Origin of the sequence: Geopseudomonas aromaticivorans (assembly GCF_019097855.1) — a bacterium.
In the GTDB taxonomy this organism is placed as follows: domain Bacteria; phylum Pseudomonadota; class Gammaproteobacteria; order Pseudomonadales; family Pseudomonadaceae; genus Geopseudomonas; species Geopseudomonas aromaticivorans.
Genome location: NZ_JAHRGL010000062.1, coordinates 166490 through 222624, shown reverse-complemented (window position 1 = coordinate 222624; position 56135 = coordinate 166490). Strand labels below are relative to the sequence as shown.

The window sequence follows — 56135 nt, the reverse complement described above, 5'->3', positions numbered from 1 at the left end:
GGCCTGAACCTGCGCGACAAGATTCGCCTCGGTGCCAGCGGCAAGATCGTCAGCGCCTTCGACATCGCCAGCGTACTGGCCATCGGCGCCGACTGGGCCAACTCGGCGCGCGGCTTCATGTTCGCCATCGGCTGCATCCAGTCGCAGAGCTGCCATACCAACAAGTGCCCGACGGGCGTGGCGACCCAGGACCCGCTGCGCCAGCGCGCGCTGGTGGTGCCGGACAAGGCCGAGCGGGTGCACAACTTCCACCGCAGCACGCTCAAGGCGCTGGCCGAAATGCTCGCCGCCGCCGGCCTCGAACATCCGGCCCAGCTGGAGCCCAGGCATCTGGTGCGGCGGATCTCCACCACGGAAATCAAGCTGTTTTCCCAGCTGCACGTGTTCCTCGAGCCGGGCGCGCTGCTCCGCGCGCCGATCGAGAGCGAGTTCTATGCGCGCATGTGGCAGATGGCGCAGGCCGACAGTTTCGCGCCCGCGGCGATGGTCGCCGAAGTCTAGGGGCGCCACGGACGAGCCCGCACCGGGCGGGCTCTTGGGCCCGCCCAGCGTGGCCGAGGCCTACGAGCTGCGCTGAAAATGGCTCTGCGTCTCGCCGGTCGGCAGCGAGGGGCCGGGGATGGATCTGTCAGCCGCAGGTTCAGGGCCCGGCGCGGTCAGGCATCCCGGTTGGGGTCATGGGCGCTCAGCGGCCCGCCGACGGCCACCTTGAGTTTGGCGCGGATGTCCTCGAACACCGCGTCGTAATCCTTGTGGTTGCGCATGACCGGGCTGTTGTTGGGCGGCATCCCATGCTTGACCGCGAGCTTGCCCATCACACTGGCGAAGTTGAACACGGTGTCGTGGGACATATCGAACTCTTCCTCGAAAGGCTTGCCGTCGATCTGGCCAACCATCCGGAAGTGCACGAACGGCCCGTCCTTGCCGCCAGTGCGCACTTCGTAATAGCCATCGATGTTGTAGGGCGGCAGGCCGAAGCTGCCCACCGGATTGGTCATGTGCACGTGGCCGGGCTCGAACATTACTACACTCCCAATAGGTGAAATTGCAGACAGTCTGAGTGTAGCTGGCGTGTTCATGAATCGATGGAGGTTGGCGCATGGCCAAGCAGAAGAAGAAACAGGCGGCTGAGCTTTCGGCCGAGAAGGAACGGCTGGGTCGCAAGGACTACGAACAGGCGCTGAAGCAGCTGCACGTCGAGCTGGTCAAGCTGCAGGAGTGGGTGGTGGCCAAGGGCCTGAAGGTGTGCGTGGTCTTCGAGGGCCGCGATGGCGCGGGCAAGGGCGGCACGATCAAGGCGATCACCGAGCGGGTCAGCCCGCGGGTGTTCCGCGTGGTGGCGCTGCCGGCGCCCAGTGACCGGGAAAAGACCCAGATGTATGGGCAGCGCTACCTCGCCCACATGCCGGCGGCCGGCGAAGTGGTGATCTTCGACCGCAGCTGGTACAACCGCGCCGGTGTCGAGCGGGTGATGGGTTTCTGCACCGAGGAGCAGACCAAGCGCTTCCTCAACGTAGTGCCGCTGTTCGAGAAGATGATGGTCGAGTCCGGGATCATCCTGATCAAGTACTGGCTCGAGGTGAGTGCCGAGGAGCAGCAGCGGCGCCTGGAGGACCGCATCGACGATGGCCGCAAGATCTGGAAGCTGTCGCCCATGGACCTGAAATCCTTCACCCGCTGGGACGAGTACACCCGTGCCCGCGACGAAATGTTCGCGGCCAGCGACACCCCCTGGGCTCCCTGGTACGTGGCGAACTCCGAGGAAAAGCGGCGGGTGCGCCTGAATATCATCAGCCACCTGCTGCAGCACATACCCTACGAGGACATCACCAAGCAGGAGAAGGTCAAGCTGCCCAAACGCGCCAAGATTGGCAGCTACAAGGCCGCGCCGTATCCGTTCAGGATGGTCGAGGAGCGCTTTTGATGCTCCGCTGCCATCACGGCACAGGCGTTGGCCGGCAGATCAGGCCAAGGGAAACGCTGAAGTAATCGTCATTCCCGCGTAAGCGGGACAGCGGCTTCATCGCTGAACAGCGCTTGCGCTGGCCCGAAGGGGAATCATCCAGAAGGCCCGTAGCACCTGGACTCCCGCCTTCGCGGGAGCGACGGGAAGTGGCTTTCAGCGTTTCCAAAGGCCGCGGCCATGCCGACGGGCCTTGGCGGTCAAGCGTGATGTTCAGCGGAGAGTCAGGCCTGCTCGCTCCGTGCTGACGCGGGTACCGGCGCTGCCCTGGACGATCGCCTCGATATCCCGCAGCGAGCCGATCACCGCCACCTTGCCGGTGTGGCGGGCGAACTCGCAGGCGGCCTGCACCTTCGGGCCCATGGAGCCGGCGGCGAAGCCCAAGCGCTCCAGCTCGTCCGGGTGCGCTTGGGCGATGGCTCGCTGCGTCGGCTTGCCCCAGTCGAGGTAGGCTGCGTCGACGTCGGTGGCGATCACCAGCAGGTCGCTTGCCAGCTGTTCGGCCAGCAGGGCCGAGCAGAGGTCCTTGTCGATCACCGCTTCCACACCGAGCAGCTTGCCGTCCCGGTACAGGGTCGGGATGCCGCCGCCGCCGGCGCAGATCACCACCGCGCCCTTTTCCAGTAGCCACTGGATCGGGCGGATCTCGATGATGCGCTGCGGTCGCGGGCTGGGCACCACGCGGCGGAACTGGTTGCCATCCGGGGCGATGCTCCAGCCTTTGTCCCGGGCCAGGCGCTCGGCTTCTTCCTTCGGGTAGACCGGGCCGATCGGCTTGGTCGGCTTGTGGAAGGCCGGATCGGCGCCATCCACCTCGACCTGGGTGAGGATGGTGGCGAAGGGCAGCTCGACCGGCAGCAGGTTGCCCAGCTCCTGTTCGATCATGTAGCCGATCATGCCTTCGGTTTCGGCGCCGAGCACGTCCAGCGGGTAGGGGTTGGCGGCATCGTAGGCCGCGCCCTGCAGCGCCAGCAGGCCGACCTGCGGGCCGTTGCCGTGGGCGATCACCAGCTGGTTGCCGGCGGCCACCTTGGCGATCTGCTGGCAGGCGATGCGCACGTTGTCGCGCTGGTTCTCCGCGGTCATGGCTTCGCCACGGCGCAGCAGGGCGTTGCCGCCCAAGGCGATGACTAGTCGCATGCGGGTTCTCCTTTCACACGTCCGCCAGGGTTGCGACCAGGATCGCCTTGATGGTGTGCATACGGTTTTCCGCCTGGTCGAAGGCGATGCACCAGGGTGACTCGAAGACGTCCTCGGTCACCTCGATGCCGTTGGCCAGGTGCGGATATTGCGCGGCGATCTGCTGGCCGACCTTGGTCTCGCTGTTGTGGAAGGCCGGCAGACAGTGCATGAACTTGACCCGCGGATTGCCGGTGGCCTTCATCAGTTCCGTGTTGACCTGGTAGGGCAGCAGCTGCTGGATGCGCTCGCCCCAGGCTTCCACCGGCTCGCCCATCGACACCCAGACGTCGGTGTGGACGAAGTCCACGCCCTTGACCGCGGCCTGGGCGTCCTCGGTGAGCAGCAGGCGGGCGCCGCTCTCCTCGGCGAACTTCCGGCAGGCGGCGACGTGCTCGTCGCTCGGCCACAGCGCCTTGGGCGCGGCGATGCGCACGTCCATGCCGAGCTTGGCGCCGATCAGCAGCAGCGAGTTGCCCATGTTGTTGCGCGCGTCGCCCAGGTAGGCGTAGCTGATCTCGTGCAGCGGCTTGTCGCTGTGCTCGCGCATGGTCAGCACGTCGGCGAGCATCTGGGTCGGGTGATATTCGTCGGTCAGGCCGTTGAACACCGGCACGCCGGCGTACTTGGCCAGATCCTCGACGATCTCCTGACTGAAGCCGCGATACTCGATGGCGTCGTACATGCGCCCGAGCACCCGGGCGGTGTCCTTCATGCTTTCCTTGTGGCCGATCTGCGAGGAGCCCGGATCGATGTAGGTGACGCTGGCGCCCTGGTCGTAGGCGGCCACCTCGAAGGCGCAGCGGGTGCGGGTGGAGGTCTTCTCGAAGATCAGCGCGATGTTCTTGCGGCCGAGGTGCTGCTGTTCGGTGCCGGTGTACTTGGCGCGCTTGAGGTCGCGCGACAGGTCGAGGAGGTAACGCAGTTCGCGGGTGCTGTGGTGCATCAGGCTGAGCAGGTTGCGGTTGTGCATGTTGAACGCCATGACGGACTACCTCTCGGGGAATCGGGGCTGCCTGGGCTGTGGCCAGCGCGGCGGCCGGGCGGGGCCGCCGCGCTGGCGAATCAGTAGTCGAGCGGGTCGCGGATGATCGGGCAGGTCATGCAGTGGCCGCCGCCGCGGCCGCGGCCCAATTCGCTGGCGCTGATGGTGACCACCTCCACACCGGCCTTGCGCAGCAGGGTGTTGGTATAGGTGTTGCGGTCGTAACCGACCACCACTCCGGGGGACAGGCAGACCACGTTGTTGCCGTCGTCCCACTGCTCGCGCTCGACCTCGTAGGCGTCGCCACCGGTCTCGACCACACGCAGCTGCTTCAGGTTGAGCGCCTCGGCCACCACCTGGATGAAGTGCTGGTCCTCGCGACGGATGTCCAGACCGCCCGGCTTGCTGTCGTCGGGGCGGAGGCTGAACGGCACGATCTGGTTGACCACTTCCGGAAAGACGGTGACCAGGTCGCGGTCGCAGAAGGTGAACACGGTGTCCAGGTGCATGGCGGCACGCGACCTGGGCATGCCGGCGACCACCACGCGCTGGGCGGCGCCCTTGGCGAACAGGGCCTTGGCTACCTGGCCGATGGCCTGGCGCGAGGTACGCTCGCCCATGCCGATCAGCACCACGCCGTTGCCCACCGGCATCACGTCGCCGCCTTCCAGCGTGGCGGCGCCGTGGTCCTCGTCCGGATTGCCCCACCAGATGTCGAACTCGGCGTTGGCGAAGTCCGGGTGGAATTTGTAGATCGCCGTGGTCAGCAGGGTTTCCTGGCGGCGTGCGGGCCAGTACATCGGATTGAGGGTCACCCCGCCGTAGATCCAGCAGGTGGTATCGCGAGTGAACTGGGTGTTCGGCAGCGGCGGCAGGATGAAGCTGGTGTGGCCGAGGAAGTCGACCAGCATCTTCAGCTCGCGGCTATCGCCGAGGCCCTTGAGCAGGTCGGCAGCCGCTACGCCGCCGATCAGGAAGTCGGCCAGCTGACGGGCTTCTAGCCCTTCCAGCCAGCTGCGCATTTCCTCGCCGTAGCCGACGCCGACCTGGTTGGCCGACAGCTTGCGGTCGAGGATCCACTGCAGCGCTGCCGGGTTCTGCACGGTTTCGGCCAGCAGGTTGTGCATCTCCACCACTTCGACGCCACGGTCCTGCATCTTGGTGGCGAAGTCGAAGTGGTCGCGCTTGGCCTGGGACACCCAGAGTACGTCGTCGAACAGCAGTTCGTCGCAGTTGTTCGGGGTCAGGCGCAGGTGCGCGAGGCCCGGCGAGCAGACCATCACCTTGTGCAGCTTGCCGGCTTCGGAATGGACGCCGAGTTTGATCTTGGCCATCGGGAACTCCTTGCGTGGATGCTGTTGATTCAGTGTAGAAAGCTCAGGCGGCGACCTTGGTGCCGGTGACAAACCGTTTTTTCCAGCTGAGCGCAGGCGAATGTCGGGCTCAGGGCGTCCAGTCCACCCCGTGATCGGCAAGGTAGTCGTCCACCGCGGCGCCCACGGTGGGCTGGAAGATGTTGGCGCCGAACACTTCCAGCAGTCCGAAGCGCTTGAACTTGTCCTTGACCGGGTCCTTCATCTCCGCGAAATGCAGCTCGATGCCGCGCTCGCGCAGCGTCTGACACAGCTCGGCGAGCATGTCGGCGGAGGTGACGTCGATGCTGGTGACCGGCTCGGCGGTCACCACCACCCGCCTTACCGTCGTGGGTGACTCCTCGATGGCCTCCATCAGGCACTCGCGGAACAGCTCGGCATTGGCGAAGAACAGCGGCGCATCCCAGCGGAACAGCACCAGACCGGGCACGCGGCGGGCGTCCGGATAGCGCTTGACGTCGTGATAGCCGCGGATGCCGTTGACCCGGCCGAGAATGGCGAAGTGTGGGCGCCAGCCGTCCCACAGGTACTCGAGCACGGCGATCCCCACGGCCAGGCAGATGCCGGGGATGGCGCCGAACACGGCGACGCCAGCGAAGCAGGCCATCGACAGCCAGAACTCCCAGCGCTGGATGCGGAAGATGCGCTTGAGGTCGGCGAACTCGAACAGGCCGAGCACTGCGGCGATCACCACCGCGGCCAGCGCGCTGTTGGGCAGGTAGCGCATCAGTTGCGGGGCGACCAGCAGCAGCGCCGCCACCGCGAGGGCGCCGACCACCCCGGTCAGCTGGGTCTGCGAGCCGGCCGCCTCGGCCACCGGGGTGCGCGAGGAGCTGCTACTGATCGGGAAGCCCTGGAACAGCCCGGCGGCGAGGTTGGCGGCGCCCAAGCCGACCATTTCCTGGTTGGGGTCGACCTGGGTCTGCGTACGCGCGGCGTAGGTGCGCGACAGCACGCTGGTGTCGGCGAAGGAGACGATGGCCACCGCGCAGCCGCCGAGCACCACGGTGGCGATGTCCACGCCGCTGAGCCAGGGCAGGACGAAGCTGGGCAGCCCCTGGGGCAGGTCGCCCAGCACCTTGACGCCGTAACCGTCGAGGTCGAGGAGGCCGACCGCGACGGTGGCGAGGATCACCACGATGAGGATGCCGGGCAGCTGCTTGAACGGCTTGAGCAGCAGGATCAGCGCCAGGCTGCCGCCGCCGACGGCAAAGCTGTACCAGTTGGCCTGGCCGGCGGCGATGGCCTCGGCCAGGTGCCAGAGGTCGAGCAGGGGGCCTTCGCTGTCGATGGAGATGCCGAACAGCTTGGGAGCCTGGGCGATCAGCACGACCAGGGCGATGCCGTTCATGTAGCCGTAGCGGATCGGCTTGGACAGCAGTTCGGTGATGAAGCCCAGGCGCAGCAGGCCGATGACGATGCACACCACGCCGGAGACCACCGCCATCATGCTGGCCAGGGTGATGGCGCGCATCGGGTCGCCGCCGGACAGCGGCAGCACCACGGCGAGGATCGGCGCGGCCAGCGACGAGTCGGGGCCGAGCACCAGGATGCGGCTGGGGCCGAACAGCGCGTAGGCCAGCAGCGGAATGATGGTGGCATACAGGCCATAGATGCCTGGCACCCCGGACGCCTCGGCGTAGGCGATGCCGACCGGCACCAGCATGGAGGTCAGCACCAGCCCGGCGGCCAGGTCCTTGGGCAACCACTCGGAGCGATATTGTCTGAGCATCAGCAGGCCCGGCAGCCAGCGCAGCCAGGCGGAGGTGGCGCGCGAGCTGGGCGCGCTGTCGGGCGTTGGTGGCTCGGGCTGCATGGCAGAGCGTCCTCGTCGAGGGCAGGGGCTGGCTCAGAAAGCCGGGTTACTGGGAGTCAAGAACAAGGCTAGGCCAAGAATCGGCTACCTGTCTTGCGCGGGGTGGCCAGGCGCTGCTGGCCGTCCACGGCATGAGCAGGGAGTGGCGGGACCGCTTGAAGCGGCTCAGCCTTGCCGGGAGGGGGTAGCTAGGCAGCGGATATACGGGGGCAGGAGGGAACGTGCGGACACAAAAAAACCGGCTGCAGGGGCCGGTTTCTCTGGGTTTCCGCTACATGCCTGAGCATGTGGGATGGTGACTGGAGCGGGCGATGGGAATCGAACCCACGGCTCTAGCTTGGGAAGCTAGGGTATTACCATTATACGACGCCCGCTTGGCAGGCCGTCTTTTTACCAGAAGATGCGTCTGGGGTGAAGCCCGTTTTATGCCGAAGGGGCATTAAGGGGCATTAATCAGCGGATGGGCTCAGCAACAGGCGATTTCTTCGGCGGTCAGCGGACGATACTGCCCCGGTTGCAGGGCCTGGTCGAGGCGGATCGGGCCGATGCTTTCGCGATGCAGGCGAGTGACCCGGTTACGGAAGTGGCCGAACATGCGCTTGACCTGATGGTAGCGACCCTCGACCAAGGTGAGGCGGGCGCTATGGCTGCCGAGAATCTCCAGCCGGGCGGGCAGGGTGGTGAGGTCCTCGAAGGCGAAGTAGATGCCGCGGGCGAAGGTCTCGACGTATTCGGGCCCGATCGGCTCCGCGGTTTCCACCTGGTAGATCTTGGGCAGTTTGCTGCCCGGCAGGGTAAGACGCCGCGACCACTGGCCGTCGTTGGTCAGCAGGAGCAGGCCGGTGGTGTTGCCGTCGAGGCGGCCGGCGATGTGCAGGCCCTCGCGCTCGGCGGCCGGCAGCAGGTCGAGCACCGTGTCGTGCTGTGGATCGTGGGTGGCGCTGACGCAGCCAGTCGGCTTGTGCACCATCAAGTAGCGTGCCGGGTAGCCCTGCTGCAGCACCTGCCCGTCCAGTTCGATTCGGCTGAATGCGCTGACTTCGCAGAGGCCATCGCTGACGGCCTGGCCGTCGACCCGCACACGCCCCTCCAGCAGCAGGAGGCGGACATCCTGGCGGCTGAATTCGGGACGTTTGCTGAGGAAGCGGTCCAGGCGCATGAGGGGAGCTCGTGTGCAGAAGCGGAAAGTGGGGGGCAAGCCTCTCGGTTTGGCGATCCGTTCGGCAAAGTGGCTCTGTCGTCACACCACAGCCCGATGAACCTATTGCCGATAATAACGGTCTTATTGTTTGACCAACCACTGAATTTGCAGGTGCTTATATGCGCGCATTCTCCGTGTTGATGTTGGGTCTGGTGTTCGTGCTGGCCGGTTGCAGCGTGCGTGTGCCCGGGGTGAGTGCCGATGTGGGTGACGACGTGCATGTCGATATCGGTGGCGACGGTGGTGGTCATGGAGGTGGTCACTTCTGCCCGCCGGGCCAGGCCAAGAAAGGCAACTGCTGAGCAAGCAACGGGGCGCATGGCGCCCCGTTCGTTTTTCCATGACCACGCATTTATAGCGTCCATGTTGCTCGGCCGCTGAACTTCCAGGTGCCTTCGCGAATCTCACTAAGCAGGTGAATGAGGGTCGAGGAGCCGATCATGCGTGGTCTTGCCGTATTGCTGTTGGGAGTGGTGCTCGGGCTGTCGGGATGTGTGGTCTACGACGATGACTATGACTCCGCGTACCGGAGTGGTCGTGGTCATTGGGATGACGGCGAGCGCCACCACCGGCATTGGGAGGGGCGCGACCATCGCGACCATCGCAGTGATCGGTGGGAGGGCCGGCGCGGCGATGACTGGGATGGCCGCCGCGATGGCCGTCGCCATCATGACGACGATGATGACTGATCGCGATTGTGCCGGGGCCGCAGGGCCTCAGGCTTTCGACCACGGGGCGCTATGGCGCCCCGTGGTGCTTTTCGGCGTCGGGGATGCTCAACGGTCGCTGAGATCCGCCAGCGGATGCTCCCCTTCCCAGGTCGGGCTGAAGTGGGCCGCGATCGCCGCGGCGGGAATGCGGGTCACCTCCGGCCAGTGCCAGCGCGGCTGATTGTCCTTGTCGATCAGGCGGGCGCGCACGCCTTCGGCGAACTCGGGGTGGCGGCAGCAGTTCAGGCTCATCGTGTACTCCATGCGGAATACGTCGGCCAGCGCGAGGTAGGGCGCCCGGCGCAACTGCTCCCAGATCAGGTGGGCGGTCAGCGGGCAGGCGGTATCGAGGGTGGCGGCGGCGCGGGCCAGCAGGGGATCGCTGTCGTCCTTGAGCGTACTGAGCGCCTGCCAGGCTGCCGGCAGGTCGGCCACGTCCAGCAGGCGGTCGATCCGTTCGCGCCGGGGCAGCAGCTGGGCGCTGGGGCGCTGGGGCAGGGCTTCGTCCTCCAGCGCCTGCAGCAGACTGTGCAGCTGGCTATCGGCCTGTTCCGTCCAGTTGATCTGCACCAGGCCGTGCAGCAGGGCGTCCTGCTGGCTGTCGAGCAGGAAGCGGTCGGCCAGGTCGAGGTCGAGGGCATCGCGGGCATTGAGCTGGCAGGCGCTGAGGCCGACGAACAGGCCGAGCTTGCCGGGCAGGCGGTTGAGAAACCAGCTGGCGCCGACGTCGGGGTACAGGCCGATGCCGATCTCCGGCATGGCCAGCCGGCTCGAGGGCGTGACGATGCGCAGGCTGGCGCTCTGCATCAGGCCCAGGCCGCCGCCCATGACGTAGCCATGGGCCCAGCACAGCAGCGGTTTGCGGTAGTGGTGCAGGCGCTGGTACAGGCGGTATTCGTCGGCGAAGAAGCGCCGGGCCAGCGGCGGCACTTCGCCGGGATGGGCGCGGCACGCCTCGGCCAGTTGGCGCACGTCGCCGCCGGCACTGAAGGCCTTGCTGCCGCTGGCGCGCAGCACCACGCAGGCGATCTCGGGATCGTCCTGCCAGGCATGCAGGCGGTGGTCCAGCGCCTCGATCATCGGCAGGGACACCGCATTGAGGCTCTGTTCCGCATCGAGGGTCGCGATGCCGATGCGGTAGCCGTGGCGGCTCGGGCGTTCTTCGAACAGCACATTCATCGCGTCTTCTCCTGCGCCTTCGCGTGGGTCAGCGGTTGCGCCAGTGCGGGTCGCGCTTTTCCAGAAAGGCGCTGACGCCTTCGCGGGTGTCGTCGGCGTCGAACAGGTCGACGAAGCGCTCGCGCTCCTCGGCCAGCCAGCTGCTCGGGCCGCGCTGGCGCGCGCCCTGGATCAGCGGCTTGATCGCGCGCACCGCCACCGGACTCTGCCGGCCGACCCGGGCGGCCAGCAGCAGGGCATGGCCGCGCGCCTCGCCGCTGTCCACTACCTGCTCGACCAGGCCGATGCGCAGTGCGGTTTCCGCGTCGACCCGTTCGCCGCAGAGGATCATGCGCTTGGCCCAGCCTTCGCCGATCAACCAGGGCAGGTGCTGGGTGCCGCCAGCGCAGGGCAGCAGGCCGACGCCGGCTTCCGGCAGGGCCAGTTGCGCCTCGCGTTCGGCGATGCGGATATCGCAGGCCAGGGCGCACTCGAGGCCACCGCCCATGGCGTAGCCGTTGATCGCGGCGATGCTCACGCCACGGAAGTCGCGCAGTGCCTCGAAGGCTTCGCCGAACAGGCGTGCCATGCTGCGGGCGCGGGCCTTGTCGCCGTCGGCGAACAGCTTGAGGTCGGCACCGGCGCTGAAGAACTTGCTGCCCTGGCCGCTGATCACCAGGGCGTAGATGTCATCGTCGCGGTTGAGATGCTCGATGAGCTGGCGCAGGCCGATCAGCGAGTCGCGGTCCCAGGTGTTGGCGGGCGGGTTGTTGATGGTGACCAGCGCGGTATGGCCGTGTTTTTCCACGGTCAGCTTGTGGGTCAGATCGAAGGGGGCAGATTTGTAGGGTTCGACGGCGTTGCTCATGACGGTCCTCGGCTTTAGGCAGGGGCTGCCAGGCGGGGCCGGGGCTTCCGGCCGCTGGGCCATCCTGCGGGCGGATACTCAGTCCGACTTGCAACTGCAAGGGCTGAGCTTCTTTTAGCTGTGCTGATCGGGAGTTGTCCAGTCCCGGCGCGGGAATGCGCCGGCCATCGCAGCCATGCGAGGCTGTGATGGCCGGGCGAGGGCGTTACTGCAGTTGCGGCGGTTGGCCGGCGGCGGTGCGTTCCTGCTTCCACTCGTCCAGGCTCGGGGCTGCCTGGGCGCCGTCCATGCGGCCGACGATCTCGAAGTAGTCCTGCTTGGTGCGGTCATGCATGATGTCGTCGCGCTGGCGAACCTTCACGGCATACACGGTTTGCACGTTCTGGTGGTCAAAGGCGCGCCATTCCTGCGGGCCCTTGAGCAGCTGATACTTGTGCCCTTCGAGGGCCTTGATCAGGTTTTCGCTCTCCAGGCTGCGCGCACGGGTGGCGGCGTCGGCCCACTGGTGCACGATGCTGTAGGCCGAGGCGGCCGAGCTGGAGGGGTAGAGCTGGTAGCGCTCCGCGTAGTTCTTGACGAAGGCGATGCCGGGCTCGGACTTCTCCAGTTCCGGTACGCGCCAGGTCCAGGGTTCGGTGCCGATCACGCCCTGCATCAGGCCGGGACCGCCCTGCTCGACCATGCTCTGGGTCAGGTTGGGGGCGACAATCTGCATGCGCTTGGTCAGGCCGAGGTCTTCGGCGATGCGCATGGCGCGCACCAGGTCGTCGCCGAACAGCACCAGGGCGAGCACATCGGCATTGCTGCTGGCCGCCTGGGTCAGCGCGTTGCGATAGTCCTCCAGACGTGCGCCGGGGAAGGGCACCTTGAGACCCGGATGCTTGCTGGTGTCGGTGCTGCCAGTGTTCTGGCGCAGCGAGCTTTCGCTGGTGTTGCCCCAGGTGTAGTCGGCGGTGACGTAGAAGTAGTTCTTGTTCGGCAGGGTCTTGGCCAGGTACTGGCCGAGGACCCGGGCGCTCATCCACGCGTTGTTGGACTCGCGGAACATGTAGCGGTGGCCGTTCTTGCCGGTGGTGTCGTTGGAGTAGGTGAGGGTGCCGAAGTACAGCACGCCGCGCTCCTTGGCGCGCTTGCTGGCCGCGATGGCCACGGCGCTGGAGGCGCCGCCGAACAGCATCACCGCACCGTCCTCGACCAGGCGGTCGACGTTGTTCACGGCCTTGTCCGGCCGCGAGGCGGTATCGCGGCTGATGATGCGTACTGGGCGGCCGAGTACGCCGCCCTTGGCATTCAGTTCGTCGATGGCGAGCAGGGCGCCGCGCATCTGCGCCAGCCCTTCTTCCTTGTAGCTGCCGGTCCGGGGATAGTTCAGGCCGAGGGTGATCGGATCCACTGCACTGGCAGTCGTGCAAAATCCGGCCCACAGGGCCAGTGCAGTAAGAGTGCGCTTCATGGGGCCTCCTGGTAGTTGTTATGTTTGCCCAAGCGTCTTGTACGCGGCGGAGCAGGCGGCGGGGATTAGCTATTCGTCTATCGCGGTAGGATGTTTTTTTGTGCTGTGCGTCACGCCTTCGCTGGGGCTGCTGTGCCGCGGCGCCGAACGGGCGTGCCGATGGCGCGTGCGGCAGGCCGGCAAGGTGTGGATTCGCGGCTTTTTGTGACGAAGTCGAGGGTTATTCGAGGGTCAGGCTATCGCGCTCCTGCTGCCAGTCCTCCTGGGCTATGGCCGCTTGCGTGCCATTCATGCGGTGGATGATCTCGAAATAGTCCTGTTTCAACGCATCCTTCATGATTTCGCCGCGCGCACGGACGCGCACCGCATAGATGTCCTGCACGTTCTGATGGTCGAAGGCGCGCCACTCCTGTGGCCCCTTGAGCAGCTGGTAACGGTGGCCTTCGAGCGCGCGGATCACCGCCTCGCTGCTGCTGCTGCCGGCGCGTGCCACGGCATCCGCCCACTGGCGGACGATGGCGTAGGTCGAGGCCGCGCTGCTGTCGGGGTATTCCCCGTGCTGGGCGATGAACTGCTTGACGAAGTCCTGACCGGCCGCGCTGCTCTCTAGCTCGGCGGCCCTCCAGATCCAGGTTTCCGTACCGATCACGCCTTCCATCAGCGCCGGGCCGGCCTGCTGCACCAGCGGCTTGGTCAGGTGCGGCACGATGATCTGCATACGGCGGTTGAGGCCGAGCTGATTGACCACGTGCATGGCCTGGACCAGGTCGCTGCCGAGCAGGTTGAGCACCAGCATCTCGGCGTCGCTCTTGCTGGCCGCTTCCAGCACGTTGTTCAGATCCTGCAGGCGTGCGCCGTTGGCCGCCAGGCTGCGGTGGCCGTGACGCGCCTTGTCCTGGGTGCCGGTGCTTTCGCGCAGGGCGCTTTCCATGCTGCGCCCCCAAGCGTCGTCGCGAGTGATGTGGAAGTAGCGTCGGCGTGGCTGGTGGATGGCGAGGTATTCGCCGAGTACGCGGGCGCTCATCCGTGCACTGGTGCATTCGCGAAACAGGTAGCGATGGCCGGACTGGCCGGTGACCTCGTTGGCGTAGGCCTGGGTGGCGAAGTACAGCAGGCCGTACTGGCGGGCGTGCTGGCTCGCCGCGATGACCTCCTCGCTGGTGGCGCCGCCGAACAGCATGGCGACTCCGCGGGCCTGCAGGCGATCGACGTTGCGTTGCGCGGTATCCACGCGCGAGGCGCTGTTGGCGGTTTCCAGCTGCAGTGGGCGACCGAGCACGCCGCCCTGGGCGTTGATCTGCTCGATGGCCAGCAGGGCGCCGCGGATCTGCTCGAGCCCCTCGGCCTTGTCGTTGCCGGTGCGTGGATAGTTGAGGCCGATCCGCAGGGGATCGCCGCTGGGGGCCGCGTGAACGCTGAAGCCGAGCAGCAGCAGGCTGAGGCAGACGAGTCGGCGCATGGACACCTTTCCTTAGTGAGGGGGGAGGGCATCGTTGTACGCAGGTGCGCAGGGGCGGCCCATGCGCTTTTACGGTGGCCGGGCTGCGACTTCGGTCGTCGTCCGCGGCGCCTGCGACCCACGCCGAAGGTCGCGCCTTGACTTGCCGGGAGGGCTTCTCTAGCGTGCCGCTTTCGTTTGCACGCAGAGGTTTGGCATGAGCGCCGCACAGGATCGCATCAAACTCGAACCGGGCTGGAAAGCCGTTCTGGGCGAGGAGTTCGACAAGCCCTACATGCAGGCGCTGGGCGAGTTCCTGCGCGCCGAGAAGGCCGCCGGCAAGGAAATCTTTCCGCCCGGCGGACTGATCTTCAATGCGCTGAACTCGACGCCGCTGGAACGGGTGAAGGTGGTGATCATCGGCCAGGACCCCTATCACGGCCCCGGTCAGGCCCACGGCCTGTGCTTCTCGGTACAGCCGGGGGTGCCGGTGCCGCCGTCGCTGCAGAACATCTTCAAGGAGCTCAAGCGCGACCTGAACATCGACCCGCCGAACCACGGCTGTCTGCAGCACTGGGCCGAGCAGGGCGTGCTGCTGCTCAACACCTCGCTGACCGTCGAGCAGGGCAAGGCGGGCTCCCACGCCAGCGCCGGCTGGCAGCCGTTCACCGACAAGGTGATCGAGGTGGTCAGTCGGGAGCGACCGCACCTGGTGTTCCTGCTGTGGGGCGCGCATGCGCAGAGCAAGGAGCGCCTGATCGACCCGACCAAGCACCTGATCCTGCGTTCGCCGCATCCCTCGCCGCTGTCGGCCCATCGCGGCTTCATCGGCAACGGCCATTTCGGTCGGACCAACAAGTTCCTCGAGCAGCACGGCCTGGTGCCGGTGGATTGGGCGTTGCCCGCGCTGTGAGTGCGGCCGTGGGTCGGACCGCCCGCAGCTGACGGCCCGGCTGGCGTGGCGCTGGTTCAGCGCTGGATTTCGCGGTCGCTGTCGAGCACGTAGGGCAGCTCGAGCAGCTGCAGGGCCGGGCCTTCGAGACTGCCCAGATGCAGGCGGCCGTCCTCGACCGCGTTGTCCTGCAGCACAGCCAGCAGCTCGATGCCGTTGGCGCCGCGGGCGGCCAGCGCCACTTCGCCGACCGAGCTGCCGTGCACCGGCGAGAACAGTTCGCTGCCGGCGGCCGGCAGTTCGCCACCCTCCAGCTGCAGGCGATACAGGCGGCGCTTGAGGCGGCCGAGGTACTGCATGCGGGCAACGATTTCCTGGCCGGTGTAGCAGCCCTTCTTGAAGCTGACGCCGCCGAGGGCCTGCAGGTTGAGCATCTGTGGAATGAACAGTTCGCGGGTGGTGCCGAACACCTGGCCGACGCCGGCGCGGACCTGGGCCAGCAGCCAGTCGTTCAGGGGCGCCTCGCGCAGCTGCGCGGCGAGACGCTGGCGCAGGCTGGTCGCCTCGCTGGCCGGTGCCCACAGCTCGGCGCGACCATCGCCCAGGCGGACCGCCAGCAGCTCACCGGTGCGGGCCACGCGCTCGGCCTCCTGCGGCAGGTCGAGGCCGAGGGCGAGCAGGGCGCCGTCGCCCTCGCTGAGGCCGAAGCGCACCCAGGCTGCACTCTCGTCGGCCAGCTGGGCCTTGAAGAACACCGCGTACTTCTTCAGGTCGGCCAGCTGCGCCTCCACCAACTCGCGGGCCATGGCCAGGGCGAAGCCGTCGGCCAGCGGCAGGATGCGGAAACTGGAAACCATGCGCCCCTTGGGCGTGCAGCGGGCGCCGAGGCTGCTGGTCTCGGCGTTGAGGTAGTGGAGGTTGCAGGTCAGCTGGCCCTGGAGGAACTTGGCGGCGTCCTGGCCGTGAACGGCGAGGACGCCCTCGTGGTCGAGCAGGCAGAAAAAAGCGGATGCAGACATCGTGTCGGTCGCCGGAACGGGGTCGGGGTGGCCATGATAGAGCTGCCTGCCGGCGCTTGTCAGCCGCAGGGGTAAGGCTGGCGGCCGGTCGATGCCTCGTTATAATGCCGGTCGATGCCGAGGAGGCCGAGATGACCGAAGAAAATATCGAACTGAAGCGACTGCAGTGGGAATGCCGGCGCGGCATGCTGGAGCTGGACGTGCTGTTCAAGCCGTTCCTCGACGAGGCCTTTCCGCAACTGGATGCGGCGGATCAGGAGCGCTTTCGCCAGCTGCTCAAGTGCGAGGATCCGGATCTGTTCAGCTGGTTCATGGGCTACAGCGTGCCCGAGAGCCCGGATCACGCCCGCATGATTCGACTGATCCTGGATCGTGTCCAGCCGAAGTGAGCCCTTCGAGTGCCACTGGCGGCCGTCGCGGCGCCTGCTGGCACTCTATCTAGCGGCGCTGGGGTTGGCCCTGCTGGCCCTGGCGACCGCCGCCGTGCCGGGCTGGGTGCGTGCCGCCGGCGTTGTGCTGTGCCTGGTGCATGCGGCGTGGACCTTGCCGCGTGCCGTGCTCCTGACCCATCCTGCCGCATTCACCGGCCTGCGCCATGATCGGCAGGGCTGGCAGCTGCGCAATGCTGCCGGGGGCTGGGTGGCGGTGCAGTTGCTCCCGGGCAGTCTGGCCTTGCCGCAGGCGGTGATCCTGCAGTTTCGCCGGCCGGGGCAGTGGTTCGCCCGCGGCCTGTGCATTCCCGCCGACAGCTTGGAGCGGGACTGGCACCGTCGCCTGCGCGTGCGCCTGAAGTTCAGCCGCCGACGCTGGTCGGCGGTCGACGAGGGTGCTGGCGATCAGCTGGGCAAATAGCCCGGCGGGACCAGGATGGTGTCGCCGGGCTTGGCCAGCTGCCCCGGATAGTCCAGCGTGAAGTGCAGGCCGCGGCTCTCTTTGCGCAGCATGGCCGACTGGATCATCAGGTCGGCGACCTGGGCCAGGTTTCTCAGCTCGATCAGGTCGCGGCTGACCTTGTAGTTGCTGTAGAACTCGTCGATCTCACTGAGCAGCAGGCGTACGCGGTGCTGGGCGCGCTGCAGGCGCTTGTTGGTGCGCACGATGCCGACGTAGTCCCACATGAAGCGCCGCAGCTCGTCCCAGTTGTGCGCGATGATCACGTCCTCGTCGGAGTCGGTGACCTGGCTGGCGTCCCAGGTCGGCAGCTGCTGCGGCATGGCCACCCGCTCCAGTTGGCTGACGATGTCGGCGGCCGCCGAGCGGGCATAGACGAAGCACTCCAGCAGCGAGTTGCTGGCCAGCCGGTTGGCGCCGTGCAGGCCGGTGAAGCTGGTCTCGCCGATGGCGTACAGGCCGGGCACGTCGCTGTGGCCGCGGCTGTCGACCACCACGCCGCCGCAGGTGTAGTGCGCGGCCGGCACCACCGGAATCGGCTGGCGGGTGATGTCGATGCCGTATTGCAGGCAGCGCTCGTAGACGGTGGGGAAGTGGTTCTTGATGAACTCGGCCGGCTTGTGGCTGATGTCCAGGTACACGCAGTCGATGCCCAGGCGTTTCATCTCGTGGTCGATGGCGCGGGCGACGATGTCGCGCGGCGCCAGTTCGGCGCGCGGGTCGAAGCGTTCCATGAAGCGCTCGCCGTTGGGCAGCTTGAGCAGGCCGCCTTCGCCGCGCAGCGCCTCGGTGATCAGGAAGTTCTTCGCCTGCGGGTGGTACAGGCAGGTCGGGTGGAACTGGTTGAACTCCAGGTTGCCGACCCGGCAGCCAGCGCGCCAGGCCATGGCGATGCCGTCGCCGCAGGTGCCGTCCGGATTGCTGGTGTACAGGTAGACCTTGGCCGCGCCGCCGGTGGCGAGGATCACGAAGCGGGCGCAGAAGGTGTCGACCTCGCCGCTGGCGCGGTTGAGCACGTAGGCGCCGAGGCAGCGCCGGCCCTTGCCGCCGAGCTTGCGCTCGGTGATCAGGTCGACCGCAACGCGCTGTTCGAGCAGCTCGATGTTCGGACATTGTCGCGCCCGCGCCAGCAGGGTGTTGAAGATCGCCGTGCCGGTAGCGTCGGCAGCATGGATGATGCGCCGGTGGCTGTGGCCGCCCTCGCGGGTCAGGTGGAAGGCGAAGCCGCGGTCGCCCTCGTGGTGTTCCTCGTCGGGGGTGAAGGGCACGCCCTGGTCGATCAGCCACTGGATCGCCTCGCGGCTGTGCTCGACGGTGAAGCGCACGGCGTCCTCGCGGCACAGGCCGGCGCCAGCGGTCAGGGTGTCCTGCACGTGCGACTCGACGTTGTCGCTGTCGTCCAGCACCGCCGCTACGCCGCCCTGCGCCCAGTAGGTGGAGCCGCCGGCAAGGTCGCCCTTGCTCAGCACGGCCACCCGCAGGTGTGCTGGCAGGTTGAGGGCCAGGGACAGGCCTGCGCCGCCGCTGCCAATGACGAGGACGTCGTGCTGATAGTGTTGGCTCATGGGCGCCGTTCCGCTGAATGTCGTGCCTAGTATATAGAAGGGGCAAGCGGCACAATATAACTGAACTTGAAAGGATATCTGCGCTCTTAGCAAGGTTGCCCGCAGGGCAATCAGCGGGTGTGTCACGTCCTGCCATGCGCTTTTTTACAGTGCAGATTCAACCCCGCAGGGTGCACCGGCACCCGGCACGAATTCCGTACCCCAGCCTCCGCGGTCTCGGGGAAAAGCTGTTCGCAGACACGAACTTTTGTGCAGGACCCGAGTCTATTAAGCAGGTTGGGCTCACTGGGTCGCGCAAAGGCTCTGCGGACGTTCAGAGGAGCATGAATGCAAACCCAGGAATCGGATCAGCAGCTGGTCGAGCGGGTCCAGCGCGGTGACAAGCGTGCGTTCGATCTGCTGGTGCTCAAGTACCAGCACAAGATACTCGGGCTGATCGTGCGCTTCGTGCACGATCCCCAGGAAGCCCAGGATGTGGCGCAGGAAGCCTTCATCAAGGCTTACCGGGCGCTGGGCAATTTCCGTGGTGACAGTGCTTTCTACACCTGGCTGTACCGCATTGCGGTGAACACGGCGAAGAACCATCTGGTGGCGCGGGGTCGGCGGCCGCCGGACAGCGATGTCAGCGCCGAGAATGCCGAGTTCTTCGAAGGCGATCATGCCCTCAAGGACCTCGAAACACCGGAGCGCGCGCTGCTGCGCGATGAGATCGAGGCCACGGTGCACCGCACGATTCAGCAGTTGCCCGAGGATCTGCGCACGGCCTTGACCCTGCGCGAGTTCGAGGGGTTGAGTTACGAGGAAATTGCCACTGCCATGCAGTGTCCGGTGGGGACGGTGCGCTCGCGGATCTTCCGGGCGCGTGAAGCGATCGACAAGGCCTTGCAGCCGCTGCTGCACGAGGGCTGAAAACCCGGCGAAAGCCAAGAGAGGAATACCATGAGTCGTGAAGTCCTGGGGGAATCGGTATCCGCCGTGATGGACGGTGAAGCCGATGAGCTGGAGCTGCGTCGCGTGCTCGCGGCTACCGGGGAGGATCCCGAGGTGCGCGCGCGCTGGGGGCGTTACCAGCTGGCGCGTTCGGTGATGCACAAGCAGACCGTGATGCCGGGGCTGGATCTGGCCGCCGCGGTGTCCGCGGCCATCGCGGCCGAAGCGGCTCCGGCTCCGGCGCCGGTCGTTCAGGCCAAGAGTCTGTGGCAGCAGGTCGGTCGTCTGGCGGTGGCCGCTTCGGTGACCCTGGCCGTGCTGGCCGGCGTGCGCTTCTACAACAGCCAGGACGATGCTGCCGGCATGGCGCCGCAGCTGGCCCAGCAGGCTCAGCCGGCAGCGCCGGTGCAGCCGTTGCTGCCGGTGGTGAGTGCGCCGCAAGGTCCGGCCGTGCTGGCCAGTTTCCCGGCACCTGCCGGCGAGGAGCAGGCGCAGCAGCCGGCCGTCGACGAGGCACAGATCCTGCGCGAAGTACCGCGCAAGGTCGAGGCCGCGCCCGTCGATCAGCCTGGATCGCGCTGAGTGTTGCCAGCATGATCGAGGAGTCGGGGCGGGTTGTCTCGATCGAGGAGGGCGCGGTGTGGGTGGAAACCCTGCGCCGCAGTACCTGTTCCGCCTGCTCGGCGAATGCCGGCTGCGGGCAGGGGTTGATGGAGAAGCTGGGGGTAGGTCAGCGTCGTGGTTACGTGCGGGCGTTGACCGATCTGCAGCTGGCTGTCGGCGACGGCGTGGTCATCGGCATTCGCGAGGATCTGCTGCTGCGCAGTTCCCTGCAGGTCTACCTGCTGCCATTGCTGGGCCTGTTTGCCGGCGCCATGCTGGCACAATGGTTGGCGTTGCCTGAAGCTTTTGTCATTCTGCTAGCCCTCGGCGGGTTTTTCGCGGTGTGGTGGCGGGTGCGCGGGTGCAGTCGGCGGGGCGTGGACGATCCCGCCATGCAGCCAGTGGTTCTGCGTGCGCAGCTGGCCGTCTGCGCCATGCCTGTGGAAGACCGTTGATCTCCGTTGTCGATCTCAAAGGGAGTCCAAGATTCATGCGTATCCTGAAACGCACCACGATTGCACTGGTCGCCGTGCTGGCGATGGCTCAGATGCTGGTTGCCAATGCCCAGCTGCCCGAGTTCACCGAGCTGGTCGAGCAGGCTTCGCCTGCGGTGGTGAACATCAGTACCCGGCAGGCCATCCCGACCCAGGCCGCCGGCATGCAGCAGATGCCGGACCTGGAAGGTCTGCCGCCGATGTTCCGCGAGTTCTTCGAACGCAGCATCCCGCAGATGCCGCCGGGGCAGCAGCGCAAGCGCGAGGCGCAATCACTGGGCTCTGGCTTCATCATCTCGGCCGACGGCTATGTGCTGACCAACAATCACGTGGTGGCCGACGCCGACGAGATCATCGTGCGGCTGTCCGACCGCAGCGAACTGCAGGCCAAGCTGATCGGCGCCGACGCGCGCACCGACGTGGCCCTGCTCAAGGTCGAGGGCAAGAACCTGCCGACCGTCAAGCTGGGCAAGTCGGAGGTGCTGAAAGTGGGCGAGTGGGTGGTAGCCATCGGTTCGCCGTTCGGCTTCGATCACTCGGTCACCGCCGGTATCGTCAGCGCCAAGGGCCGCAGCCTGCCGGACGAGAACTATGTGCCGTTCATCCAGACCGACGTGGCGATCAATCCCGGCAACTCCGGTGGTCCGCTGTTCAACCTGGATGGCGAAGTGGTCGGTATCAACTCGCAGATCTTCACTCGCTCCGGCGGCTTCATGGGGCTGTCGTTCGCCATCCCGATCGATGTGGCGATGAACGTCGCCGACCAGCTCAAGGCGCAAGGCAAGGTCAGCCGTGGCTGGCTGGGGGTGGTGATTCAGGAAGTCAGCAAGGATCTGGCGGAAACCTTCGGGCTGGACAAGCCGGCCGGCGCGCTGGTGGCCCAGGTGCTGGAGGGTAGTCCGGGTGCCAAGGGTGGCCTGCAGGTGGGGGACGTAATCCTGTCGCTCGACGGCAAGCCGATCGTGGTGTCTGCCGATCTGCCGCACCTGGTCGGCAACCTCAAGCCGGGAACCCAGGTGACGCTGGACGTGGTGCGCGCAGGCGCCCGCAAGCAGCTGAGTATGGCGGTGGGCGCGCTGCCGGAGGAAGGGGATGATGTCGCCGCTGCCGGGGCCGAAGAGGGACCGGCGCGCAGCAGCAATCGTCTGGGGGTGGCGGTGGTCGACCTCACCGCGGAGCAGAAGCAGGCCCTCGAGCTGCAGGGCGGGGCGCTGATCCGCGAAGTGCAGAATGGCCCGGCGGCGCTGATCGGCCTGCGTCCGGGGGATGTCATTACCCACTTGAACAACCAGTCGATCGATTCGGCCAAGACCTTCGGCAAGGTGGCCGAGGCGTTGCCGAAGAATCGCAGCGTGTCGATGCGCGTGCTGCGTCAGGGCCGCGCCAGCTTCATCACCTTCAAGCTGTCCGAGTAAGGGCGGCCGCGGGTAGGCAAAGGGGCGAGGAATTCGCCCCTTTGTCGTTTCTGCGTGTTCCTGTCGGCATCCACCGAAGCGTGGGTGACCCCGCTCGGGCGATCAGGTAAACTTCTTGGCTATTTTCGGCGGGCTCGGCCCGCGCTCCCTGAGTGTTGAGCCCGTGAGTGATCTGAGCCATATCCGCAATTTCTCCATCATTGCCCACATCGACCATGGCAAGTCGACCTTGGCCGACCGCTTCATCCAGATCTGCGGCGGCCTGGCCGATCGCGAGATGGAGGCCCAGGTGCTGGACTCCATGGATCTCGAGCGCGAGCGCGGCATCACCATCAAGGCGCACAGCGTGACCCTGCACTACAACGCGCAGGACGGCAAAACCTACCAGTTGAACTTCATCGACACTCCCGGCCACGTCGACTTCACCTATGAAGTCAGCCGCTCGCTGGCGGCCTGCGAGGGGGCGCTGCTGGTGGTGGACGCCGGCCAGGGCGTCGAGGCGCAGTCGGTAGCCAACTGCTACACGGCCATCGAACAGGGCCTCGAAGTGATGCCGGTGCTGAACAAGATGGACCTGCCCCAGGCCGAGCCGGAGCGGGTCAAGGAAGAGATCGAGCACATCATCGGCATCGACGCCACCGATGCCGTGGCCTGCAGTGCCAAGAGCGGCATGGGCGTGATCGACGTGCTCGAGCGTTTGGTCGAGGTCATTCCGCCGCCGACCGGCGAGATCGAGGCGCCGCTGCAGGCGCTGATCATCGACTCCTGGTTCGACAACTACCTGGGCGTGGTCTCGCTGGTGCGCGTGCGCCACGGCCGGGTCAAGAAGGGCGACAAGATCCTCGTCAAGTCGACCGGCAAGGTCCACCAGGTCGACAGCGTCGGCGTCTACACGCCCAAGCACACCACCACCGCCGACCTCAAGGCTGGCGAAGTGGGCTTCATCATCGCCGGCATCAAGGAGATCCAGGGCGCGCCGGTCGGCGACACCCTGACCCTGTCCAATACCCCGGACGTCGACGTGCTGCCCGGTTTCAAGCGGGTCAAGCCGCAGGTCTACGCCGGCCTGTTCCCGGTCAGCTCGGACGACTTCGAGAACTTCCGCGACGCCCTGGAGAAGCTCACCCTCAACGACGCCGCGCTGCAGTACGAGCCGGAAAGCTCGGATGCGCTGGGCTTCGGCTTCCGCATCGGTTTCCTCGGCATGCTGCACATGGAGATCATCCAGGAGCGCCTCGAGCGCGAGTACGACCTGGACCTGATCACCACCGCGCCGACCGTGGTGTTCGAGGTGGTGCTGAAGAACGGCGACACCGTGTATGTCGACAACCCGTCCAAGCTGCCCGACCTGTCGTCGATCGAGGAGATGCGCGAGCCGATCTGCCGCGCCAACATCCTGGTGCCGCAGACCCACCTGGGCAGCGTGATCACCCTGTGCATCGAGAAGCGTGGCGTGCAGCGCGACATGCACTTCCTCGGCAGCCAGGTTCAGGTCAGTTATGATCTGCCGATGAACGAGGTGGTGCTCGACTTCTTCGACCGTCTGAAGTCGGCCAGTCGCGGCTATGCCTCGCTGGATTATGGTTTCGACCGCTTCCAGGCCGCCAACCTGGTACGCCTGGACGTGCTGATCAACGGCGAGCGGGTCGATGCCCTGGCGCTGATCGTCCACCGCGACAACGCGGCCTACAAGGGCCGTCAGCTGGTGGAGAAGATGAAGGAACTGATCCCGCGGCAGATGTTCGACGTGGCGATCCAGGCGGCCATCGGCGGCCAGGTGGTCGCTCGCTCGACTGTCAAGGCACTCAGGAAGAACGTGCTGGCCAAGTGCTACGGCGGCGACGTCAGCCGCAAGCGCAAGCTGCTGGAGAAGCAGAAGGCTGGTAAGAAAAGGATGAAGCAGGTCGGCAGTGTGGAAATTCCGCAGGAAGCCTTCCTTGCCGTGCTCAAGGTGGATAGCTAAGGCCCATGACTCTGAACTTTCCGTTGTTGTTGGTGATCGCCGTCGCCGTATGCGGCGTGCTGGCGCTGATCGACCTGCTGCTCCTCGCCCCGCGGCGACGTACAGCCATCGCCGCCTACCAGGGCAGCGTGAGTCAGGTCGATCCGCAGGTGCTGCAGAAGCTGGCGCGCGAGCCGGTGATGGTGGAGTACGGCAAGTCGTTCTTCCCGGTGTTGGCGCTGGTGCTGGTGCTGCGCTCGTTCCTGGTCGAGCCGTTCCAGATCCCGTCGGGCTCGATGAAGCCGACCCTCGAGGTCGGCGACTTCATCCTGGTCAACAAGTTCTCCTACGGCATCCGTCTGCCGGTGCTGGACAGCAAGGTGATCGAGGTCGGCAACCCGCAGCGCGGCGATGTGATGGTGTTCCGCTACCCGAGCGATCCAGCCGTGAACTACATCAAGCGCGTGGTCGGCCTGCCGGGCGATCATGTGCGCTACAGCAGCGACAAGCGTCTGTTCGTCAACGGTCAGCCGGTGGCCGAGACGCTGCTCGGCGACGAGCCCGGCAGCCTCGGCAGTGCCCGCCTGTTCAGCGAGAAGCTGGGCGAGGTCGAGCATCAGGTGCGCAAGGAAATGCGCCGTTACCGCATCGAACCTGACCGTGAGTGGGTGGTGCCGGCCGGCTACTACTTCATGATGGGCGACAACCGCGACAACTCCAACGACAGCCGTTATTGGAACGATCCGGCAATTCCGCTTGCGCTGCATGGCATGGTTCCGGACCGCAACATCGTCGGCAAGGCGTTCGCCGTGTGGATGAGCTGGCCGGAGCCCAAGCTCAGCCACCTGCCGACGTTCGCGCGGGTCGGGCTGATCCATTGAGCGTTGAATCCTCCCGGATACGAGGTCGATCATGAAATTTGCACGTTCGCAGAAAGGCTTGTCGATGTTGAGCTGGCTGGTTGTATTGTGCGTGGTGGGCTTCCTCGCCAGCACGGCCTTCAAGGTCCTGCCGCATTATTTCGACTTCTTCGCGCTGCAGAAAACCATTACTGGTGTTGAAGCCGAAAAGGCTCTGGACATTCGCTCCCCTGCAGAGTTTTACGAGCATGTGCGTCGCGCCAACCAGGTCAATAGCATCGATCTCGACCTGCGCAAGGCGCTGGAAGTGCGCATGGAAAACAATGAGTTCTACGCCCACCTCAAATACGAGAAGCGCGAGCCGCTGATCGAAAACCTCGACCTGGTTGTCCACTTTGACCGCGAATACCGTGTCCGTGCCCCGTGAGTAATCCCCTGCAACGACTCGAGCGTCGGCTCGGCTATAAATTCCAGGACCCTGAACTGATGGTCCTGGCCCTGACCCACCGAAGCTTTGCCGGCCGCAACAACGAGCGGCTGGAGTTCCTCGGCGATGCCATCCTCAACTTCGTGGTCGGCGAGGCGCTGTTCAAGCGCTTTCCCCAGGCGCGCGAAGGTCAGTTGTCACGCCTGCGTGCGCGGCTGGTGAAGGGCGAGACCCTGGCGCGTCTGGCGCTGGTCTTCGATCTCGGCGAATACCTGCGTCTGGGCTCCGGCGAGCTGAAGAGCGGCGGTTTCCGCCGCGAATCGATCCTCGCCGACGCCACCGAGGCGCTGATCGGCGCCATCTATCTGGACACCGGCATGGAGGCGGCGCGCGATCGCGTGCTGGCCTGGCTGGCACCCTATTTCGACGAGCTGACCCTGGTCGATACCAACAAGGATCCGAAAACCCGCCTGCAGGAGTTCCTGCAATCGCGTGGCTGTGAACTGCCGCGCTACGATGTGGTGGATATCCAGGGTGAGCCGCATTGCCGGACCTTCTTCGTCGAATGCGAGATTGCCCTGCTCAATCAAAAGACCCGTGGCCAGGGTGCTAGCCGTCGTATCGCCGAACAGGTGGCGGCGGCTGCAGCACTGGTGGCCCTGGGCGTGGAGAATGGCAATGACTGAATCCCTGCCGAGCCGTTGCGGCTACGTGGCCATCGTCGGCCGGCCGAATGTCGGCAAGTCGACCCTGCTCAACCATATCCTCGGCCAGAAGCTGGCGATCACCTCGCGCAAGCCGCAGACCACCCGGCACACCTTGCTCGGTATCAAGACCGAAGGGCCGGTGCAGGCGATCTACGTCGACACCCCCGGCATGCACAAGGACAACGACAAGGCGCTCAACCGCTACATGAACCGCAGCGCCAGCGCGGCGCTGAAGGACGTCGACGTGGTGATCTTCGTCGTCGACCGTACGCGCTGGACCGAGGAGGATCAGATGGTCCTCGACCGGGTCAAATTCGTCGAGGGCCCGCTGCTGCTGGTGGTCAACAAGATCGACCGCCTCGAGGACAAGGCCGAGCTGCTGCCGCACCTCAAGTGGCTGGCCGAGCAGCTGCCCAACGCGGAGATCGTGCCGATCTCCGCGCTGCACGGGCAGAGCCTCGACACCCTCGAGGCGCTGGTGGCCAAGCACCTGCCCGAAGGCGAGCACTTCTTCGAGGAAGACCAGCTGACCGACCGCAGCTCGCGCTTCCTCGCTGCCGAGCTGGTCCGCGAGAAGGTCATGCGCCAGCTGGGCGCCGAGGTGCCCTACCAGGTCACCGTGGAGATCGAGCAGTTCCAGCAGCAGGGCCGCGTGCTGCACATCCACGCGCTGATCCTGGTCGAGCGCGACGGGCAGAAGAAGATCATCATCGGCGACAAGGGCGAGCGCATCAAGCGCATCGGCCAGGACGCCCGCCGCGACATGGAAGAGCTGTTCGGCAGCAAGGTCATGCTCAACCTGTGGGTCAAGGTGAAGAGCGGCTGGTCCGACGACGAACGCGCCCTGCGCTCGCTGGGCTACGGCGACATCTGAGCTGCGACTCCAACCGCTCCGCTAGGGTGCGCCATGCGCACCTGTGGCGCTGTCCAGGCTTTCGCCGGTGCGCATGGCGCACCCTACGGTTGACATGATCGCTGCCCCCTGTCCCGCCTTTGTCCTGCACTCCCGCGCGTACAAGGAAACCAGCGCCCTGGTGGATTTCCTGACTCCGGAAGGGCGTCTGCGCGCGGTGTTGCGCGGTGCGCGGGGCAAGGCCGGCACGCTGGCGCGGCCGTTCGTGTCGCTGGAGCTGGAGTTGCGCGGCCGCGGCGAGCTGCCGAACGTCGCCCGGCTGGAAAGTGCCGGCATTCCCTACCTGCTCTCTGGCCATGCGCTGTTCAGCGGCCTGTATCTCAACGAGCTGCTGGTGCGCCTGCTGCCGGCGCAAGACCCCCATCCTGCGCTGTTCGATCACTACGCCGCGACCCTCGCCGCGCTGGCCGCCGGCCGCGCGCTGGAGCCGCTGCTGCGTGCCTTCGAATGGCGACTGCTGGATGATCTGGGCTATGGTTTCGCTCTCGACCGCGACTGCCAGGGGCAGCCGGTCGATCCCGAGGCGCTGTACCAGTGGCAGCCTGAGCTGGGCTTTCAGCCGGTCACCCAGCAGCAACCGGGGCTGTTCCACGGCGGCGAGCTGCTGGCGCTGGCCGAGGCCGACTGGGGGCAGCCGGGCGCCCTGAGCGCGGCCAAGCGGCTGATGCGCCAGGCGCTGGCGCCGCATCTGGGCGGCCGGCCGCTGGTCAGCCGCGAGCTGTTCAACAATCGCAAGGAGTCCCGTCGTGACTGAAGCCAACCGCATCCTGCTGGGTGTCAACATCGACCACATCGCCACTCTGCGCCAGGCCCGTGGTACCCGCTATCCCGATCCGGTGAAAGCCGCGCTGGATGCCGAGGAAGCCGGTGCCGACGGCATCACCGTGCACCTGCGCGAGGATCGCCGGCACATCCAGGACCGCGACGTGCGCGTACTGGCCGAAGTGCTGCAGACGCGGATGAACTTCGAGATGGGCGTCACCGAGGAGATGCTCGCCTTCGCCGAGCAGATCCGCCCGGCGCACGCCTGCTTCGTCCCGGAGACTCGCCAGGAGCTGACCACCGAAGGTGGCCTCGAAGTGGCTGGGCAGGAGGCGCGCATCCGGGCTGCGGTCGAGCGACTGGCGGCCATCGGCTGTAAGGTGTCGCTGTTCATCGACGCCGATCCGCGGCAGATCGAGGCTGCCGCGCGCATCGGCGCGCCGGCCATCGAGCTGCACACCGGTCGTTATGCCGACGCGCACACCCCGGCGGAAACCGCCTGCGAGCTGGCGCGCATCCGCGACGGTGTCGAGTGCGGCCTGCGCCACGGTCTGATCGTCAATGCCGGTCATGGCTTGCACTACCACAATGCGGAAGCGGTTGCGGCCATCCAGGGCATCAACGAGCTGAACATCGGCCACGCCATCGTCGCCCACGCGCTGTTCGTGGGCTTCAAGCAGGCGGTGGCGGAGATGAAGGCGCTGATCGTCGCTGCGGCAGCTCGCTAAGCTGCGGTCGCCCGGTGTGCAGGTAGGTAGCTCGCATAGCGATTACCTACCGGGCAGGCTGCGGCCGAGGAGTCGGTAGAAGATCGCTGCACGAGTCGTCTACCTGCGTGGCTGCGGTCTTCGAGATGCGGTGCGCCATGCGCACCCTGATTACGGCTTGCGCGCCAGCACCACGGCGCGCATCGGCGCCGGCAGGCCTTCCAGGGTGCGGCTGTGGTCCTGTGGATCGAGGAATTCCGGCAGCGACTGGAACCGCATCCACTCGGTCGAGCGCTGCTCCTCGACGCTGGTGACGCTGACGTCCACGCAGCGCACGTCGACGAAGCCGGCGCGGCGCAGCCACAGCTCCAGCGCCGCCACCGAGGGCAGGAACCAGACGTTGCGCATCTGCGCGTAGCGGTCTTCCGGGACCAGCACGGTGTTGACATCGCCTTCCACCACCAGGGTTTCCAGCACCAGTTCGCCGCCCCTGACCAGGCAATCCTTCAGTGCCAGCAGGTGGTCGATGGGCGAGCGGCGGTGATAGAGCACGCCCATGGAAAACACCGTATCGAAGCCCTCGAGCTTTTCCGGCAGCTCTTCCAGAGTCAGCGGCAAGTGCCAGGCCGGCAGGTCCGCCAGGTAGTTCCGCATGGCGAGGAACTGGCAGAAGAACAGCCAGTTGGGATCGACGCCGACCACGCAGTCGGCGCCGGCGCCGAGCATCCGCCACTGGTAGTAGCCGTTGCCGCAGCCGACATCCAGCACGCGCTTGCCGGCCAGGTCCAGATGGGGGGCGACCCGCGCCCACTTCCAGTCCGAGTGCCATTCGGTGTCGACGTGCACTCCGAACAGTTCGAAGGGACCCTTGCGCCAGGGGATCAGGCCCTTGAGCGCCTGCTCCAGCGCCGTGCGTTGCTCGGCGGTGCAGGCTCCGGCGAGGGCAAAGCATTCGCCCAGCTCGCGCTGCTCTGCAGTCAGCGGCGGCAGGGCATCGACGGCAGCCTGCCAGCGCGGCAGGTCGCCGTGGCCGTCGGCCAGCTTGCCGGCGAGCATGGCGGGCAGGCTGGCGGCCCAGGCAGCCAGCGGCGTGCCGCGCAGTTTTTCGATCAGGGCGGTGAGGTTGGCGCGGGTGGCGAGGTCGGTCATGGCAGGGCGATCAGCGAGGCGAAGTTCAGGCATTGGAACCAGGGGATGACTTTCGAGAAGCCGGCGGCGAGCAGGCGCTCGCGGTGTTCGGCGAGGCTGTCCGGCTTCATCACGTTCTCGATGGCGCTGCGTTTCTGGGCGATTTCCAGTTCGCTGTAGCCGTTGGCGCGCTTGAAGGCGATGTGCAGGTCGCTGAGCAGTTCCTGCTCCTCGCTATCCTCGAAGCGCAGTTTCTCCGAGAGGATCAGCGCGCCCCCCGGCAGCAGCGTCTGGCGGATGTGCGCCAGCAGATCGCGACGCTGCTCGCGCGGGATGAACTGCAGGGTGAAGTTCAGCGCCACCACCGACGCCGGCTGGAACTCGAGCTGGCAGATGTCGGCCTCAAGCACCTCGACCGGCAGCAGTTCCTGGAACATCGAGTCCTGCGCATGCAGGTACTCGCGGCAGCGCTCGACCATGGCGCTGGAGTTGTCCACCGCGATCACCCGGCAGTCCTCGGCCTGCACATGGCGGCGCAGCGCCTGGCTGACCGCGCCCAGCGAGCAGCCGAGGTCGTACAGCGTGCTGTGCGGCTGGGCGAACTGGCTGGCGATCACCCCGATGTTCTCGACGATGGTCGGGTAACCCGGCACCGAGCGCTTGATCATGTCGGGGAACACCCGCACCACCGCCTCGTTGAACACGAAGTCGGCGACCTGCTCTTGGGGAGTGGCGTAGATGCGGTCGGGGATCTGCTTCACGGCGCGCGCTTCCGGCATGGAAAAGCCCGGCATTCTAGCGGACTGCCGGGCTGCCTCGCAGCACCTTCACTTCAGCTGGTCGGAAAGGTACTCGCCGGCACCCTGCAGCGGGCCCAGTGGGTTGCGTTCGACCTGCATGCGGCGGATCTGCGGCTCGCCGTTGCTGACCTTGTGCACCAGCTTGTCGTCCACCAGCACGAATACCGCGCGGAACGTCCAGCCCTTCATCTCGCGGTTCTTGCGGAAGTTCAGCACGTCGGCCCAGAAACTGCCGACCCGCTGGGTGTCGGTCTGGGTGAACTCGAAGGCATAGCCGCTGCAGCGTTCCTTGGCTTGCAGGCAGGTCACCAGGCTGTCCGGCAGATAGTCGATGGGAATGTTCGGCTGGATGAACATGGTGCGCACGTCGAGGAACGACAGCAGGCGACCGTTGCCGTTGGCCAGGGGGTCGAAGCCCAGGGAGAACAGTTCAGGACGGTTGGTGACGCCGGGGACGGCCTGCGCGTAGCGGCTTTCGGCATCCCCGTAGTCGCGGAACACCGAGCCCACCGTGGCCTGCTCGCTGGGGAGCAGACTGCCGCAGGCGGAAAGCAGCGCGGTCATACTGAGCAACAGTTGCCGCCCATACCTGTTCATGATGTCCATCCCCCAAAAACCCACAACCGATACTATTGCTATAGGCGATTTGGCGATGGCCTGCCCGGCGTGGAGACGAATGGTGGGCTGGGGGGAGCCAGGGGCGCGGGACTACTTGACCGAGATCCGACAGTCGAAGCGCTTGGCTGCCGCTACGCCGTTTTCCCAGGGGCGACGATAGTCCAACTCCAGGCGTGCTTCGCCGCGGGCGATGGCGCGGAAGCGCCAGGTCGAGACGCCGGCACTGCCGACCACGCCGGCGTCCTCCGGGGTCGTGTAGACCTCCGGACCGAGCTGTTTCAGCTGCGGCGCAGCGTTTTCGCGCATGACCCAGCGAAAGCCGGTGGTGGGGTTGCTGGGCAGGCGCAGATTGAACTCCTGGCCTTCGTGCAACTCCATCGGGTCGCAATAGCGTGGCTGTTCGTCCAGGGTCAGGGTGCTCGGCGCCTGTTGCGCGCAGGCGCCGAGCAGGATCAGGCCGGCGAGCGGCAGCAGGCGCAGGGCAGGCAGGATGGGCATCGACAGGCTCCCGTACATGACTGATGACAAGGCCCAGCCTAGCCGATTGCGCTGAGGTTTTCCGAGCCCGAGCTGTGGTGTCGTCCGCCGCTCGGGCTCGGCTGCTCAGGTCGCGGGGAACAGCACCTTGGCGACGTCGGCGTAGCGCCGGGCGAAGTGCACGGTCAGCCCTTCTTTCAGGTAGTCCGGCAGCTCCTCGAAGTCGCCGCGGTTGGCCTCCGGCAGGATCAGCTCGAAGATCTTCTGCCGCCGCGCCGCGATCACCTTCTCGCGCACCCCGCCGATGGCCAGCACCTGGCCGGTCAGGGTCAGCTCGCCGGTCATCGCCACGTCCGCCTTCGGCGCCTGGTTGCGCGCCAGCGACAGCAGGGCGCTGGCCATGGTGACGCCAGCGCTGGGGCCGTCCTTGGGCGTGGCGCCCTCCGGCACGTGCAGGTGGACGAAGGCCTGGTCGAAGAAGGTCGGGTCGCCCTTGTACTTCTTCAGATGCGAGCTGATGTAGCTGTAGGCGATTTCCGCCGACTCCTTCATCACCTCGCCGAGCTTGCCGGTCAGCTTGAAGCCGCGATTGAGGGTGTGGATGCGCGTCGCCTCGATCGGCAGGGTGGCGCCGCCCATGCTGGTCCAGGCCAGCCCGGTGATGATGCCGACGCCCTCGAGCAGGGTCTCCTTGCGGAACACCGCCATGCCCAGGTAGTCCTCGAGATCCTTCGGTCCGACCTTGATCGTGTCCGCCGGGTCTTCCAGCAGCCTGACCACCGCCTTGCGCACGATCTTGCCCAGCTGCTTCTCCAGCTGGCGCACGCCGGCCTCGCGGGCGTAGCCCTCGATCACCATGCGCAGTGCCGCATCGCTGATGCTCAGGCGCGCCTTGGGCACGCCGGCCTTGTCCAGTTGGCGCGGCCACAGGTGCTTCTTGGCGATGGCCAGCTTCTCCTCGGCGATGTAGCCGGACAGGCGGATCACCTCCATGCGATCGAGCAAGGGACCTGGGATCGAGTCGAGGGTATTGGCAGTGCAGACGAACAGCACCTTGGATAGATCCAGACGCAGGTCGAGGTAGTGGTCGAGGAACTCGACGTTCTGCTCGGGATCGAGGGTTTCCAGCAGCGCCGAGGCCGGGTCGCCCTGGTAGCTGGTGCCCATCTTGTCGATCTCGTCGAGCATGATCACCGGATTCATCACCTCGACCTCCTTCAACGCCTGCACCAGCTTGCCCGGCAGGGCGCCGATGTAGGTGCGGCGGTGGCCCTTGATCTCGGCTTCGTCGCGCATGCCGCCGACACTGAAGCGGTAGAACGGCCGGCCCAGCGACTCGGCGATCGACTTGCCGATGCTGGTCTTGCCCACCCCCGGCGGGCCGACCAGCAGGACGATGGAGCCGGCGATCTCGCCCTTGAAGGCGCCGACAGCGAGGAACTCGATGATCCGCTCCTTGATGTCGTCCATGCCGGCGTGATGCTTGTCCAGCACCTTGCGCGCCCGCGCCAGATCCAGCTGGTCCTTGCCCAGCACGCCCCAGGGCACGCTGGTGGCCCAGTCCAGATAGTTGCGCGTCACCGCGTACTCCGGCGAGCCGCTCTCCAGTACCGACAGCTTGTTCAGCTCCTCGTCGATGCGCTTCTGCGCCGCCGCCGGCAGCGTCTTGCCGTGCAGGCGCTTGCGGAATTCCTCGCTGTCGGCGCTCTTGTCGTCCTTGGTGATGCCCAGCTCCTTCTGGATCACCTTGAGCTGTTCGCGCAGGAAGAACTCGCGCTGGCGCTTGCCGATGGTGCTGTTGACCTCGGCGCTGATCTCGTTCTGCAGCTTGGCAACCTCGACCTCGCGGCGCAGCAGCGGCAGCACCTTCTCCATGCGCTTGAGCACCGGCACGGTGTCCAGCACCGCCTGCAGGTCGCTGCCCGGCGCGGTGGTCAGCGCCGCGGCGAAGTCGGTCAGCGGCGAGGGATCGTTGGGGCTGAAGCGGTTGAGGTAGTTCTTCAGCTCCTCGCTGTACAGCGGGTTGAGCGGCAGCAGCTCCTTGATCGCGTTGATCAGCGCCATGCCGTAGGCCTTCACCTCGTCGCTGGGGTCGGCCGGCGTGCGCGGGTAGTCGACCTCCACCAGGTAGGGCGGCGTGCGGCTCAGCCAGTTGCGGATGCGGACCCGCGCCAGGCCCTGGGCGACGAACTGCAGGGTGTCGTCCTGCTTGCTGGCGTGGTGCACGCGCACCACGGTGCCGTGGGTGGGCAGGCTGTCCGGATCGAAGTCTTCGGCGCTGTCCGGCGGATTGTCCATGTAGAACAGCGCCACGCAGTGGTGCTCGGTCTTGGCCACCCGCTTGAGGGTTTCCGCCCAGTGCTCCGGGTTGACCATGATCGGCAGCACCTGGGCCGGGAAGAACGGGCGGTTGTGCACCGGCATGATGTACAGCTGGTTCGGCAGCACCTGGCCCTGCAGCACCACGCCGGTGTTGGCCGCGCTCTCGTCGTCGACGATCTCGTGAGGGGTGTCCTGCTCGCTCATGAATGAAGTTCCTGCACATTCGGGGGATTGCAGCTACATGGGGGACGGGCGCGGGCATTTCAACCGTGGCCCTGCCGGCGGCCGCGGTGCTGCGTGGACTCGCGCCGCGGGGGCCGAGCGCAAGCGGTTTGTCCGGTGTAGGCTGGTAGCAGGACAACCGCTGCCGGTGCGGGAGGGAACGCGATGCTCAAGGCCGCTGAGATTCTCAATGGTGCCTGTCTGCAAGGGACGGCCGCCGCCTTCTTTCCGCACATCAGTGCCCATTACGCGCTGGACGAACAGGCCGGGCTCGGCGAGCTGATGCAGCTGGCCGATCCCGGGCCGGCCGGCATGGAGGCCATCCGCGACGCGGCGCGCAGCCTGATCGAGGTGGTGCGCCGCCGCGACAGCGCCACCGACACCCTCGATGCCCTGTTGCGCGAGTACAGCCTGGACACCCGCGAAGGCCTGATGCTGATGTGCCTGGCCGAGGCCCTGCCGCGCGTGCCGGACGCCGCCACCGCCGACGCGCTGATCCGCGACCGCCTGAGCGCCGCGCAGTGGGAGCAGCACCTGGGCCATAGCGACAACGTGCTGGTCAACTTCGCCGCCTGGGGCCTGGTGCTGACCGGCAGGCTGGTCAATCCGCCGCTGGGCGACGGCCGTCCGTCCGGCGTCATCCGCCACCTGCTGCAGCGCTCCGGCGAGCCGGTGATCCGCGCGGCGATGAGCCAGGCGATGAAGCTGATGGGCAACCAGTTCGTCCTCGGCCGCAGCATCGACGAGGCGCTGGACAACGGCCGCGCCCAGCGCGAGCGGGGCTACAGCTATTCCTTCGACATGCTCGGCGAGGCGGCGCTGACCGCTGCCGACGCCGGGAAATACCAGGCCGACTACCGGCGGGCCATCGAGGCGGTGGGGCAGGCGCCCCAGGTCGGTGCGGGGCCGCGGCCGTCGATCTCGATCAAGCTGTCCGCCCTGCATCCGCGCTACGAAGCGGCGCAGCGCAAACGCGTGCTCAGCGAGCTGTTCGCCAGCGTGCGCGAGCTGGCGCTGCTGGCCCGCGCGCAGCAGGTCGGTATCAGCATCGATGCGGAGGAGGCCGACCGCCTCGAGTTGTCGCTGGAACTGTTCGACAAGCTGCTGCGCGACCCGGAGCTGCGTGGCTGGGACGGACTCGGCCTGGTGGTGCAGGCCTATTCCAAGCGCTGCCTGGCGGTACTGGTGTGGCTGACCCTGCTCGGCCGCGAGCTGGGCGTGCGCATCCCGCTGCGCCTGGTCAAGGGCGCCTACTGGGACAGCGAGATCAAGCACAGCCAGCAGCGCGGCCTGGGCGGCTATCCGGTGTTCACCCGCAAGGAGGGCACCGACACCGCCTACCTGGCCTGCGCCCGCTTCCTGCTCAGCGAGCACACCCGCGGGGTGCTCTACCCGCAGTTCGCCAGCCACAACGCGCACACGGTGAGCTGCATCCTGGCCATGGCGGCGCAGGCACAGGAGCCGCGCGAATTCGAGTTCCAGCGCCTGCACGGCATGGGCGATGCGCTGTACGACGCGGTGCTGGCGCAGCATCACTGCAGCGTGCGCATCTACGCACCGGTCGGCGCGCATCGCGATCTGCTGCCGTATCTGGTGCGGCGCCTGCTGGAGAACGGTGCCAACTCCTCGTTCGTGCACCAGCTGGTCGACCCGCGGGTGCCGGTGGCGGCATTGATCGAGCATCCACTGCAGCGCCTGCGCCAGCACGCCCGCTGCGCCAACCCGCGCATCGTGGCGCCGGAGCAGCTGTTCGGGGCGACGCGGCGCAACTCCCAAGGCATCAACCTGAATATCGCCAGCGAATGGCAGCCGCTGCAGCAGGCCCTGCAGGCGCAGCTCGGGCGGCAATGGCAGGCCGCGCCGCTGTTCGGCGGTCAGCGCCTGGCCGGCAGCGGGCAGGCGGTGCACTGCCCGTGGGATCGGCAGCGGCTGGTCGGCACGCTGCAGTGGGCCGACGCGGCTCAGGTGCCGGCGGTCATGGACGGGCTGGCGGCCGCTTTCCCGCGCTGGAGCGCCACCCCGGTGGCCGAGCGCGCGGCGCTGCTCGAGCGCCTGGCTGACCTGCTGGAGGCGCACCGCGCCGAGCTGCTGGCGCTGTGCTGCCTGGAGGCCGGCAAGACCCTGCAGGATGGCCTCGATGAGGTACGCGAGGCGGTGGACTTCTGCCGCTACTACGCCGCGCTGGCTCGCGAGCGTCTGCTGCGCGGCGAACTGCCGGGGCCGACCGGCGAGCGCAACGAGCTGTTCTACGAAGGGCGCGGCGTGTTCGCCTGCATCAGCCCGTGGAATTTCCCGCTGGCGATCTTCCTCGGCCAAATTGCCGCTGCCCTGGTGGCCGGCAATACGGTGCTGGCCAAGCCGGCCGAGCAGGCCAGCCTGATCGCCATGCGTGCCGTCGAGTTGCTGCTGGAGGCCGGTCTGCCGCCCGCGGTGCTGGCCCTGCTGCCTGGCGATGGCGCCACGCTGGGGACGGCATTCTGTAGCGATGCGCGACTCGCCGGGGTGTGCTTCACCGGCTCCACCGAAACCGCGCGGCTGATCAACCGCCAGCTGGCGGACAAGCCAGGGCCCCTCGCTGTGCTGATCGCCGAGACCGGCGGGCAGAACGCGATGATCGTCGACTCCACCGCCCTGCCGGAGCAGGTGGTCAAGGATGCCGTGCAGTCCGCCTTCACCAGTGCCGGCCAGCGTTGTTCGGCACTGCGCGTGCTCTACGTGCAGGAGGACATCGCCCCGCGGGTGCTCGAGCTGCTCGCCGGCGCCATGGCCGAATTGCGGGTCGGTCCGCCCGATCGGCGCGCCACCGATGTCGGTCCGCTGATCGACGGCGAGGCGCGCGCGACCCTGCTGGCGCACATCGACCGGCTCAAGGGCGAGGGCCGCCTGATTGCCGAGACGCCGTTGCCCTCCGGGTTGGACGGCCACTTCGTCGCCCCGGTGGCCTTCGCGATCGAGGGCATCCATGCGCTGGAGCGGGAGCATTTCGGCCCGGTGCTGCACGTGGTGCGTTACGCCGCCGGCGAGCTGGAGCAGGTGGTCGCGGCGATCAACGCCACCGGCTACGGCCTGACCCTCGGCGTGCACAGCCGCAACGACGACACCGTGCGGCGTATCGAGCGGCTGGCGCGGGTCGGCAATCTCTACGTCAACCGCAACCAGATCGGTGCGGTGGTGGGTGTGCAGCCGTTCGGCGGTCTCGGTCTGTCGGGTACCGGTCCCAAGGCCGGGGGGCCAAACTACCTGCTGCGCTTCGTCAGCGAGCGCTGCACCGCCACCAACACCGCGGCGGTGGGCGGCAACGCCGCGCTGCTGGCGCTGGGCAACGACTGATCGGGCACCGCACGGCGTGATCTGTGGCACGCCGCCAGCACAGCTCGCTGTGCTTGCCTCACCTGCATTGTGCCAAGCAGTCCACACTCCGGCCGGCGGGGCCCGGTTATCCTGTGCGCCGGCCATCATCCGCCGGCTGCCCGGCCCCATTCCTTACCGTCAACGCCCTGTCGAGAGCCCCTTCGCGCATGTCCATCACGCATTCCGCTTCAGGCCCGGCATACGCGGCGCTGACGGCCGTCGGTCGGGTGCGTCAGCACAACGAAGACGCCATCCTGTGCTGCCCGCGGTTCAACCTGTGGGCGGTGGCCGATGGCATGGGCGGCCACCAGCGCGGCGAGGTGGCCAGTGCCCTGGCGCTGAAGACCCTGCAAAGCCAGCTGCGTCGTGGCGAGGATCTGCTGGGTGCCATCCATGGCGCCAATGCCGCGATTCTCGCCGCGGCCAGCCAGGATGACAGCCAGCGCGGCATGGGCACCACCCTGGTTGCCGTGTGCTTTTCCGGTGCCGATTTCCAGCTGGCCTGGGTCGGCGACAGCCGCGCCTACCGGGTGGGCGCCAGCGGCATCGAGCAGTTGAGTCGCGATCACAGCTGGGTACAGGCGATGGTCGATGCCGGGCGGATGACGGCGGAGGAGGCGAGCTGCCACCCCCGGCGCAATATCGTCACCCAGTGTCTCGGCCAGGCTGACCAGGAACTCCAGGTCGATCAGCTGCACGGACGCTTGGGCAGTGGCGAGCTGCTGCTGCTGTGCAGCGACGGCCTGACCGGCGAACTGAGCGATGCCGAGATCCAGCAGCTGTGCGCCAGCGCCGCCACCCTCGATGCCCTGGTCGACGATCTGGTCGAGTCGGCCAACCGCAAGGGTGGCAAGGACAACATCTCCTGCATCGTGCTGGCCTTGGTGGCGCCAGCGCCCGCCGAAGAGCGGCCGCGCAGCTTTCTCGACAAACTGTTGAAACCCGCAAAATCCTGATTCGGCGTCCCCCTCCCATGAGCGACAGCGCACTCGTAATTCCCGGCTACACCCTGCACGGCCCGCTCGGCAAGGGCGGCATGGCCGAAGTCCACCTGGCCACCCAGCAGTCGCTGCAGCGCAAGGTGGCGATCAAGATTCTCAGCAAGTCCGAAGACCAGGCCTTCATCCAGCGCTTCATCAAGGAGGGGCATCTGGTCGCCTCTCTGCATCACCCCTCGATCATCACCATCTACGACATTGACCAGTTGGCCGATGGCCGCCACTACCTGGCCATGGAGTTCCTGCCCGGTGGCGACCTGGCCCGCCACAAGGGTGAACTGTTCGCGCCGGAGCGCGCGCTGGCCATCGTCCGCCAGATCGCCAGCGGCCTGGCTGTGGTGCACGACAAGGGCCTGGTGCATCGCGACGTGAAGCCGGCCAACATCCTGTTCCGCGGCGACGGCACCGCGGTGCTCACCGACTTCGGTGTGGCCAAGGACCTCGACCTCGACAGCGAGCTGACCCAGTTCGGCATCGCCGTCGGCAGCCCGGCCTACAGCAGCCCGGAGCAGGCGCAGTGCCTGCCGCTGGACGCGCGCAGCGACATCTACAGCCTGGGGGTGATCCTGCTGGAGATGCTCACCGGCAGCAATCCCTTCCGCGGCGGCAACTACACCCAGACGGTGATGAACCACGTGCAGATGCCGGCACCGGCCCTGCCGGCGGCCCTGGCGGGCTGCCAGGCGCTGCTGGAACGCATGCTGGCCAAGGACCCGGAGCAGCGCTTTGCAGACTGCCGGGCGCTGCTGGCGGCGCTGGACCAGGTCGAACTGACCGATCCGGACGAAACCCGCATTGGCCCGGCGGTCGGCCTGACCGCCACGCGCGCGGAGCCCCCGCTGGCTCCGCCCCAGGTCAAGGCGGCGCAGGCCGCCAAACCGCGCAAGTCGGTGCTGCCGATGCTGCTCAGTGTGCTGGCGCTGCTGGTCACCCTGACCGCCGGTGGCCTGTACTGGCAGCAGCAGCGCCAGATCAACGACCTGCTGGCCCAGGCCGAGCAGCGTCTGGCCGCCGGACAGCTGGTGGAGCCGGCAGAGGGCAGCGCCGAGCACTATTTCCGCGCGGTGCTGGCGATCGACGCGCGCAACCAGGCCGCCCTGGGCGGTCTCGAGCGGGTCAAGGGCGCGCGCATCGCCGGCTTCCTCGCGCTGGGCGAACAGCGCCTGGGCGAGGGCCTGCTGCTGGAGCCGGTGCAGGACAGCGCCGACCATTACTTCAACCAGGCCCTGCTCCTGGACGCCGGCAATGCCGGCGCTCTTGACGGTCTGCGCCGGGTGCTGGAGGCGCGCATCGCCGCCAACCTCGCCCGCGCCGAGCAGAGCATCGGCGAGCAGCGTCTGCTGCAGCCCGAAGACGACAGTGCGGTGCATTACTACCGGCAGATTCTCGACTGGGTGCCGGGGCACGAGCAGGCCGTCGCCGGTCTGCAGCGCGTCGCCATGCTGTATCGCGACCTGGCCAATGCGGCCTACCGCAAGGGCAACTTTCCCGGTGCCCTGGCGATGATCGACAACGGCCTGCAGGTGGAGCCGCAGCATCCGCAGCTGCTCAGGATGCGCGACGAACACCAGGCGTTGCTGAGTTCGGCGCGTGCCGCCAAGGCATCCCAGGCCAGCCGGCCGACGTCGCCGCAGCCCGCGCAGCAGCAGGAACAGAGCAATCCGATCAAGCGGGTGTGGACCAATCTATTCGGTAACTGACAGGCATGCCGCCATGATCATTGGCGGAACGTGAACAGGACAGGCTTCATATGCTCAAACTGCATTTCAAGGACGGTCGTCAGGCCCCCATCTGGCTGGTCGAAGAGCGCTTCAGCATCGGCGAGGACCGGCGCAACCAGCTAGTGCTCGCCGAGCCTGGGATCGGCGCCTTCCATGCCGAGATCATCCAGCGTGACGGCCACTACTTTCTCAGTGACTGCGACAGCGCCGGCGGCACCTTCGTCAACGGTCAGCGCATCACCACCCAGTACCAGTTGCGCCCCGAGGACCAGCTGCGCATCGGCTCCGTGGAGCTGCTGCTGCTTGATCCGGGCAAGGCCGTGGTGCGCCCCGACGCCACGGTGCGCTGGTATCTGCAGGTGAACTCGGGCGAGCAGGTGGGCAAGAAGTTCCACCTCCAGCCGGGCAGCCTGGGCGTCGGCCGTTCGAGCAAGTGCGAGCTGTGCTTTGGCGATCCTGAACTGTCGCGCCGGCACGGCGAATTCTTCCTCAAGGACGATGTGCTGGAGGTCAAGGACCTGGCCTCGGCCAATGGCGTGTACGTCAACCGGCAGAAGGTCGACACCGCGGTGCTGACACCTGGTGACGAGGTGCGCATGGGGTCGGTGACCCTGCTGGTGATCGGCCCCAAGGTGGGGGCTCGAGCGCACGAGGAGGCGGAGGAGGATGAGGACGCCACCCAGTTCATGAAGGCCGTCGACCTGCCGAAAGCGGACAAGCCTCAGACGGCTGGCCGTGCGCCGACGGCCAATCCGCTGCGCGCCGCGGCGCAGGCCGAAGCGGCGGCGCCCCCGGCCGCGAAGGCCGACGCCAACCTGCTCAAGCTTGCGTTGCTGGCGGGGGGCCTGCTGGTGGCGGCGGCTGCGGCGGGCGTGTTGCTGGTTCGCTGACGGGGGCGACTCCTCGCAACTGCGGGGGCTGGGTTATGCTGCGCGCCCTCTTTGTCCGATAGCTACTTGGCCAGGCCGATCATGACCCAACCGCAGAAGAACCCGTTGCATGGCATCACCCTCGAGGCCCTGCTCACCGAGCTGGTGGCGCAGCATGGCTGGGACGGACTGGCGCAGCGCGTCGATATCCGCTGCTTCAAGAGCGACCCGAGCATCAAGTCGAGCCTGACCTTCCTGCGCCGCACGCCCTGGGCGCGGGAGAAGGTGGAAGCCTTGTACGTGCAGTTGCGTCAGCAACAAGGCTGAGGCCTCATTCGCCCAGCACCACCCCCTCGCGGCGCGGATCGGCGCCGCCGAACCAGCCGTCCGGCGTGCGCTGGATGGCCTGCAGGCCACTGGGCAGCTCGCTCTCGCCGACTTCGTGACCCAGCCGGCGCAGCGCCTCGAGCGTGGCGGGCGGGAAACGCCCCTGCTCCAGCACGGTCGGGCCGTTGAAGTTGCTGAAGTTGGGCAGGTCGATGGCGCGCTGGGCATCGAGCTGCCACGGGTACAGGCCGAGCAGGGTCTTGGCGGTGAAGTGGATGATCGCCGCGCCGCCGGGCGAGCCGAGGCTGGCCAGCAGCTCACCGTTTTTCGCATCGAACACCAGGGTCGGGCTCATGCTCGAGCGCGGGCGCTTGCCCGGCTCGACGCGGTTGGCGACCGGCCGGCCTTGCGCATCGCGCGGGGCGAGGGCGAAGTCGGTGAGCTGATTGTTGAGCAGGAAGCCGCCGGGCAGACCGGTGCCGCCGTCGCTGAGCTGGCGCGCGCCGAAGGCCTGCTCGATGCTGCTGGTCATCGCCAGCGCATGGCCTTCGGCATCGACGATGCTGACGTGGCTGGTGCCGTACTCCTCCTGCGCCGCCTGCGGCGCCCAGGCCAGCGGTGTGCCGCCGGGAACGCCATGGCTGGCGGTGCCCATGCTCCGCTCGCCGATCAACGTCGCGCGCTGTTTCAGGTAGGCCGGGGCGAGCAGGCTGCGCCAGTCGCCGGCCGGCGGCGCGACGAAGGTCGGGTCGGCGATGTACTGGGCACGATCGGCAAAGGCCAGCTTGGCCGCTTCGCTGTAGCGGTGCAGGAAGGCCGCGGAGGGGCGGCCGTCCACCAGCGGGTTTTGCTGGGGTGGCAGCTGTTCGAGCAGGCCGAGAATCTGCATCAGCGTCAGCTGCCCGGAGGAGGGTGGCGGGAAGCCACAGACGCGGTACTGCGCCAGCCACAGCTGGCACAGGGCCTCGCGCCGCAGCGGCTGGTAGTGCTGCAGGTCGGCCAGTTGCAGGCGCCCGGGGTTGCTCGGGTGCTGGCGGACCTTGGCCACCATGGCCTGGGCCACCGGCCCCGCGTAGAAGGCCGCGCTGCCGTGACGGGCGATGCGCCTGAGCATCTCGGCCAGCGCCGGGTTGCGCAGGACCTGGCCGACCGGTAGCGGCGCGCCATTGGCACGGTAGTAGAAGGCGGCGGCGCTCGGATCCTGGCGCAGGTACTGGTCGGCGGCGAGCAACTGGTGCAGGCGCGGGCTGATGGCGAAGCCCTGTTCGGCCAGCTCGATGGCGGGGACGAACAGCACCGCCCAGGGCAGCTTGCCATGGGCGCGATGGGCGCTCTCGAGCATCTTCAGCACGCCGGGCACGCCCACCGCGCGGCCGCCGACTACGGCGTCGATGAAGGCCATCGGCTTGCCGTCGCTTTGCAGGAACATCTGCTCGTCAGCATCGGCCGGCGCGGTTTCGCGGCCGTCCCAGGCGTCGAGGCGCTGGCCGTCCCAGTGCAGGAGGAACGCGCCGCCACCGAGGCCGCTGGACTGCGGCTCCACCAGGCCGAGCACCATCTGCACGGCGATCGCCGCGTCCACGGCACTGCCGCCGGCTTGCAGGATCTGCCGGCCGGCCTCGGCGGCCAGTGGATTGGCGGCGGCCACGGCGTAGTGCTGCAGCTGCCAGCCGGGCTTGGCCTGGTGGCCGCTGGCGGCCTCCGGCTGGATCGGGCGGATTTCCAGGGGGAGCGCCTGGTGGCGGGCGCAGGCGGCGAGCAGCAGGCTGACGCCCAGGCCGAGCACGCAGCGCAGCCGCTTGGGGGGACGCGGGATCACGGCTTATTCCTTTGGCTGACTCAGCGAGGCGTGCATCTGCTCCGCAGCGGCGCCCTTCTTGGGTGCCTGGCAGGCGGTGGCTTCGGCCAGCAGGTAGGGCTGCAGTAGCGGCATCATGCCCTTGAGCGTTTGCACCGGCAGCGCCGAGGTGAAGGTGAAACGTTCCGACTGTTCGCCGGCAACATAGGCGGTCAGCGTACCGAAGTGCCGCGGGCCGAGGAAGAACACGAAGGTGGCGGTGCGATTGCGCGCGGTCGAACTGCTCACCCAGCCGCTGCGGGTAAAGGTCTCGAGGCGGTTGTCGCCCGTGCCGGTCTTGCCGCCGACCATCAGCGGCTGGCCATCGGCTTGCAGCAGCACGCCCTTGAGGCGGCGCGCGGTGCCGTTTTCCACCACCTCGGCGAGCACGCTGCGCAGCGCCGTGGCCACTTCGGGACGCATGACCCGCTCGCCGCTGGTCTGCTCGCGCTCCAGGCGGGTTTCGTAGGGCGTGGTGGCGGCGAAGTGCAGGTTGTCGATGCGTACCGTCGGCAGGCGCACGCCGTTGTTGAGGATGATGCCCATCAGCTCGGCCAGTGCCGCCGGGCGATCGCCGGAGCTGCCCAGCGCGCTGGCCAGCGAGGGCACCATGTGATCGAACGGGAAGCCCAGGCGGGCCCAGCGCTGGTGCACGTCGGTGAATGCCTCGACCTCGACCATGGTGCGGATGCGGCTGTCGCGGGCGCTGCGGTGACGGGTCTTGAACAACCAGCTGTAAACCTCCTGGCGCTCGTCGCGGCTGGCCTCGGCGGCGGCGCTGAAGTCGGCCTGCGGATTCTGCATGCGGTAGCCGATCAGCCACAGCTCCAGCGGGTGCACGCGGGCGATGTAGCCCTGGTCGGGCAGGTTGAAGGCCCCGGGACCGTAGCGATAGTAGTAGTCCTCGAGTTTCTTCGGCGGCGGCATCAGCTTTTTGCCGAGGTGGGCCTGCATGACCTGGGCGAACTCTTCGAGGCTGGCCTGCGGGTACAGGTAACGATGGATGGCGGCCAGGCGCGACTGGCTCAGGCGCAGGCCCTCGAGCAGGGTTTCGAACATCTCCTGCGGGGGCTTGTCGCGGTACTTGCTCCAGAAGCGCCGCAGGAACACCGTACCTTCCTTGTCGGCGAAGCGGGTCAGGTACTCGCGGCGGCGTGGATCCTGGTCATCGGTCAGCAGTTGCGCGCTGTTGTTGGCCATGTTGTAGGTACTGTAGCGCACCACGTCGCGCAACAGCCGCACGAACGGCAGGTTGATCGACTCGCGCAGCGCTTCGCGCATGGTCGGTCGGCGGCCGTTGTCCTCCTTGCGGAAGTTGTTGAAGGTGTGCGCGCCGCCGCCGGTGAAGAAGGTTTCGCCGGGGCTGGCGGAGTATTTGCGCTCCAGCGCGGCGTCGATCATTTCTTCCACACTGGCCTGCGGATTGACCCGCAGGTAGTCCAGCGCCCACACGCTGAGGTTGTCGCGGGGGTTGACCTGCTCGGCCAGGCTGCGCAGCTCGGCCGGCGTCTTGCCGGCGTAGTGATCGTGCAGTTCGCTGACCATTTCCAGATAGGTGGCCATCACCCGCAGCTTGGCGGTGGAGCCCAGCTCCAGCTTGCTGCCCTCGTTGATGTCGAACGGCTGGCCGGTGGTGTCGGTCTGCACGCGCACGCGGTTGCCGTTGGCGCCGCGCTCGAACAGGGTGAAGCTGTAGCGCACATCCGCGGTCAACGCGGGGCTCAGCAGGCGCTCGCCGAACAGGCCGACCTGCTCGGCGAACACCGGGTCGGTCAGCTTGCCCAGGTAGTTGCTGACTTCCTGCTGCAGGGGCTGATTGAGGGTGGCGTCGACCGCGAGGTCGAGGCGGTCGAGGTCATACAGCTGCGTGCCGAGCTGGCGCACCAGCCGGGTGCGGACGGCGTTGATGCCCTTGTCGCTGGCTACCGGTGGCAGCGCCGGATCGGTGGCCATGTTGCGGAACGTCAGCTGCTGGCCGAGCGCGGCATCGCGCAGGGCCGCGCTGATCACCCCCGCGCCGGCCAGTACGCGCAGGTGGCTGTCGGTCAGTTCGGCCAGTTCGACGCGGCCGTTGTTCAGATACCAGGACGGCCGGCGCTGGGCGATCATCAGCGCCAGCACCTGGCGCAGGGCCAGGCCGCGCTCGGCCAGGCTGGCATCGGAGTTGCTGCGCAGGGCCCGGTTGCTGCGGGCAAAGTCGGCGCCGAACCACACCCACAGGCCGTCGCCGATGCCATGCACCTCGCCGTAACCGCCCGCCGCGGAGAGCGGCACGTTGTTGATGTAGTCGTGGACGATCTCCCGGCGCAGCGGCAGGGTTTCGCGCCCTTCGCGGTAGGCGCGCACACTGGCCGAGAGCATCTGCCGCAGCTTTTCCGCCGCGTTGGGCGTGCGCCCGTCCGGCGAGTGGCGGAACTTCTCGATCTGCGTGGCCAGGGTGCTGCCGCCAGCGGAGTCGGTATCGGCGTCCAGCCGGCGGGCCAGTTGACTCCAGGCCGCCTTGAGGAAGCGCGGCCAATCGACCGAGGGATTGAGATGCGGGCGCTCAGTGTCGAGGAGGTTGCGGTTCTCGATGAACAGCAGGCTCTGCACGGCCAGCGGCGGAATGTCGTTGAAGCTTTCGTAGTAGCGCTGCGGGTGGCGGAAATCGAACATCGGCTCGCCGCGGCAGTCGCTGATGTCGATGCCGGCGCGGGTCTTCTCGCGAAACGGCGGATACAGGCCGTGATCGGTGTACTCGAGCAGCGGTGTGGAGAAGCGTGCCTGGCTGGCGACCACGTAACCCTGGTTGTTCAGGCGGCGGATGAACTCCGGCAGGCCGACATAGCCGAGGCGCTGGTCGAACGGCCCCTGCTGCGGATAGCGGATGGCATCGCTGGGGCCCGGCTCGACCCGGTATTGCAGGCGGGCCGACCAGTCCCCCAGCAGGCGCGACTGCCACTCCGAGGTCTGCGCTTCGCGCGCCGCCCACAGGGCGCCGGCGGCGGCGCAGCCGAGCAGGACCACGGTGAATCCCCCGCGCACGGCCCATATCCGGCGCCGACTGGTTTTCAGCGAGGCCTGCAGGGCCTGCGAGCGTACGGGTTGATCGGCGGCGGATGAGGTCTGCTCGGGGGCGCCCATGATGTCTGTATCCATGACGGCATTTATCGATTATTGACAACAGCTTAGCCGTATTCACCAGCGGTCGCCTGCGAGCTGTCACACAGAGCGATATCATGCCGGCCCCAGAGTTCGGAGCACCACATGCAGGCGCTGCGACCGAGGGAAATGACTGACGACCCCGTCTGTGACGCGGGAGCGGATTATGCGGCAATCTGAAACCGGGAGGGACAGGGATGGCGGGCAAACTGCACTGGTTGGGAGTGATTCGCGGGCGCTTTCTGCTGCTGGCGCTGACCTGCGTGGCGCTCGGCATCGCCGCGGCGCTGCAAACGCGCGATCTGGACGGCGGCTTCGTGGCCGACGCCTTGCTGGTACTGCTCGGTGCCCTGGCCGCCCACGCCGGGGTCAATGCCCTCAACGAATACAGCGACTATCGCAGCGGCCTCGACCAGCAGACCCGGCGCACCCCGTTCAGCGGCGGCAGCGGTACCCTGGTGGCCCAGCCGCAATACGTCGATGTCGCGCAGTGGCTGGGCCTTGGCGCGGTGGGGCTGACAACCGCCATCGGCCTGTACTTCCTGATCCGTCAACCGGCACTGGTCTGGAGCCTGGCCCCGCTCGGCGCCGTGGGCCTGGCGCTGGTGCTTGCCTACACCCCCTGGCTGACCCGCCGCCCGTGGCTGTGCCTGCTGGCGCCGGGCCTCGGCTTCGGCCCGCTGATGGTGCTCGGCACCCAGGTCGTCCTCGCCGGGCAGATCAGCCTCAGCGCGGCACTGCTGTCGCTGGTGCCGTTCTTCCTGTGCAACAACCTGCTGCTGCTCAACCAGTTCCCCGACATCGAGGCCGACCGCTCGGTCGGCCGTCTGACCTTGCCCATGCTGCTCGGCCGTGCTGGTGCGGTGCAGGTGCTCGGCGTGCAGTGGCTGCTGGCCTTCGCTGGCCTGCTGGTCTGCGTGCTGGCCGGTTGGCTGCCTGCCGGCGCCGCGGCCGGCCTGCTCGGCGCCCTGCCGGCGCTGCGCGCCTGGTGGCTGCTGCGCCGCGATGCCGACGACCTGGAATGCCTGCTACCGGCGATGGGCTTGAACGTGGCGGTGAGCGTGGCGACGCCGTTGTTGATGGCGGTGGGGATGCTGGTGGGTGGCTGAGCGGGCGATGCTGCTGCCTGATCGATCTGCAGCAAGATAGCCGCCGAGATTGTTTCCCTATGGAGCGGCTGTTCGAGCGGCATGTCGAGGTGCTGCTGGGCAAACAGCTGCCGAGCGGCGCGAAGCTGTTGCCCCAGCGCTCCAGGCATTCCCTGTGCACCCACCGTGACGAGCCGATGTTCCGCCTCAAGCCCGATCTGCTGCTGGAGCATCGGGGGCGAACCTGGGTGCTGGACAGCAAGTGGAAGCTGATCGACGCCGCGGCCCGCGAGCGCAATTACGGACTGAGCCAGGCCGATTTCTACCAGCTGTATGCCTACGGCCAGACCCACCTGCAGGGGCAGGGCGAGATGGCGCTGATCTATCCGCGGACCGAGCGTTTCCGTGAACCGCTGAAGCCTTTCGCCTTTTCCGAGCAGTTGAGGCTGTGGGTGTTGCCGTTCGATCTGCTGGCAGGCGAGTTGCTCGGTGGCGAACGGGTGGGTTTGCCGCTGGGTTGCTGAAGCGCCCGCTGTTACCCCCGCGCCGCACTCACCCCCTCAAGGGTGGCGAACGAGGTGTCCTTGGCGGTGAGCAGGAAGTCGCGCATGAAGGGCGCATCCAGCATGTCCGCGCGAATCCCCGCATACAGGGTCGCATACAGGCCCTTTTCCCCGAGTTTCTTCGCCGTCACGTAGCCGCGCGAGCTGTACTCGTGCAGCGCCCAGTTGGGCAGGCAGCTCACCCCGCGACCACTGGCCACCAGCTGCAGCATCATCACCGTCAGCTCGGCGGTGCGTATGCCGGCCGGCTCGACGTCGGCGGGGTCGAGGAAGCGGGTGAAGATGTCCAGGCGGTCGCGTTCCACCGGGTAGTGGATCAGCGTCTCGCCGGCCAGGTCCTCCGCGGTGACGTAGGCCTTGCTCGCCAGCGGATGCTGGTTGGCCACCGCCAGCTGCGCCTCGTAGGTGAACAGTGGCACGTAGGTGATGCCGGCCAGCTCCACCGGGTCGGAGGTGACCACCAGGTCGAGATCGCCGCGCGCCAGCGCCGGCAGCGGGGCGAAGGAGAAGCCGGAAGCCAGGTCCAGCTCGACCTCCGGCCAGGCATCGCGGAACTGGTCGATGGTCGGCATCAGCCACTGGAAGCAGCTGTGGCATTCGATGGCCATGTGCAGGCGGCCCGCAGTGCCCCCGGCGAGGCGCGCGAGATCGCGCTCGGCACTGCGCAGTTGCGGCAGGATCGCGTCCGCCAGCTGCAGCAGGCGCAGACCGGCGCTGGTGAAGCGCACCGGCTTGGTCTTGCGCACGAACAGCGACAGGCCGAGGCGCTCCTCGAGCTCCTTGAACTGGTGGGAGAGGGCGGACTGGGTCAGGTGCAGGCGCTCGGCGGCTTCCACCAGGCTGTCGGATTCGCGCAGGGCATGCAGGGTCTTCAGGTGGCGCAGTTCGATCATGATGGACTCGGCAGGGAGAGGTGCGCGCGGCGCATCCTACGGATGGTGGCGTTGGGGCAGGGTGCGCCATGCGCACCAGCTGGCCACAGATTGATCGTGAAGAAAAATACGGATCATTGAGAATATATTGAGTTTGTCTCATGCGGTGCCGGCTGTCGACAATGCCGGTCATTCACCAACATGGAGACAGACAAATGGCATTGGCGCACACCCTCGGCTTTCCGCGCATCGGCCGCGACCGCGAGCTGAAGAAAGCCCTCGAAGCCTACTGGCAGGGCGAGTTGGACGAAGCCGGCCTGCGCGCGGTCGGCCGCCAGCTGCGCGCCGCCCACTGGCAAATCCAGAAGGACGCCGGCATCGAGCTGCTGCCGGTGGGCGACTTTGCCTGGTACGACCAGGTGCTCAACCACTCCTTGCTGCTGGGCGTGGTGCCGGAGCGCTTCCGCGATGGCGAGGGCCGCGTCACCCTCGACACCCTGTTCGCCATGGCCCGCGGCGCGAGGGGTGGCTGCTGCGGCGGCAGCGGCACCCAGGCGCAAGAGATGACCAAGTGGTTCGACAGCAACTACCACTACCTGGTCCCCGAGTTCAGCCACGACCAGTCGTTCCGCCTGAGCTGGGAGCAGCTGTTCGAGGAAACCGCGGAGGCGCTGGCGCTGGGCCATGCGGTCAAGCCGGTGCTGATCGGCCCGCTGACCTACCTGTGGCTGGGCAAGGCCAAGAGCGCGGCTGCCGAAAGCGAAGGCTTCGACAAGCTGGAGCTGCTCGAACGGCTGCTGCCGGTGTACGGCGAGGTGCTCGGCCGTCTGGCGGCGCTGGGCGTGGAGTGGGTGCAGATCGACGAGCCGATCCTCGGCCTCGACCTGCCGCAGGACTGGAAGACCGCCTTCGAGCGCGCCTACAACCTGCTGCAGGCCCCCAAGCCGCAGAAGCTGCTGACCACCTACTTCGCCGGCCTGGAGGACAACCTCGGTCTGGCCGCCAACCTGCCGGTGGCCGGTCTGCACATCGACCTGGTGCGTGCCCCCGAGCAGTTCCCGGCGATCCTCGACCGCCTGCCGGCCTACAAGGTGCTGTCGCTGGGCGTGGTCAACGGGCGCAACGTCTGGCGCTGCGACCTGGAGCAGGCCCTGGCGGTACTGCGTGAGGCGCAGGCGCGGGTCGGCGACCGCCTGTGGGTGGCGCCGAGCTGCTCGCTGCTGCACTGCCCGGTGGATCTCGAGCGCGAAGACCAGCTGGACGCCGAACTGCAGGGCTGGCTGGCCTTCGCCGTGCAGAAGTGTGCGGAGGTGGCGACTCTCGCCCGCGCGCTGAACGCGCCGGACGCCCCCGAGGTGCAGGCCGCGCTGGCCGCCAGCCGCGCCGTGCAGCAGGCGCGCGCCCGCTCGCCGCGCATCCACAATCCGCGGGTGCAGCAGCGTCTGGCGGCGGTGACGGCGGCCGACAGCCGCCGCGCTTCGCCGTTTGCAGCGCGCATCGAGCAGCAGCGCGCGCGCCTGAATCTGCCGGCGTTCCCCACCACCACCATCGGCTCCTTCCCGCAGACCGGGGCGATCCGCCTGGCGCGCCAGGCATACCGGCTGGGCAAGCTGAGCGAGAGTGACTATGTGGAAGCCATGCAGGCGGAGATCCGCCATGCGGCGCGCGTGCAGGAGCAACTGGGCCTGGACGTGCTGGTGCACGGCGAGGCCGAGCGCAACGACATGGTCGAGTACTTCGCCGAGCAGCTCGACGGCTACGCCTTCACCCGCTTCGGCTGGGTGCAGAGCTACGGCTCGCGCTGCGTCAAACCGGCGGTGATCGTCGGCGATCTGAGTCGTCCACAGGCGATGACCGTGGAGTGGATCCGCTATGCGCAGAGCCTCACCGCCAAGCCCATGAAGGGCATGCTCACCGGGCCGGTGACCATGCTGATGTGGTCGTTCCCGCGCGAGGACGTCAGCCGCGAGGTGCAGGCGCGCCAGCTGGCGCTGGCCATCCGCGACGAGGTGCTGGACCTGGAGGCGGCCGGCATCGCCATCGTGCAGATCGACGAGGCGGCGTTCCGCGAGGGCCTGCCGCTGCGCCGCGCCGCCTGGCGCCACTATCTGGACTGGGCGGTGGACGCCTTCCGCCTGTGTTCCAGCGGCGTGGCGGATGCCACGCAGATCCACACCCACATGTGCTACAGCGAGTTCAACGACGTGATCGAGGCCATCGCGGCGATGGACGCCGACGTCATCACCATCGAGACCGCGCGCTCGCAGATGGAGCTGCTGGAGGCCTTCGAGGCGTTCGAATACCCCAACGAGATTGGTCCTGGCGTCTACGACATCCACTCGCCGCGGGTGCCGACGGTGGCGGAGATGGTCGCGCTGCTGGAGCGGGCCGCCGAGCGCATCCCCGCCGAGCGGCTGTGGGTCAATCCCGACTGCGGCCTGAAGACCCGCGGCTGGCCGGAAACCCTGGCGGCGCTGGGCAACCTGGTCGCCGCGGCGCGCCAGCTGCGCGACAAGGTGAGGGCGGCGGCTTAGGTCGGGGAGCGCTACTGGTAGGTAACGCTGCGCGGTTACCTCCCTACGGTTGGGTGCCGGAGCGGAAGCGCAGGGGTAGAAGACTCGCGCAGCGATCTTCTACCAGCCCCCCCCTGCCTAGGACATGATCGCAGGGGATCACGCCAGCACCGGCCCCGCCTGCTCGCGCTCGCGGATGCCCTGCTCGATGGTGGCGGCGAACCGCTGCAGCGCCGGCAGGTAGCGCTGGGCGGCCTGCTCGATGGTCATCGCCTTGAGCACGTAGACTAGGTTGATGCAGCCGTAGACCCGCTGTTCGCCGCAGATCGGCACAGCGATGGACGCGGTACGCTCCTCGGTGTTCCAGCTGCCGAAGTTCTCGCCGTAACCCAGGCGTCGGGTGCGGCGCAGCAGGTTGTCCAGCGCTACCGGGTTGCGCGCCAGGCGGCTCTCCTCGTCGTCGCGCTTGGCCAGCAGCTCGATGATGCGTTCGCGCTCGGCCTCCGGGCAGAACGCCAGGTAGGCCAGGCCGGTGGCGGTGATCAGCATCGGCAGGCGGCGACCGACCATCGAGCGGTGGAACGACAGGCGGCTGAAGCGGTGGGTGGTCTCGCGTACCACCATGGCGTCGACGTCCAGGGTGCACAGGTCGGTCGGCCAGTGCACCTCTTGCAGCAGTTCGGCCAGCAGCGGCGCGCCCAGCTCGGAAATCCATTGCTCGTCGCGAAAGCCCTCGCTCAGTTCGCGCACCTTGAGGTTGAGGCGGAAGCTGTCGTCCGACTCGCTGCGGCGCACGTAGCCCTCGTCCTGCAGGGTCTCCAGCAGCCGGCGCACCGTGGTGCGGTGCAGCCCGGTCAGCTCGGCCAGCCTGGCCGGACTGGCGCCGCCGTCCACCCGGTTGAGGGCGTTGAGGATCTGCAGGCCGCGAGTCAGGCCGCGTACGGTCTTGTATTCGGTTTCACGCGTGCCGCTCATCTGTCTGTCACCTGATCAAATCCGCCTTCGCCGTATTCAAGCATGCCTGCCGTCTGTCAGCCCGGATGCCGGAGCCGCGCTGTGCCAGCCCCTGCGCAGGGCCGGCCGGTGCCCGTTGCGCCAGCGCCCGGCGAGCCGGTTGGCGACGCTATCCGCCGGGGTGGATCGCTGTCAGACCCCCGGTGCAGAGCGGTCGAGGCGGTGGATCGGGCCGGGCAAGCACACCAGGGTCGGCAAAAAAACCTTTAAAAACAATATCGTGCACATAGTGCACGCAAGGATAGATAGTTTTTTTCCTTCCCGAGTCACGCCCCTAGAATGGCCGCCGTAGGTTCTGAACAAAAAACAACCAGGTGACGAGCCAGCCTGAGGGCGAGTGGTTTCCGGCAGCGCCAGTGCGGCGACACCGGCCAGCCACGGCAGCTTACCTGACACGTTGCACGTTGGTCGGCGGAGGCGGGTGGTCTCCGACGATCATGGAGGTTTCATGACTGTAAAACTTAAATGCCTGTCGCACACTCCCCTGCGTGGCCTCAATGATCCGGGCGCCGCAGTCGTCGCCGAAGTCGATGCGGCGCTGGCCAAGGCCCGTGCCGAGGTCGAGGCCTTCGATCCCGAGCTGATCGTGATCTTCGCGCCGGACCATTATAACGGCCTGTTCTACGACCTGATGCCTCCGTTCGTGATCGCCACCGCCGCCGAGTCGGTGGGCGACTACCTGACCCAGCCCGGCCCGTTGTCGGTGGCCAAAGACCTGGCCCTCGAGCTGACTCGCCATGTGCTCGACAGCGACGTCGATATCGCCCTGTCGCACCGCCTGCAGGTGGACCATGGCTGCACCCAGACCCTGGAAGAGCTGACCGGCAGCATCGACCGCTATCCGGTGATCCCGATCATCATCAACTCGGTGGCGCCGCCGTTCGCCCCCTATCGCCGGGTGCGCAAGCTGGGCGAGGCGGTGGGCCGCTTCATCGCCAAGCTCGACAAGCGCGTGCTGATCCTCGGTACCGGTGGGCTGTCCCACGAGCCGCCCGTGCCGCTGCTGGCCGACGCTCCCGAAGCGATCAGCGAGTTCCTCATCGCCGGGCGCAATCCGACCCCGGAAGCGCGGGCCGCCCGCCAGGCGCGCACCATCGCCGCCGGCAAGATCTACGGCACTGCCGAGTCGCTGCAGACCCCGCTCAATGCCGACTGGGACCTGGCCTTCATCGACCTGCTGGTGCAGGGCCGCCTCGACGAGATCGACGAGTTCAAGATCGAGGAAATCTCCAAGGCCGCCGGTCGTTCGGCCCACGAAGTGCGCACCTGGGTCGCTGCCTTCGCGGCGCTGGCCGCCACCGGTGCCTACTCCGCCCGCCAGGACTACTACCGGGCGATCAACGAATGGATTGCCGGCTATGGCGTTGTAAGCGCCGAGCAGAACTGAGCCCCCGTACGGGCTGCAGTTGTCCACAACAAGAGTGCGTCACCCGCCGCGTGTGCTGCGGAGAGAGAGGATTAGAAACATGAGCAACATCGACACCCAGATCCCCAGCGAAGCCGAAATCGTCGCCCGTGCCGAGGCGATGATCCCCTGGCTGCGCGAGAAGGCCGAGTCCTGCGAGAAGGCGCGCATGGTTTCCCGCGAAACCATCCAGGCCTTCCAGGAAGCCGGCTTCTTCAAGATCCTGCAGCCCAAGCGCTGGGGCGGCTACGAGATGCACCCCAACGTACTGAACAAGGTGCTGATGGAACTGGCCCGCGGTTGCCCGTCCAGCGCCTGGAACGTGATGGTGCTCGGTGTGCATCCCTTCGAGATCGGCCTGCTCGACCCGCGTTGCGGCGACGAGCTGTGGGGCGAGGACAACACCCGTCTGGTGTCCTCTTCCTACGCGCCCTTCGGCACCGTCACCCGCGTCGACGGCGGCTACCAGCTTAACGGCGAGTGGCTGACCTCCAGCGGTTGCGATCACGCTGCCGGCGGCGCCTTCCTCGGCGGCCGCGTGGTCAACGACGCCGGTCAGATGGAGTTCCGCTCGTTCTGGGTGCAGGCCAGCGATTTCGAGATCGTCGACGACTGGCATGTGGTCGGCCTGGCTGGCACCGGCAGCAAGAAGCTGATTATCAAGGAAGTGTTCGTACCGACCTATCGCAGCCACGTGATCGGCGACTACGACGAGCACTCCCACGGCCACGTCAACAACCTGTTCAAGATGCCGTTCTTCTACGTGTTCTACGCCGCCGTGTCCTCGGTGATCATCGGCATGGCGCGCGGCATGGTCGACCTTTATGTCGACCACATGAAGCCGCGTCAGAACCTCAACCAGGCCGTCGGTGCCGCGGTCAACGACCCGTTCATCAAGAGCCGCCTGGGCGAGGCCTACGCCAAGATCCTCGGCGCCACCACCCGTGTGCTGCATAACACCGAGGAAGCCTGGAGCTACGCTTCCCAGGGCCAGCTGGTGCCGCTGGAGGTGCGCGTGCGCCACTTCGCCACCAACCAGTTCACCGGCGGCGAGTGCTTCGATGCGGCGCACATGATCTTCAAGAAGACCGCCACCCGTGGCGTGTGGCTGAGCAGCCCGATGCAGCGGCAGATGCGCGACATCCTGGTCGGTGCCAACCACATCACCCAGAACCAGGACAACATCGGCGACCTGCTCGGCGGCCAGCTGCTCGGCAACCCGATGCCGGCGGCCAACCCGTTCGGCGTCAAGGCCTGATTCCGAGTCGGAACTGATGGGCGGGCCAAAGAGCCCGCCCACATCTGCCCGCTGCGTGAGAGCTACTGTCGTGAGCAAAGAAATCAATCAACTGCTGGACTGGATCCCCAACGCCGACCTCGCCACCCTGCCGGTGGTGAGCGCCGACGACCACCGTGTCGGTATGCGCAACCTAGCCGCCGCCGTCACCATCATCACCGCGCGCGATGGCGATACCCATCTCGGCCTGACCGCCACCGCGGTGTGCTCGGTGACCGCCGAGCCGCCGCGCCTGGTGGTGTTCGTCAACAAGAAGGTCGCCGCCAGCGAGGCGATCCTCAACAGTGGCGCGCTGTGCGTCAACGTGCTGTCCGGCGAGCAGGAGCACGAAGCCAAGGTGTTCGCCGGCATGGTCGAGGGCGTGCACGGCGAGGCCCGCTTCCAGCATGGCCAGTGGCACGACCTGGCCAGCGGCGTGCCGGTACTCGATGGCGCCGTGGCCAACTTCGACTGCCGCGTGGTCAAGGTCTTCGATGAAAGCACCCACCACGCCTTCCTGTGCGAGGTCCTGGCCACCCGCGGCCAGCCGGGCGGCGAGCCGCTCCTGTACCTGAACGGCGCCTTCCGCCGCCTCGCCCCCCAAGCCTGATTTCGAGGAACCAGTCCAATGACCGGCACTACCCTGAGCGAAGCCTCCACCAGCAAGTTCGTGCGTATCCAGGACGGCGAGCTCGACCTGAACATCCACTACAACGACTGCGGCGAAGGTGCGGAAACCGTGGTCATGCTGCACGGCTCCGGTCCCGGCGCCAGCGGCTGGGCCAACTTCAACCGCAACATCGAGCCGCTGGTGGCCGCCGGCTACCGGGTGATCCTCATGGACTGCCCGGGCTGGAGCAAGAGCGACTCGATCGTCTGCACCGGCTCGCGTTCCGACCTCAACGCCCGCGTGCTCAAGGGTCTGGTCGATGCGCTGGAGCTGGACCGCGTGCACATCCTCGGCAACTCCATGGGCGGCCACAGCGCCGTCGCCTTCGCCCTGGCCAACCCCGAGCGTGTCGGCAAGCTGGTGCTGATGGGTGGTGGCACCGGCGGAGCCAGTCCGTTCACGCCGATGCCGACCGAAGGCATCAAGCTGCTGCAGGGCCTGTACCGCGAACCGACCATCGACAACCTGAAGAAGATGATGAACGTCTTCGTCTTCGACACCAGCGACCTCACCGAGGAGCTGTTCCAGGCCCGTCTCGACAACATGCTCAACCGTCGCGACCACCTGGAAAACTTCGTCAAGAGCCTGGCGGCCAACCCCAAGCAGTTCCCGGACTTCAGCCCGCGCCTCGCCGAGATCAAGGCGCAGACCC

Annotated in this window: 51 protein-coding genes and 1 tRNA gene (2 of these 52 running past the window's edge); 30 read left to right on the top strand and 22 right to left on the bottom strand. The window is 67.2% G+C overall.

Annotation, left to right across the window (positions count from 1 at the left end; translation table 11 throughout):
* A protein-coding gene (locus KRX52_RS18340; RefSeq protein ID WP_217683170.1) for an FMN-binding glutamate synthase family protein crosses the window boundary here: on the top strand, nucleotides 1-501 show its 3' end. 1125 nt of this gene lie to the left of the window's left edge; only the last 501 of its 1626 coding nucleotides appear in the window; its start codon lies off the left edge, out of view; its stop codon occupies nucleotides 499-501.
* A 155-nt stretch (nucleotides 502-656) separates the two neighbouring features.
* Here the strand turns inward: KRX52_RS18340 and KRX52_RS18335 are convergent, their stop codons facing one another.
* A complete protein-coding gene (locus KRX52_RS18335) occupies nucleotides 657-1022 on the bottom strand; it encodes a DUF5064 family protein (RefSeq protein ID WP_217683169.1) in 366 nt (121 codons plus the stop codon).
* A 77-nt stretch (nucleotides 1023-1099) separates the two neighbouring features.
* Between KRX52_RS18335 and ppk2 the strand changes: the two genes are divergently transcribed.
* Complete coding sequence (gene ppk2 / locus KRX52_RS18330; protein ID WP_217683168.1) at nucleotides 1100-1924, top strand: polyphosphate kinase 2; 825 nt, start codon at nucleotides 1100-1102, stop codon at nucleotides 1922-1924.
* Nucleotides 1925-2176: 252 nt separating this feature from the next.
* Here ppk2 and arcC read toward each other — a convergent pair whose 3' ends face one another.
* The 6 genes from arcC to KRX52_RS18300 all read right to left on the bottom strand — a co-directional run bounded on the left by arcC (nucleotide 2177) and on the right by KRX52_RS18300 (nucleotide 8475).
* Nucleotides 2177-3103 (bottom strand): carbamate kinase, encoded by a 927-nt coding sequence (gene arcC / locus KRX52_RS18325; protein WP_217683167.1) that lies wholly within the window; start codon nucleotides 3101-3103, stop codon nucleotides 2177-2179.
* 13 nt (nucleotides 3104-3116) lie between these two features.
* A complete protein-coding gene (locus KRX52_RS18320; protein WP_217683166.1) occupies nucleotides 3117-4127 on the bottom strand; it encodes an ornithine carbamoyltransferase in 1011 nt (336 codons plus the stop codon).
* An 80-nt stretch (nucleotides 4128-4207) separates the two neighbouring features.
* A complete protein-coding gene (arcA, locus tag KRX52_RS18315; RefSeq protein ID WP_217683165.1) occupies nucleotides 4208-5461 on the bottom strand; it encodes an arginine deiminase in 1254 nt (417 codons plus the stop codon).
* Nucleotides 5462-5570: 109 nt separating this feature from the next.
* Entirely contained in the window at nucleotides 5571-7316 is a 1746-nt protein-coding gene (locus KRX52_RS18310; protein WP_217683164.1) for a SulP family inorganic anion transporter, read from the bottom strand.
* 300 nt (nucleotides 7317-7616) lie between these two features.
* Nucleotides 7617-7690, bottom strand: a tRNA-Gly gene (locus KRX52_RS18305).
* Between the two features lie 92 nt (nucleotides 7691-7782).
* A complete protein-coding gene (locus tag KRX52_RS18300; RefSeq protein ID WP_217683163.1) occupies nucleotides 7783-8475 on the bottom strand; it encodes a pseudouridine synthase in 693 nt (230 codons plus the stop codon).
* 161 nt (nucleotides 8476-8636) lie between these two features.
* Here KRX52_RS18300 and KRX52_RS18295 point away from each other — a divergent pair, with 161 nt between their 5' ends.
* Both KRX52_RS18295 and KRX52_RS18290 read left to right on the top strand, forming a co-directional pair.
* On the top strand, nucleotides 8637-8819 hold the full coding sequence (locus KRX52_RS18295; RefSeq protein ID WP_217683162.1) for a hypothetical protein: 183 nt from the start codon (nucleotides 8637-8639) through the stop codon (nucleotides 8817-8819).
* Between the two features lie 138 nt (nucleotides 8820-8957).
* Nucleotides 8958-9206 (top strand): hypothetical protein, encoded by a 249-nt coding sequence (locus KRX52_RS18290; protein WP_217683161.1) that lies wholly within the window; start codon nucleotides 8958-8960, stop codon nucleotides 9204-9206.
* Nucleotides 9207-9293: 87 nt separating this feature from the next.
* On the opposite strand, the gene dspII is transcribed toward KRX52_RS18290, so the two are convergent.
* The 4 genes from dspII to KRX52_RS18270 all read right to left on the bottom strand — a co-directional run bounded on the left by dspII (nucleotide 9294) and on the right by KRX52_RS18270 (nucleotide 14165).
* Complete coding sequence (gene dspII, locus KRX52_RS18285; RefSeq protein WP_217683160.1) at nucleotides 9294-10406, bottom strand: enoyl-CoA hydratase/isomerase DspII; 1113 nt, start codon at nucleotides 10404-10406, stop codon at nucleotides 9294-9296.
* Nucleotides 10407-10434: 28 nt separating this feature from the next.
* Complete coding sequence (locus KRX52_RS18280; RefSeq protein WP_217683159.1) at nucleotides 10435-11253, bottom strand: enoyl-CoA hydratase; 819 nt, start codon at nucleotides 11251-11253, stop codon at nucleotides 10435-10437.
* A gap of 205 nt (nucleotides 11254-11458) precedes the next feature.
* Nucleotides 11459-12706 carry an ABC transporter substrate-binding protein gene (locus KRX52_RS18275; RefSeq protein WP_217683158.1) on the bottom strand — a complete coding sequence of 416 codons (1248 nt, stop codon included), beginning with the start codon at nucleotides 12704-12706 and terminating at the stop codon, nucleotides 11459-11461.
* Nucleotides 12707-12926: 220 nt separating this feature from the next.
* On the bottom strand, nucleotides 12927-14165 hold the full coding sequence (locus KRX52_RS18270; RefSeq protein ID WP_217683157.1) for an ABC transporter substrate-binding protein: 1239 nt from the start codon (nucleotides 14163-14165) through the stop codon (nucleotides 12927-12929).
* 196 nt (nucleotides 14166-14361) lie between these two features.
* On the opposite strand from KRX52_RS18270, the gene ung reads away from it, so the two are divergent.
* Entirely contained in the window at nucleotides 14362-15057 is a 696-nt protein-coding gene (gene ung, locus KRX52_RS18265) for a uracil-DNA glycosylase (protein ID WP_217683156.1), read from the top strand.
* A 56-nt stretch (nucleotides 15058-15113) separates the two neighbouring features.
* On the opposite strand, the gene ygfZ is transcribed toward ung, so the two are convergent.
* Nucleotides 15114-16055, bottom strand: coding sequence for a CAF17-like 4Fe-4S cluster assembly/insertion protein YgfZ (ygfZ, locus tag KRX52_RS18260; protein ID WP_217683155.1), 942 nt, complete (start codon nucleotides 16053-16055; stop codon nucleotides 15114-15116).
* Nucleotides 16056-16186: 131 nt separating this feature from the next.
* On the opposite strand from ygfZ, the gene KRX52_RS18255 reads away from it, so the two are divergent.
* Nucleotides 16187-16444 carry an FAD assembly factor SdhE gene (locus tag KRX52_RS18255; RefSeq protein WP_217683154.1) on the top strand — a complete coding sequence of 86 codons (258 nt, stop codon included), beginning with the start codon at nucleotides 16187-16189 and terminating at the stop codon, nucleotides 16442-16444.
* Entirely contained in the window at nucleotides 16428-16907 is a 480-nt protein-coding gene (locus tag KRX52_RS18250; protein WP_217683153.1) for a protein YgfX, read from the top strand. The genes KRX52_RS18255 and KRX52_RS18250 overlap by 17 nt, the downstream gene beginning before the upstream one ends.
* Here the strand turns inward: KRX52_RS18250 and nadB are convergent.
* Nucleotides 16892-18511 carry an L-aspartate oxidase gene (gene nadB / locus KRX52_RS18245; protein WP_217683152.1) on the bottom strand — a complete coding sequence of 540 codons (1620 nt, stop codon included), beginning with the start codon at nucleotides 18509-18511 and terminating at the stop codon, nucleotides 16892-16894. The two genes, KRX52_RS18250 and nadB, sit on opposite strands and share 16 nt — an antisense overlap.
* A gap of 327 nt (nucleotides 18512-18838) precedes the next feature.
* Between nadB and rpoE the strand changes: the two genes are divergently transcribed.
* The 11 genes from rpoE to pdxJ all read left to right on the top strand — a co-directional run bounded on the left by rpoE (nucleotide 18839) and on the right by pdxJ (nucleotide 28292).
* Nucleotides 18839-19420: an RNA polymerase sigma factor RpoE/AlgU gene (rpoE, locus tag KRX52_RS18240; protein WP_217683151.1), complete on the top strand. Its 582-nt coding sequence runs from the start codon at nucleotides 18839-18841 to the stop codon at nucleotides 19418-19420.
* 30 nt (nucleotides 19421-19450) lie between these two features.
* Nucleotides 19451-20023 (top strand): sigma-E factor negative regulatory protein, encoded by a 573-nt coding sequence (locus tag KRX52_RS18235; protein WP_217683150.1) that lies wholly within the window; start codon nucleotides 19451-19453, stop codon nucleotides 20021-20023.
* A gap of 11 nt (nucleotides 20024-20034) precedes the next feature.
* Entirely contained in the window at nucleotides 20035-20499 is a 465-nt protein-coding gene (locus tag KRX52_RS18230; RefSeq protein ID WP_217683149.1) for a SoxR reducing system RseC family protein, read from the top strand.
* A 35-nt stretch (nucleotides 20500-20534) separates the two neighbouring features.
* On the top strand, nucleotides 20535-21953 hold the full coding sequence (locus KRX52_RS18225; protein ID WP_217683148.1) for a DegQ family serine endoprotease: 1419 nt from the start codon (nucleotides 20535-20537) through the stop codon (nucleotides 21951-21953).
* Nucleotides 21954-22116: 163 nt separating this feature from the next.
* Entirely contained in the window at nucleotides 22117-23916 is a 1800-nt protein-coding gene (gene lepA / locus KRX52_RS18220) for a translation elongation factor 4 (protein WP_090313297.1), read from the top strand.
* Nucleotides 23917-23921: 5 nt separating this feature from the next.
* Nucleotides 23922-24776: a signal peptidase I gene (gene lepB, locus KRX52_RS18215; protein ID WP_217683147.1), complete on the top strand. Its 855-nt coding sequence runs from the start codon at nucleotides 23922-23924 to the stop codon at nucleotides 24774-24776.
* Between the two features lie 31 nt (nucleotides 24777-24807).
* Nucleotides 24808-25182, top strand: coding sequence for a DUF4845 domain-containing protein (locus KRX52_RS18210; RefSeq protein ID WP_217683146.1), 375 nt, complete (start codon nucleotides 24808-24810; stop codon nucleotides 25180-25182).
* A complete protein-coding gene (gene rnc, locus KRX52_RS18205) occupies nucleotides 25179-25868 on the top strand; it encodes a ribonuclease III (RefSeq protein WP_217683145.1) in 690 nt (229 codons plus the stop codon). The genes KRX52_RS18210 and rnc overlap by 4 nt, the downstream gene beginning before the upstream one ends.
* Nucleotides 25861-26763, top strand: coding sequence for a GTPase Era (gene era, locus KRX52_RS18200; RefSeq protein ID WP_217683144.1), 903 nt, complete (start codon nucleotides 25861-25863; stop codon nucleotides 26761-26763). Before rnc ends, era begins: the two co-directional genes overlap by 8 nt.
* A gap of 94 nt (nucleotides 26764-26857) precedes the next feature.
* A complete protein-coding gene (gene recO, locus KRX52_RS18195; RefSeq protein ID WP_217683143.1) occupies nucleotides 26858-27556 on the top strand; it encodes a DNA repair protein RecO in 699 nt (232 codons plus the stop codon).
* The gene (gene pdxJ / locus KRX52_RS18190; RefSeq protein ID WP_217683142.1) at nucleotides 27549-28292 is read left to right on the top strand and encodes a pyridoxine 5'-phosphate synthase; all 744 of its coding nucleotides are present in this window, start codon (nucleotides 27549-27551) and stop codon (nucleotides 28290-28292) included. Before recO ends, pdxJ begins: the two co-directional genes overlap by 8 nt.
* Before the next feature lie 150 nt (nucleotides 28293-28442).
* Here the strand turns inward: pdxJ and cmoB are convergent, their stop codons facing one another.
* From cmoB to lon, 5 genes are all read right to left on the bottom strand, one after another.
* On the bottom strand, nucleotides 28443-29420 hold the full coding sequence (gene cmoB / locus KRX52_RS18185; protein WP_217683141.1) for a tRNA 5-methoxyuridine(34)/uridine 5-oxyacetic acid(34) synthase CmoB: 978 nt from the start codon (nucleotides 29418-29420) through the stop codon (nucleotides 28443-28445).
* On the bottom strand, nucleotides 29417-30160 hold the full coding sequence (gene cmoA / locus KRX52_RS18180) for a carboxy-S-adenosyl-L-methionine synthase CmoA (RefSeq protein ID WP_437439715.1): 744 nt from the start codon (nucleotides 30158-30160) through the stop codon (nucleotides 29417-29419). The genes cmoB and cmoA overlap by 4 nt, the downstream gene beginning before the upstream one ends.
* 66 nt (nucleotides 30161-30226) lie before the next feature.
* The gene (locus KRX52_RS18175) at nucleotides 30227-30805 is read right to left on the bottom strand and encodes a hypothetical protein (protein ID WP_437439714.1); all 579 of its coding nucleotides are present in this window, start codon (nucleotides 30803-30805) and stop codon (nucleotides 30227-30229) included.
* Nucleotides 30806-30907: 102 nt separating this feature from the next.
* A complete protein-coding gene (locus KRX52_RS18170; RefSeq protein WP_217683139.1) occupies nucleotides 30908-31315 on the bottom strand; it encodes a protease inhibitor I42 family protein in 408 nt (135 codons plus the stop codon).
* 105 nt (nucleotides 31316-31420) lie between these two features.
* Nucleotides 31421-33820 carry an endopeptidase La gene (gene lon / locus KRX52_RS18165; RefSeq protein ID WP_217683138.1) on the bottom strand — a complete coding sequence of 800 codons (2400 nt, stop codon included), beginning with the start codon at nucleotides 33818-33820 and terminating at the stop codon, nucleotides 31421-31423.
* Nucleotides 33821-34003: 183 nt separating this feature from the next.
* Here lon and putA point away from each other — a divergent pair, with 183 nt between their 5' ends.
* The 5 genes from putA to KRX52_RS18140 all read left to right on the top strand — a co-directional run bounded on the left by putA (nucleotide 34004) and on the right by KRX52_RS18140 (nucleotide 41104).
* A complete protein-coding gene (gene putA, locus KRX52_RS18160; RefSeq protein ID WP_217683137.1) occupies nucleotides 34004-37168 on the top strand; it encodes a bifunctional proline dehydrogenase/L-glutamate gamma-semialdehyde dehydrogenase PutA in 3165 nt (1054 codons plus the stop codon).
* Between the two features lie 188 nt (nucleotides 37169-37356).
* Nucleotides 37357-38145: a PP2C family protein-serine/threonine phosphatase gene (locus KRX52_RS18155; protein WP_217683136.1), complete on the top strand. Its 789-nt coding sequence runs from the start codon at nucleotides 37357-37359 to the stop codon at nucleotides 38143-38145.
* 17 nt (nucleotides 38146-38162) lie between these two features.
* Nucleotides 38163-39887: a serine/threonine-protein kinase gene (locus tag KRX52_RS18150; RefSeq protein ID WP_217683135.1), complete on the top strand. Its 1725-nt coding sequence runs from the start codon at nucleotides 38163-38165 to the stop codon at nucleotides 39885-39887.
* Between the two features lie 50 nt (nucleotides 39888-39937).
* Nucleotides 39938-40798 (top strand): FHA domain-containing protein, encoded by an 861-nt coding sequence (locus KRX52_RS18145; RefSeq protein WP_217683134.1) that lies wholly within the window; start codon nucleotides 39938-39940, stop codon nucleotides 40796-40798.
* An 81-nt stretch (nucleotides 40799-40879) separates the two neighbouring features.
* Nucleotides 40880-41104, top strand: a complete 225-nt coding sequence (locus KRX52_RS18140; protein WP_217683133.1) for a VF530 family protein — start codon at nucleotides 40880-40882, stop codon at nucleotides 41102-41104.
* Nucleotides 41105-41108: 4 nt separating this feature from the next.
* Here the strand turns inward: KRX52_RS18140 and KRX52_RS18135 are convergent, their stop codons facing one another.
* Complete coding sequence (locus tag KRX52_RS18135; RefSeq protein WP_217683132.1) at nucleotides 41109-42923, bottom strand: gamma-glutamyltransferase family protein; 1815 nt, start codon at nucleotides 42921-42923, stop codon at nucleotides 41109-41111.
* Between the two features lie 3 nt (nucleotides 42924-42926).
* A complete protein-coding gene (locus KRX52_RS18130) occupies nucleotides 42927-46064 on the bottom strand; it encodes a transglycosylase domain-containing protein (RefSeq protein ID WP_437439717.1) in 3138 nt (1045 codons plus the stop codon).
* 215 nt (nucleotides 46065-46279) lie between these two features.
* Here KRX52_RS18130 and KRX52_RS18125 point away from each other — a divergent pair, with 215 nt between their 5' ends.
* Together KRX52_RS18125 and KRX52_RS18120 are read left to right on the top strand one after the other, a co-directional pair.
* Nucleotides 46280-47191: a prenyltransferase gene (locus KRX52_RS18125; protein ID WP_217683130.1), complete on the top strand. Its 912-nt coding sequence runs from the start codon at nucleotides 46280-46282 to the stop codon at nucleotides 47189-47191.
* 59 nt (nucleotides 47192-47250) lie between these two features.
* Complete coding sequence (locus KRX52_RS18120; RefSeq protein WP_254797661.1) at nucleotides 47251-47694, top strand: 5-methylcytosine restriction system specificity protein McrC; 444 nt, start codon at nucleotides 47251-47253, stop codon at nucleotides 47692-47694.
* An 11-nt stretch (nucleotides 47695-47705) separates the two neighbouring features.
* Here KRX52_RS18120 and metR read toward each other — a convergent pair whose 3' ends face one another.
* On the bottom strand, nucleotides 47706-48626 hold the full coding sequence (gene metR / locus KRX52_RS18115; RefSeq protein ID WP_217683128.1) for a transcriptional regulator MetR: 921 nt from the start codon (nucleotides 48624-48626) through the stop codon (nucleotides 47706-47708).
* A 194-nt stretch (nucleotides 48627-48820) separates the two neighbouring features.
* On the opposite strand from metR, the gene metE reads away from it, so the two are divergent.
* Complete coding sequence (gene metE / locus KRX52_RS18110) at nucleotides 48821-51139, top strand: 5-methyltetrahydropteroyltriglutamate--homocysteine S-methyltransferase (protein WP_217683127.1); 2319 nt, start codon at nucleotides 48821-48823, stop codon at nucleotides 51137-51139.
* Between the two features lie 138 nt (nucleotides 51140-51277).
* Here the strand turns inward: metE and KRX52_RS18105 are convergent, their stop codons facing one another.
* Entirely contained in the window at nucleotides 51278-52093 is an 816-nt protein-coding gene (locus KRX52_RS18105) for a DNA-binding transcriptional regulator (protein WP_217683126.1), read from the bottom strand.
* Between the two features lie 487 nt (nucleotides 52094-52580).
* On the opposite strand from KRX52_RS18105, the gene KRX52_RS18100 reads away from it, so the two are divergent.
* The 4 genes from KRX52_RS18100 to KRX52_RS18085 form a co-directional block, all read left to right on the top strand.
* A complete protein-coding gene (locus tag KRX52_RS18100) occupies nucleotides 52581-53519 on the top strand; it encodes a 3-carboxyethylcatechol 2,3-dioxygenase (protein WP_217683125.1) in 939 nt (312 codons plus the stop codon).
* Nucleotides 53520-53598: 79 nt separating this feature from the next.
* The gene (locus tag KRX52_RS18095; RefSeq protein ID WP_090313562.1) at nucleotides 53599-54795 is read left to right on the top strand and encodes an acyl-CoA dehydrogenase family protein; all 1197 of its coding nucleotides are present in this window, start codon (nucleotides 53599-53601) and stop codon (nucleotides 54793-54795) included.
* A gap of 70 nt (nucleotides 54796-54865) precedes the next feature.
* Nucleotides 54866-55423, top strand: coding sequence for a flavin reductase family protein (locus KRX52_RS18090; protein WP_217683124.1), 558 nt, complete (start codon nucleotides 54866-54868; stop codon nucleotides 55421-55423).
* An 18-nt stretch (nucleotides 55424-55441) separates the two neighbouring features.
* On the top strand, nucleotides 55442-56135 hold the 5' portion of the coding sequence (locus tag KRX52_RS18085; RefSeq protein WP_217683123.1) for an alpha/beta fold hydrolase. 170 nt of this gene lie beyond the right edge of the window; the window shows 694 of its 864 coding nt (coding positions 1-694); it begins with the start codon at nucleotides 55442-55444; the stop codon falls past the right edge of the window.

Excerpts from the sequence above, each read along its gene's own strand:
- ygfZ (WP_217683155.1), bottom strand. The coding sequence starts at position 16,055 with ATGTCTGCATCCGCTTTTTTCTGCCTGCTCGACCACGAGGGCGTCCTC.
- KRX52_RS18230 (WP_217683149.1), top strand. The coding sequence starts at position 20,035 with ATGATCGAGGAGTCGGGGCGGGTTGTCTCGATCGAGGAGGGCGCGGTG.
- nadB (WP_217683152.1), bottom strand. The coding sequence starts at position 18,511 with ATGAGCCAACACTATCAGCACGACGTCCTCGTCATTGGCAGCGGCGGC.
- ppk2 (WP_217683168.1), top strand. The coding sequence starts at position 1,100 with ATGGCCAAGCAGAAGAAGAAACAGGCGGCTGAGCTTTCGGCCGAGAAG.
- lon (WP_217683138.1), bottom strand. The coding sequence starts at position 33,820 with ATGAGCGAGCAGGACACCCCTCACGAGATCGTCGACGACGAGAGCGCG.
- arcA (WP_217683165.1), bottom strand. The coding sequence starts at position 5,461 with ATGGCCAAGATCAAACTCGGCGTCCATTCCGAAGCCGGCAAGCTGCAC.
- dspII (WP_217683160.1), bottom strand. The coding sequence starts at position 10,406 with ATGAATGTGCTGTTCGAAGAACGCCCGAGCCGCCACGGCTACCGCATC.
- KRX52_RS18275 (WP_217683158.1), bottom strand. The coding sequence starts at position 12,706 with ATGAAGCGCACTCTTACTGCACTGGCCCTGTGGGCCGGATTTTGCACG.
- KRX52_RS18210 (WP_217683146.1), top strand. The coding sequence starts at position 24,808 with ATGAAATTTGCACGTTCGCAGAAAGGCTTGTCGATGTTGAGCTGGCTG.
- ung (WP_217683156.1), top strand. The coding sequence starts at position 14,362 with ATGAGCGCCGCACAGGATCGCATCAAACTCGAACCGGGCTGGAAAGCC.
- rpoE (WP_217683151.1), top strand. The coding sequence starts at position 18,839 with ATGCAAACCCAGGAATCGGATCAGCAGCTGGTCGAGCGGGTCCAGCGC.
- putA (WP_217683137.1), top strand. The coding sequence starts at position 34,004 with ATGCTCAAGGCCGCTGAGATTCTCAATGGTGCCTGTCTGCAAGGGACG.
- arcC (WP_217683167.1), bottom strand. The coding sequence starts at position 3,103 with ATGCGACTAGTCATCGCCTTGGGCGGCAACGCCCTGCTGCGCCGTGGC.
- KRX52_RS18320 (WP_217683166.1), bottom strand. The coding sequence starts at position 4,127 with ATGGCGTTCAACATGCACAACCGCAACCTGCTCAGCCTGATGCACCAC.
- KRX52_RS18290 (WP_217683161.1), top strand. The coding sequence starts at position 8,958 with ATGCGTGGTCTTGCCGTATTGCTGTTGGGAGTGGTGCTCGGGCTGTCG.
- KRX52_RS18130 (WP_437439717.1), bottom strand. The coding sequence starts at position 46,064 with ATGGGCGCCCCCGAGCAGACCTCATCCGCCGCCGATCAACCCGTACGC.
- KRX52_RS18280 (WP_217683159.1), bottom strand. The coding sequence starts at position 11,253 with ATGAGCAACGCCGTCGAACCCTACAAATCTGCCCCCTTCGATCTGACC.
- KRX52_RS18335 (WP_217683169.1), bottom strand. The coding sequence starts at position 1,022 with ATGTTCGAGCCCGGCCACGTGCACATGACCAATCCGGTGGGCAGCTTC.
- cmoB (WP_217683141.1), bottom strand. The coding sequence starts at position 29,420 with ATGACCGACCTCGCCACCCGCGCCAACCTCACCGCCCTGATCGAAAAA.
- KRX52_RS18100 (WP_217683125.1), top strand. The coding sequence starts at position 52,581 with ATGACTGTAAAACTTAAATGCCTGTCGCACACTCCCCTGCGTGGCCTC.
- KRX52_RS18295 (WP_217683162.1), top strand. The coding sequence starts at position 8,637 with ATGCGCGCATTCTCCGTGTTGATGTTGGGTCTGGTGTTCGTGCTGGCC.
- KRX52_RS18150 (WP_217683135.1), top strand. The coding sequence starts at position 38,163 with ATGAGCGACAGCGCACTCGTAATTCCCGGCTACACCCTGCACGGCCCG.
- KRX52_RS18105 (WP_217683126.1), bottom strand. The coding sequence starts at position 52,093 with ATGAGCGGCACGCGTGAAACCGAATACAAGACCGTACGCGGCCTGACT.
- recO (WP_217683143.1), top strand. The coding sequence starts at position 26,858 with ATGATCGCTGCCCCCTGTCCCGCCTTTGTCCTGCACTCCCGCGCGTAC.
- KRX52_RS18120 (WP_254797661.1), top strand. The coding sequence starts at position 47,251 with ATGGAGCGGCTGTTCGAGCGGCATGTCGAGGTGCTGCTGGGCAAACAG.
- KRX52_RS18145 (WP_217683134.1), top strand. The coding sequence starts at position 39,938 with ATGCTCAAACTGCATTTCAAGGACGGTCGTCAGGCCCCCATCTGGCTG.
- era (WP_217683144.1), top strand. The coding sequence starts at position 25,861 with ATGACTGAATCCCTGCCGAGCCGTTGCGGCTACGTGGCCATCGTCGGC.
- KRX52_RS18225 (WP_217683148.1), top strand. The coding sequence starts at position 20,535 with ATGCGTATCCTGAAACGCACCACGATTGCACTGGTCGCCGTGCTGGCG.
- KRX52_RS18140 (WP_217683133.1), top strand. The coding sequence starts at position 40,880 with ATGACCCAACCGCAGAAGAACCCGTTGCATGGCATCACCCTCGAGGCC.
- KRX52_RS18170 (WP_217683139.1), bottom strand. The coding sequence starts at position 31,315 with ATGCCCATCCTGCCTGCCCTGCGCCTGCTGCCGCTCGCCGGCCTGATC.
- metR (WP_217683128.1), bottom strand. The coding sequence starts at position 48,626 with ATGATCGAACTGCGCCACCTGAAGACCCTGCATGCCCTGCGCGAATCC.
- KRX52_RS18310 (WP_217683164.1), bottom strand. The coding sequence starts at position 7,316 with ATGCAGCCCGAGCCACCAACGCCCGACAGCGCGCCCAGCTCGCGCGCC.
- KRX52_RS18235 (WP_217683150.1), top strand. The coding sequence starts at position 19,451 with ATGAGTCGTGAAGTCCTGGGGGAATCGGTATCCGCCGTGATGGACGGT.
- KRX52_RS18095 (WP_090313562.1), top strand. The coding sequence starts at position 53,599 with ATGAGCAACATCGACACCCAGATCCCCAGCGAAGCCGAAATCGTCGCC.
- KRX52_RS18300 (WP_217683163.1), bottom strand. The coding sequence starts at position 8,475 with ATGCGCCTGGACCGCTTCCTCAGCAAACGTCCCGAATTCAGCCGCCAG.
- KRX52_RS18255 (WP_217683154.1), top strand. The coding sequence starts at position 16,187 with ATGACCGAAGAAAATATCGAACTGAAGCGACTGCAGTGGGAATGCCGG.
- metE (WP_217683127.1), top strand. The coding sequence starts at position 48,821 with ATGGCATTGGCGCACACCCTCGGCTTTCCGCGCATCGGCCGCGACCGC.
- KRX52_RS18125 (WP_217683130.1), top strand. The coding sequence starts at position 46,280 with ATGGCGGGCAAACTGCACTGGTTGGGAGTGATTCGCGGGCGCTTTCTG.
- KRX52_RS18175 (WP_437439714.1), bottom strand. The coding sequence starts at position 30,805 with ATGGACATCATGAACAGGTATGGGCGGCAACTGTTGCTCAGTATGACC.
- KRX52_RS18155 (WP_217683136.1), top strand. The coding sequence starts at position 37,357 with ATGTCCATCACGCATTCCGCTTCAGGCCCGGCATACGCGGCGCTGACG.
- lepB (WP_217683147.1), top strand. The coding sequence starts at position 23,922 with ATGACTCTGAACTTTCCGTTGTTGTTGGTGATCGCCGTCGCCGTATGC.
- KRX52_RS18270 (WP_217683157.1), bottom strand. The coding sequence starts at position 14,165 with ATGCGCCGACTCGTCTGCCTCAGCCTGCTGCTGCTCGGCTTCAGCGTT.